We start from the raw sequence: 40,921 nt of genomic DNA on the forward strand, positions 1-40,921 counted from the left end.
ATCAGGATCAAGAGATCGCAGCCTCGTTGCACTCGTCAGCTCCTACAAAATCTGCAGGCCAACCTCAAGCTATCCGGTGCAGTTTGAAAAGGTCGCGCAGTGTAACGGCAAAAATCGCGATTGCTAAGTGCCAATCGGCGCCAATTCATGTGTTCTTTGCGACGTTGCTTTGCTGCGCCTTGAGATAGCGCTTCAGCGCGGCCAGAGAGTCCGGGCAATAAGGCTTTTCTCTGATTTCGCGCATGACCTGTTCGATGGGGATGAATCGCGCTTCGAGGACTTCTTCCGGCTGCAATTTCAGCGGCCCGTCCCACACGGCGGAAAACGCCGAACACCACAGGCGGTTGCCGGTGTCTTCGAAGTAGAAGTGATCGTGAGCGGTGAGTTCGACGCCGCTGACGCCCAACTCTTCTTCCAGCTCGCGCGCCGCCGACTCGGCATAACTTTCGTCGGCCTGGACCATGCCGCCTGCGGCAACATCCCAGTAACCGGGATAAATCGCCTTGCTCAACGTGCGCCGGTGCACGCACAGCTCACCGGCGGAATTGAACAGCATGATGTAGGTGCCACGGCCAATCAGCCCGCGCTCGCGCAAATCGGAGCGCACCAGCGCGCCGAGCAAATTGTCCTGCTCGTCGACCCAGGCGATCTGTTCAGCGTCCGAGGCGGCGCGATGGGCCGCCTCTCTTGTAGTCTGGCTCACGTATCAGCCCTGATTGAGCAGTTGACGCAAATCGATCACCGCAGCGTTGGCCCGGGAAATGTAGTTGGCCATGACCAGCGAGTGGTTGGCCAATACGCCGAAACCGCTGCCATTGAGGATCATCGGGCTCCACACCGGCTCCTGCGAAGCCTCCAGCTCACGGATGATCTGGCGCACGCTGACGGTGGCGTTCTTCTTCGCCAGCACATCGGCGAAGTCGACTTCGATGGCGCGCAGCAGATGGGACAGTGCCCAGGCCTGACCGCGTGCTTCGTAGAACACGTTGTCGATCTGCATCCACGGGGTTTCCACGACTTCTTCGTCAACCTGCGGCACTTCGCCGACTGCCGGAACTTCGGTCTTCAGCGCAGTGTTGAGCTTGACCCGACCGACACTGGCCGACAGGCGTTGCGACAACGAACCGAGACGGGTGCCGACATCGCCCAGCCAGTTGTTGAGGTTGTCGGCGCGCGCGTAGAACAGCGCGTTTTTCTGATTCGGATCCGACAAGCGCGACTGATAACGGCTCAGGGAGTTGATGCCTTCCTGGTATTCCGACTCGCTGGACGGCAGCACCCAGCTCTTGTTGTCGAAGTTGAAGCGTGGTTCGGCCTTGGCCAGATCGGCGTCTTCGGCGGACTGAGATTGCGAACGGGCGAAATCCTTGCGCAGGGCGCGGGTCAGGTCACGCACCTGCACCAGCACGCCGTATTCCCAGCTCGGCGTGTTGTCCATCCACAGGCCCGGCGGGAAACGATCATTGGAAATGTAACCGCCCGGCTTGTTGAGCAAGGTGCCGGCAACGGTCTTCAGGGTTTCGACCGTGGTGTAGCCGACCACCATTTGCTTGCCTTCTTTCTCGGCAGCGACCTGGGCGTTCTGCGCCACCGGAAACAGTTCCGGTTCCTGACTCCAGTACCAGCCCAGCGCGATGGTGACCAGCAAGTACAGACCGACCACTGTGGCCAGCGCCCGGCTGAACAGCAGCCCGCCGACATAGCTGCGGGTGGCCGACTTGGGCTCGGCGGCACGTTCAGGCGCGCTGCCCGCGCGGTTTTTCCAGTCCAGCATGGCGATATCCTTTCAATCACTTGGGTTCAACGGTTCGACCACAACCATACAACAACGTGCCAAGGCCTAGCACCCGCTATCGCGGCACTGGCGCAAAACAAGCGAAGGACGTCGCGAACGAAAGGATAGACGCAGATTTCAGACGTTGAAGATGCGCAGCGAAAGCTGCGGCACTTGGTCGTCGGTAAACAGATGTGCAATGCCTTGGGCGTCAGTTCGTCGCTGACTGGGTATTCCATCGATCGTGGCGATGTAGGCCTGCGCGGGCAACGGCTGACCGGTCACGCTGTCGACCAGACGAAAGATTCGTGCGGTGCGGGTGGGCTGCTCGGGCGGGTTGTTCATCAGATCGAGCACGGCCTGGTGGAACACCGCTTCGGCGCCCTGCCAGTAGCCATAGTCGGCCTCGGCTTTGATCAGGCTCCATTCACCCTGTTCGATCTGCGCCAAAACTTCGCTGTCCAGATTGATCATCAAGCCTGCGCGTAGCTGGTCCAGCCCTTCGAGCGGTTGGCGCATGCTCAACAGACTGCTGACGTGCTCCAGCGCCTCTTCCACGCAACAGACATGCTGGCGCTCGTGGTCGGTCAGGCTCAGCTCACGGACCAGCCTCATCGAAGTCCCTCGCCTTGCCACTCGTCCGAACCCATCGTCCGGCTGATTTCGTGGCGCCAGTAGATGCGCCGGTAGCTGAAGTGGACTTTCTCCAGTTGCGTAAGGTGCGACGTGCCGCTGTCGAGACAGTGCGGCATCAATAGTTCGCTGCCGACGACCAACGCATCCTCCAGTTCCACCGTGTAGAAGTGCTCCTGCACGCCGCTGGCCGAAGTGCGATAGAACTCTACGCGGCATTCGCTCAGCAACTCGCCGCTGGACAGCGCCATATTCAGCAAGGGCGAAGCCTTGTCGAGGGTTTTGGTGATGATCAATGGCCTGTGCATCCGCCGCCCGGCGCCCTGATCCTTGGGTATGTACATGCCATGGCTGAGGGCCTGAACCATGATCTTGTCTTCGCGCCCGCTCTGGTAGCCGTTACCGACCGACGCCTCGGTGAAAGCGCCGGCGGTGATCAGGCCCTGGCGGCTGCCGTGGATGGTCATGAAGGCTGGGATGGGCATGGAATGGCTCCTTTTTCGGGTAGGGGTGGGAGGAAGTGATGGGATTCGAGGCGGCGATCTTCGATTTCGTCGAAAGGAATCCACGGTTCGGCAACGTCGAGAGTGATGAGGTAGCGCTCCTGATCAAGATGTCTGGAATCTCTGAAGCGCCCTAAACTCAGCATTGCCTGATATTTGTCGCCGGCCTGCCAGTGGGACACCCCCGAAAGCACTCCCTGTCTGACGTATGCGCGCCATTCGGGGGTGTCCGCGATTGTCGGGTCGCCCTGCGTACCCATCGGTTTCCAGCCTTTTGCACACCACTGCCTCTGCAGATCGGTGACAACCTTCATGGCGTCGTCGATCAGCAAAGGCTCGATTTGCGGGGACATACTGATGTCAACGACCAGATTGTTGACGAACGTCACGGTGAAAAACCGAGCCAGCGGCGTCTCGAACCCGTACTGCGGATCAACGAAGCGCAGGCGCGCATCCGTCTTCGGAATTCCACCGGAAACAGTCTTGCTACCGCGCCCCCACATACTGAACGGAGCAGTCGAATGTGCCTCCATGTACTCGGAGGTTTCGCCGATCCTCAAGGCAATGACTGGATCGTTCCATAGCGGCTGCATCAATTGCCGCAAGGTGGCCAGCGCAACGACGGTACAAATCGCAAACCACACACACCGACGTCGGCCGATTTGAGCAAGGCGCAAGCTCATCAGCCCTCCTCCCTGAGCGCAATCTCGCGAATGGACTGCGCCAACAACGCTTTGTTGCTGTCGTTGAGCAACAGATCAAAACGACTTGCCGCCCGCAGCACAAACTCCATTCGCTGGTCGATATCGGACAAATCCGCCAGCGGGCTGCTATCAAAATCAATGGTGCGGCCATCATCGACACGCTGGCATTGGCTGGTCAGTGTCAGTTCGATGGCCTGAGCGACGCCGGAAGGAAAGTTGGTGACGTAAGAAAAATGATTGCCGCGCAAAAGCGCAACCAAGTGGCTGTTTTCGTAAATGGTCGGCTGGAGGATGTTTCGCTGCTCGTGCCACGCCAAATGCTCCACGCTTTCAGCAACGCTCCCCGCGTCTATAGCTTCAAAGGCCATCTCTATTTCAGGACGTACATATCCAAACTTGAGTGTTGCCTGGCCCACCGGCCAAAGCACAGGCCACTTCGCATGCCCTTGAATCTTCTCCCGGTCGCGAAGACATTTCTTCAACTCCGCCAATCCCCGCACCGCATAGAACTGATGCAACGGATAAACATCCAGAAACAGCGTGGTATTACCCATCGCCATCATTTCGTAGACATGCCGGAACTGTTGCTCGGCCACCGACAGCTCTTCACCTGGCACCCGGGCATCCATGACAGACAGCGGATTACGCGCCTGAGCCTGTTGATATTCACGCAGGTCTTCGGCCTGTCCCGGCATTTTTTCCGGCGTGAGCAATCCGGATTCGCGTCGGCTGTCTCGCAGCCGCTGCCGCGCTTCGTATTCCTCGCGGATGCGTTCGATACTCTGTGCCGCATGCAGCAAGCCACAGCCGACCTGCTTGGAGGCAAACGCCGCCAGGCCCGCCCATTGAAAACGTGAGTCGTGCAACCACAACCGGGCATAAGCCGCGTTGATCGCTCGGTTGCGCGCGACCGGATCGGCAATCAGCACGCCGTTCGGGGCGACAATTGCCTCGGCGGCGCGCTGATAGCGCCGCCAGAGGCATTGGCAGGTCAGCACTGGCACCTCTGTCACCTGCACCCGCTCGCCATACAACAACTCTTCGCCGCAGGCGCAGTCATCGATGGGCCTGATGTTGTGATTGAGGCGCTGAGCATCACTGGCGAGTTCGGTGAAACATTGGCTCATGATGGAAGGGCGGCAGCTAGGGGAATCCCTGAACCGTACCAGCCAACCGGGCCGGTGAAAGCGCGTAGAAGAAAAATCAGAAAGCGCTGTCAGACGCCGTCCATCAAGGCCGGTGAAATGTCGACAGCGCTGGCCGGATTGCTCGCAAAACCCCAGCATGCGGGCACTTGATCAAAATCAGAGGTAAAAACAAAACCACCCGGTCAGAAACTGAATCGTGTCGTCCAGCAGATTATTGACGTACGACACTCGTCTAAGGGAAAAGAGGTGCTAGCATAGAGCCACCAGTCGATCTCAGCATGCACCCTAACTAGTAGTCAGGATATGACCGAGCCAGAAGACCCCAGCCGTGAGCGTCTCAAGCACCACTTTGCCCAGCGGGTAATTCATCAGGCACGTCAGATTCTTGAGATATGGCAGCGCCTGCAACGCAGTGAGTGGTCCACCGTCGATCTTGCCGAACTGAGCGAGGCGAATCTGCGTCTGCTGCGTTTTGCCGAGCGCTTCGAACAGCCGGAACACACTCAGTTGGCGCATCACATCAGCCAGTCGCTGCAAGCGGTGGATGCCAACCGTGGGCGCCTCAGCAGCGGCCTGATCACTGATCTGAATCGCTTGATGCAGCGCCTGTCGCGCACCGGCCTGCGCCATGGTGATCAGCTCGACCAGACGTTCCTGCCGCCGCTGCGCAAGCCGATCTACGTGATGTTGCAGGATCACGACCGCGCCGAACGCCTGGCCAAGCAGCTCGAATTCTTTGGCCTCAGCGCGCAGGCACTGGACAGTGTCGCGGCGTTTCGCTCGTCGATGGTTGAGCGCTTGCCCGCGGCGATTGTCATGGACGTGGATTTCAGTGGCCCCGGCATCGGCCTGAAACTCGCCGCCGAAGCTCAGGTCGGCCTCGAAGAACCGCTGCCGCTGCTGTTCTTCAGCCTGCACGAAACCGACACCCCGACCCGCCTCGCCGCCGTGCGCGCCGGTGGCCAGGAATTCCTCACCGGCACCCTTGAAGCCTCGAGCCTGCTGGAAAAAATCGAAGTGCTGACCTGCGTCGCCCAGTACGAGCCTTATAAAGTGCTGATCATCGACGACTCGCGCGCCCAGGCCCTGCACACCGAGCGCCTGCTCAACAGCGCCGGGATTGTCACCCGCACCCTGATCGAACCGATTCAGGCAATGGCCGAACTGGCGGATTTCCAGCCGGACCTGATCATCCTCGACATGTATATGCCGGCCTGCACCGGCACCGAGCTGGCCAAAGTCATTCGTCACAACGACCGCTACGTCAGCGTGCCGATCATTTACCTGTCGGCCGAGGACGATCTGGACAAGCAGCTCGACGCCATGAGCGAGGGCGGCGATGACTTCCTGACCAAGCCGATCAAACCGCGACACCTGATCACCACTGTGCGCAACCGCGCCGCTCGGGCGCGAAATCTCAAGGCGCGGATGGTCCGCGACAGCCTCACCGGCCTGTACAACCACACGCATATTCTGCAATTGCTCGAAGACTGCTCGTTCCGCGCGCGCCGCGAGAACAAGCCACTGAGCTTTGCCATGCTCGACATCGACCACTTCAAACGGGTCAACGACAGCCATGGCCACCCGATGGGTGACCGGGTGATCAAGAGCCTCGCACTGTTTCTCAAGCAGCGTTTGCGCAAGACCGATTTCATTGGCCGATACGGCGGCGAAGAGTTCGCCATCGTCATGCCCGACACCGATATCGACGCGGCGCACAAAGTCCTCGACGAGATTCGCCAGCGCTTCGCCGAGATTCATTACCCGGCGCAGCCGCAGGATCTGTGGTGCACGTTCAGCGCCGGCGTGGTGGAAATGTGCGATGACTCCGACAGCCTGATGATGGCCAGCCAGGCCGACGAGGCGCTGTACCGCGCCAAGGGTGCAGGACGCAATCGGGTGCAGACCGCGCGGCAGTCAAAGCAAAGTGCCACTTTTTCATCGGAATCCACTGATTCGGTCATAACCTTGTAATGGAACCGCAATAAATTCAGGCGCTTACCATTTCTGCCGTTGGTAGCCGTCATGCGCCTGAAGTTGCTCACCAATCTCAACACTTTGCTGCTGGTCGCCGTCTGCGTGGCCCTTGGCGCCACGCTGTGGTGGTCGCAAAAAGCCCTCGAACGCCCCTATCTTTTGATGGAGCGTTACTTGGGGCTGTCGCAACAATTTCAGAATGAAGTGGCGCGCAACGTCGAGGATTATCTGGCCAGCGGTGACGCGCTGCGCCTGAGCAGCGCCGCCCAGGCTATCGACAGCGTGCACAAGCAACTGGATGAGCTGCCCCCGACGCTGGCCGACGCCGTGCAGCCAAGCCTGTCGAGCCTTGATGAGTTCAGCAAAACCGAACTGCTCGCCGCCGGCAAACTGGCCGGCGATCCGCAGGCGCTGCTGTTGCAGGCCGAACGCGAACTCAGCGCCAGCCTCGACCAGCTCAACACCTACGCCAATGGCAACGCCGCCTACCTCGCGCCACTGCTCGCCGCATCGCAGCATCTGGGCAAACTGTCGCTGGCGCGGGACAAACTGGTCAGCAGCGGGCGCAGTGAACTGGCTGCCGATGTCGAGCGCGAAGTGAGCAACATGCGTGCCCAGGCCGAGGCCATCGACGCCCTGCCCTTGCTCGGCGTGGTCGCCAGCAACGAATCGAGCAGTGACGATTTCGCGGCGTTGATGGGCATCGAAAACACCGACAAAGCCGCCGTCGAAGATGCCGGTGTCGCCCTCAAACGCGAACTGAACAGTTTGCTTGGCCGCTATCCGGCGGAACTGGTGCGCACTCGCGAGCAGATCCAGAAACGCGCCGATCTCAGCGCCGCCACCCACGAAAAAATCACCAGCGTGCAACACGCCATTGCCGGCCTCGAACCGGTGGTACGCGCGCAACACGGACAGATTCAGGGCGAAGTACGCTTGATGCAAGGCGTGATGATCGGCCTGATTCTGCTGATCGCCCTGCTCATCGACACCTTGCAGCGGCGCCTGGCCCGCACCCTGACCAACCTCGCCCCGGCGCTGTCGACCTGGGCCGAAGGCGATTTCAGTCGCGACATCCAACTGGGCAAGACCAACCGCGAACTGCACGACATCGAAGCCTCGCTCAACCGCTTGCGTGCCTATCTGGTGGACCTGGTCGGCACCATTCGCGGCAACGCCGAACAAGTCGCGGGCAGCAGCCGCACCCTTGCGGAACTGAGCAATGACCTGCACAGCGGCGCCGAACATCAGGCCGGCGACACCGCGCTGATTCGCGACTCGCTGGGGGAACTCGAGGCAACGATTCAGCAAGTGGCCGGCGATGCCCGTCAGGCTGCCGACGCCAGTCGTCATGCCGGTCTCGCCGTCGAGCATGGGCAGGCTGTAATCGGCCAGAGCCTCACCGGGCTGCATGCGCTGGTCGGTGAAGTTCAAGGCAATGCGCAGATGATCGAACATCTGGCCGAAGAGTCGGCAACCATCGGCGGCGTGCTGACGGTGATTCGTTCGATTGCGGATCAGACCAATCTGCTCGCCCTGAACGCCGCAATCGAGGCGGCCCGCGCCGGGGAGATGGGCCGTGGTTTCGCCGTGGTCGCCGAGGAAGTGCGCTCGCTGGCACAACGTACCGCTGGGGCCACGGCAGAAATCCAGACGCTGATCGCCGGCCTGCAGGCCGCCGCGCGGCAATCGGTCGAAGGCATGCGCGCGCAGGTCGAACACGCCGAAGCCACGGCCAGTCAGGCGCAAGCGGCCGACGGTGCATTGGACAAAATCGTCGGCGCGATCCAGACCATCGCCGACACCGCCGTGCGCATCGCCGATGTCACCGCGCAGCAAAGTGGCGCGGTCAGCGAGATCCGCGATCACAGCGAGCGCATTCATCAATTGGGTGGGGATAACCTGCTGCGCATCGGTCAAGGGCGCGAACAGGGCGAGAATCTGTTGGTTCTCGGCGGCCAATTGCATACGGCCGTTCAGGCCTTCCGCGTCTGACATACCACCTTCGCCAGCAGGCTCGCTCCCACTTTGGAATGCATACCCCTGTGGGAGCGAGCCTGCTTGCGAAGGCAGCGGCCCTGTCATTACAAGTGACCGGATCCTGATCCTCGGTCACAAATTTCGCGCAAACATCGCCCATCGTGCCGCCTATTGCATGGAACTGGACAGTCACAAAGGCTTTGCGGCATAGTCGCCGGGTTCTGACGACTGCTCATTGATAACAAGGACAACGCAGATGGCGACGCTACTGGTGCTGCACGGCCCCAATCTGAACCTGCTCGGCACCCGGGAACCGGGGACCTACGGGTCGACGACCCTGGCGCAGATCAATCAGGATCTGGAGCGGCGCGCCCGTGAAGCCGGCCATCATCTGCTGCATCTGCAAAGCAACGCCGAGTACGAATTGATCGATCGCATCCACGCTGCGCGCGGTGAAGGCGTGGACTTCATTCTGATCAATCCGGCGGCTTTTACGCACACAAGTGTCGCATTACGTGACGCGCTGCTGGGAGTGAGCATCCCATTCATCGAAGTGCATTTGTCCAACGTGCACAAGCGCGAACCTTTCCGCCATCACTCCTACTTCTCCGATGTAGCGGTAGGAGTGATCTGCGGCCTTGGCGCCAGCGGTTACCGACTGGCCCTGGAGGCCGCACTAGAGCAGCTTGAACACCAAGCTATACGCCCCTGACCGACCCTTGGGAGTTGATGATTCATGGATATCCGTAAAGTTAAGAAACTGATCGAATTGCTGGAAGAGTCCGGCATCGACGAGCTCGAGATCAAGGAAGGCGAAGAGTCCGTACGCATCAGCCGCCACAGCAAGACCCCGGCGCAGCAGTACTACGCGCCAGCCCCGATGCAGGCTCCGGCTGCTGCCCCTGCTGCCGCGCCAGTCGCTGCCGCTGCTCCGGCTGCCGCTGCTGCACCCGCGCTGAACGGCACCGTTGCCCGTTCGCCGATGGTCGGCACCTTCTACCGTAAATCTTCGCCAACCTCGCCAGCCTTCGTTGAAGTCGGCCAGACCGTGAAGAAAGGCGACACCCTGTGCATCGTCGAAGCCATGAAGATGATGAACCACATCGAAGCTGAAACCAGCGGTGTGATCGAATCCATCCTCGTCGAAGACGGCCAGCCGGTTGAGTACGACCAACCGCTGTTCACCATCGTTTGAACCGCGGAGAGCCTTTGATGACTGCGAAGTTGGAAAAAGTTCTGATCGCTAACCGCGGTGAGATCGCCCTGCGGATTCTGCGTGCCTGCAAAGAGATGGGCATCAAGACCGTCGCCGTTTACTCCAAGGCCGACAAAGAGCTGATGCACCTGGGTCTGGCAGACGAATCCGTCTGCATCGGTCCGGCGTCCGCCGCTCAGTCTTACCTGCACATTCCGGCCATCATCGCTGCCGCTGAAGTGACCGGCGCTACCGCCATTCACCCAGGCTACGGTTTCCTCGCGGAAAACGCCGATTTTGCCGAGCAGGTCGAGAACTCCGGCTTTGCCTTCATCGGCCCGAAAGCCGACACCATTCGCCTGATGGGCGACAAGGTATCGGCCAAGCACGCGATGATCGAAGCAGGCGTACCGACCGTTCCTGGTTCTGACGGCCCGCTGCCGGAAGACGAAGAAACGGCGCTGCGCATCGGTCGTGAAGTCGGCTACCCGGTGATCATCAAGGCCGCCGGTGGTGGTGGTGGTCGCGGCATGCGTGTGGTGCACAAGGAAGAAGACCTGATCGCCTCGGCGAAGCTGACCCGCTCCGAAGCAGGCGCGGCGTTCGGCAACCCGATGGTCTATCTGGAAAAATTCCTCACCAACCCGCGCCACGTCGAAGTGCAGGTACTGTCCGACGGCCAGGGCCACGCCATCCACCTGGGCGACCGCGACTGCTCGCTGCAGCGTCGGCACCAGAAGGTTCTCGAAGAAGCGCCAGCACCGGGCATCGACGAGAAGGCGCGCCAGGAAGTATTGGCTCGCTGCGTCAAGGCATGCATCGATATCGGCTACCGTGGCGCCGGTACTTTCGAGTTCCTCTACGAGAACGGCCGTTTCTACTTCATCGAAATGAACACCCGTGTTCAGGTGGAGCACCCGGTTTCGGAGATGGTCACCGGTATCGACATCGTCAAGGAGATGCTCAGCATCGCCGCTGGCAACAAGCTGTCGTTCACTCAGGATGACGTGGTCATCCGCGGTCACTCGCTGGAGTGCCGGATCAACGCTGAAGATCCGAAGACCTTCATGCCGAGCCCGGGCACGGTCAAGCATTTCCACGCTCCAGGCGGCAACGGCGTTCGCGTCGATTCGCACCTGTACAGCGGTTATGCCGTGCCACCGAACTACGACTCGCTGATCGGCAAGCTGATCACTTACGGCGCAACCCGCGACGAAGCCATGGCACGCATGCGCAATGCCCTGGACGAAATCGTGGTTGACGGGATCAAGACCAACATCCCGCTGCACCGTGACCTGGTTCGTGACGAAGGCTTCTGCAAGGGCGGTGTGAACATTCACTACCTCGAGCACAAGCTGGCCAAACAGTCGTAAGGCTGAAGCGGCATGAAAAACCCGATCCCTGCGGATCGGGTTTTTTTATGCCTGCAACAAACCCATCAGAGCATTACCGTGGAGAACGCCTGCTGCTCGACCATTGCGGCAGATGCCCGCAGGCCGGCATCATCGACCACCGCTCCTGCGGCGTTTTCATGTAACGGCCTGCGGGTGAACCGTCTCGTAAAGTGTCGGGCACGTACCGAGAGCCCGTCCTTGGCATAGCTCGATCTGGCGATAAGCGGGTCGTACAGCCTGCCAATCTGACCAGGGGAATGCTTGAACACTCTCGAGACTCCATTGCTCAGATTCAGCACCACGCCATAGCTGTTGCCCAGGCACGACGAGTACGACCAGTAATCCCAGGTCGGCTGCAGGCCCTGTTCGCGCAACACGCGCCTGACCGGACTGCCGATGTCAGCGCCCGCCGACAGCCAGTCGCCACCCACCAGCGTGGCGCGAATGTTCTGCGGTGCGCCCCCCAGACGCTCCAGCACCTGCGTGACACTTCGCTCGATCAACGGGCGAATATTGTGATCAAAATGAATGACCGCCCCCACCCTTGTCGTCGGGTTATACAGCGAGGCGATGACGCAACTCTGCGCATTCAACGAAAACAGGTAGTTATCTGGCGATCCCGGACGAAAATGCGCCACCACCGCTTCGCCCTGCAGCGCGCCGCGGTTCAGCACGGGCTCGACACCTCCAGGAAAAGCATCATTCAAATCGCTCACGCGCCCAAGGTTGCGCACGTTGCCACCCGTGAGCCCGACCCTGGCGTGTGTCCACTTGCCCCCCGGAGCAAGCCGAATCGGTTGCTGATAGATGGCGGTCGGGCGACGGGCATCCACCAGGCTCAGCCCACCAAAATGCGGATTTTCCCTGACCAGGAAATACTTGCCTCTGTTGCGAATGTAATAGGCCGGTTGCGGCTGTGCAGCGCTGGGCGGGCTGCGCCAGGTGCCGAAAAAGACGCCTTCTTCGGTCACCTTTTGCAAACGCTCGGGCGCCTTGCTGACGGCCTGCCTGGCATGGAAGCGTACTTCCCGGATCGCCGGCAGCGCTTCCCTGCGCAGCGGAGCCACGGTGTTCAGACGCTCTGACAACAACGAGACCGGCCGCATGGTGTGCTTCAGACTTCTGGCCGCACCGCCCAGCCACTTGATCGCACTGCCGGCGCCGACCATAGCGAACAACGCGCCCCACGACGCCTCCAGCCAGTGGCCGAGCGCGCCATCGACGTCACCCTCCAGATGCGCAGCGACCGCCTGACCGGCGCTGACGGCGATGAACACGACATCGAGCAGCAAGGCAAACGGAGGGAACACCATGCAAAACGGTGCAGCTGCAAACATCAGCCCCTTGACCACTTGGCGTTCGATCATTTGCGCGCGGCTGGTGGTGATGTCCTGCACATCCGTGACCGCGCGCTCGATGTACGCGTTGAACTCGCTGCGCGCGTCAATCAGGCGCTGCGCTTCGTACAGCGTATCGACGCGTTGTTTTTTTGCCGCAATCGCATACAGGGTGCGCGACACGATGCTGCGCGCGGCAACCGGCGTACGCGCCATCAAGTAGTCATGCAAAGCGCCGGCGATGTCGCCGAACAGTGACTGATACGCACGCACCACAATGCCGTCGGGCGCATCAGGCGTGTACAGCCACCAGGACGGCTCGGGGTTGAACGAGGTCAGGACATAAACCCCGAGCACGACGTGATGGCGCACGGTGAACCTGAACACGCCGTCACTTTCAACCATGCTGGCGCCGGGAAAATGCGTATCCGGCGCTGGCACCTGGCTCAACAGAGAGACCTGACGGACCAGCGCTGAATACACCGCGTCGCTCAATCGCGCCTGACTTCTGGCCACGCGCAAATCACGGTCCATCTTTGACAGCAATACGTTGCGGTAGGCAAAGCGACGCGGTTCGTAGGCAGCATCACGCGGGTCGAGATATTTGCCACGGATCTCGCTGGCGTATTTTTCACCCAGCCACGCCCGGCGCAGATACAGCGCCAGATCGGCGCTGCGCACCTGGCTCAGATCCTGGCCAACCGACGATCGCACGCCTCTTTTCGGATGTTCGATGCCGGAGTTGTCATCGTAGCCGTGAATGGCCAGGTCGAGCAGCGTGGCTACCTGCTGCTTCCTGCGGTCAGCGACGCCAGGGTTGTAATCGATCAACACAGTGGCCGGATCGACCGGTTCCAGCACGTTCTTGCTGCGCATATAGGGCGTGATCGCTGCGGCAACCGTGCGCCTGGCGAAATCGACGAAAACCTCGAAACCGCCCAGCAGCTCGTTGAACACCTGCTGATGAACGATCAGTTCCTGATTGAGGCTGCTGATGCGCCGGCGAGCTTCGAGCCCGAGCGTCGTGTACCAGCGCAGCGAGTTGTCCTGCTCGACCCGCTGCAGGTTGTTTGCCAGGCCCATTTTTGCAGCGGCTTCGACGCATTCGGTGAACGGCAGGGGCGCTCGGCGAAGGTCACTCTGCATGCCCCAGAGAGCGGGGCTGGCCGCAGCGGCCAACAGATAATCCCGTGCAGGGTGATGTGCAGCCGGCGAAAGCTGCTGCAACAGATACTCACGACCGGATTCGCTCTGCGTCCAGCTCCATACTTCGCCGGTCAACGCCGCGATCGAAGGCAACCGGACCCACTCCTGACCGTCCGGCTTGTTGGGCGCGTACAGCACCAGGTTATTCACCGCTTGCTCAGTCTCTGCCTGGTAGAACACCAGAAGATCGGCGCATTGCATGCCGTTGGGCAGTGTCAATGCGGCCACTTGCAACGGTTTCTTTGTGGTTTGCCCAGACCACATCTGCTCCAGACGCTCATGGTCGGAGTCCGACAGATGAGCTGCGCAGCGCGCGACGAATGCGCTCTGCCGAAGCCGTGCGGCAAACCAGTCGACAAGTGCCTTTTGCACCTCTATACGCTCGTACTGTTCGGCGAGAACGCGCAGGTAATCCGCCGGATAATCCTGTTGCGCCAGCATGTCGACAATGAATGTCGGCTTCAGTGACTGGTTGCGCAATGGCGCAGGACTGCTGATCTCCAGTACCGCTGCGAAGTCCTGCCCGATCGGCCCGCATGCCAGCAGGTCACTGAGGCTGCGATTGTGGGTCGGCTCACCGACCGCCGAGCGCCATCTGAGCCGCACGTCGATCCGGTCCGGTTCAACCGTCATGTCGAGCTTGAGCTGAATGTATTCGATGGCCTGCTGGCGGGCAAAGTCGCGCAACGAGCCGTAGCCCAGCAGCAGGTCATCAAGTGCTGCCTGGGCCAGTGAGGTCTGCTCCTGATAATCACGCAACAAGGCGCGATCCGGCTCCTTCAGCGCCTTCATCCATGACGGCAGTTGCGCAAAGGAATGCGCCTCGAGAATCTTTTTTTCTGCACCGGTTGCCAGGGCGGTCAATCGGTACCGACGCGTGCTGCGGGCCTGAACCCGGTCGATTTTGCTGCGTAATTGATCCAGTGTCAGGCCAGCCAGTTGGTCACGGCGCAACAGCAACTCGATGTCCTTGATATAGCGCCGCAGCTTGCGTTTGATCAGGCGATCGAACAACGCCTCTCGCCCTTTTGTCGCCCAATGTTCTCGCAGGTATTTTTTATACTGGTCGAGAAAGTGCAACGAAACGCTATCCACCGTCCGGATCACATGCTCATGACGGCTGGACGGCAAACCGGGATCGGCACCTCCAGGCCAGCGAAATGGCGCGTCCTGGAGCGCCAGGAACATGACTGGCCGGCCGTCGATAAGCTTTTGCAGAATGGCGTCAAGCAGGGCAACCACAAAGCCCGGGGCGAAATGACCGTCCGGGTAATGCCTGCGCAGTTCAGTCAATGCGAAGTGCTCCAGCGCCTCGAGCAACGTCATCTGGCTGTTCAAGCGCTTGTCGATCATCACCTGCCAGCGCGTGATGCGCAGCAGGATCTCCTGCACCGACCCCGTAGACGCAGCGGCCATCGGTGGTTTTTCTTCTACAGTTCCTTGTTGATCCGCCATGTCGTCCAGCCTTTTGTTGCGTAGAGATGAGCGCTCACTCTATTTGCCGACAAAAGTGCTCAGGCCATACATATGTATATCGCGGCCGCGAATGTGTAACAGCCAAGCGGTGTGTCCACTTTGCCGGCGACCTGGCGTAAACTGCGCGCTTTTGCAGCTTCGGGCTGCCCCACAGATTTTCAAAGGTGCCCGCCATGCCTTGGCTGCAAGTCCGTCTCGCCATCACCCCGGAACAAGCCGAAACCTACGAGGACGCATTCCTCGAAGTCGGCGCCGTGTCGGTGACTTTCATGGACGCCGAAGACCAGCCGATCTTCGAACCGGAACTCAACACCACGCCGCTGTGGTCGCACACCCACTTGCTGGCGCTGTTCGAAGGCGGTACCGAACCGGAACCGGTGCTGGCCCACCTGGAGTTGCTGACCGGCAGCCCGTTGCCCGAACATCACAGCGAAGTGATCGAAGATCAGGACTGGGAACGCAGCTGGATGGACGGTTTCGAGCCGATGCGTTTCGGCCAGCGTCTGTGGATCGTGCCGAGCTGGCACGCCGCACCCGAGCCTGACGCAGTCAATCTGCTGCTGGACCCGGGCCTGGCGTTCGGCACCGGCACCCACCCGACCACCGCGCTGTGCCTGGAATGGCTCGACGGCCAGGATCTGAAAGACTGCCACGTGCTCGACTTCGGCTGTGGCTCGGGGATTCTGGCGATTGCCGCCCTGCTGCTCGGTGCCAAGGAAGCCGTGGGCACCGACATCGACGTGCAAGCGCTGGAAGCCTCGCGCGACAACGCCGGGCGCAACAACATTGCCGATGAGCTGTTCCCGCTGTACCTGCCCGAGGATCTGCCGCCGGTTCCGGCCGACGTGCTGGTGGCCAACATTCTCGCCGGCCCGCTGGTGTCGCTGGCACCGCAACTGTCCAGCCTGGTCAAGAGCGGTGGGCGCCTGGCGCTGTCGGGCATCCTCGCCGAGCAGGGCGAAGAAGTAGCGGCAGCTTATGCGCATGACTTCGAGCTCGACCCGATCGCCAATCGCGACGGCTGGGTGCGCATCACCGGGCGTCGGCGCTAAAATGACCGCTTGCCTGAACCGGATCGCCGCATGACCGACAGTTTCGTCACCCAATGCCCGCATTGCCAGACCAGTTTCCGCGTCAACCATGCTCAGTTGAGCGTGGCGCGCGGCGTGGTTCGTTGCGGCTCCTGCCTGCAAGTGTTCAATGCCGCCAAGCAGCTGCTCGAGCAACATTCCGGCAAGGACACGGTGACGCCGCTCGCACCAGCGCTGCCTGAAGCGCCCGCGCCTGTCAGCGATTCTGCGGTCGTCGAACAGATCCCCGCACCGCGCGCCATCAGCCAGAAGCAATGGAGCGCGTCGGAACTGGATCTGGACAGCCTCGATCTGGACGAAGAACTCGCCCGCCTCGAACAGCGTGAAATCCAACCAGCCGCCGAATTCGGCCGTACCCGCGAAGAATCCTTGAGCGCCCGGCGCGACAGCCCGGAACCGGACGAAGGCACATGGCCTGACAGCCTGTTCAGCGAGCCTGCGGATGAGCGCAGCGTAGCGCCGGATGTCGAGCCGGATATCGACGGCATCGAAACCCTCGAACCCGAGCGCACCGAACCCTCGTTATCACTCGAACCGGTGGATCTGGATGACGAGCCGCCGATCCCGCAACTGCGCCTGCACGATCCGATTGACCCGGCCGCCCGCCGCGAACGCTTCTCGGCCAGCGACGACAGCGATGACGACGATCTGCCGTTGATCACTTCGCCGCGCAAAAAACGCGAACGGGCCGAGCCCGGCGTGCGCGCCGAGGTCCTGCAGGATCTGACCGACGACCCGCTGCAACTGGACTGGCAGCAACGCCGTTCGCCTTGGGGCCGGCGCCTGCTGTGGCTGGTGCTGGTGCTGCTGGCCGCCGGCGGTCTTGCCGCTCAGTACATCTCCTATCATTTCGAGGAACTGGCGCGGCAGGATCAATACCGACCATGGTTCCAGCAGATCTGCCCGCAGATCGGCTGCACCGTGCCGTCGAAAGTCGATATCGGCAAAATCAAGAGCAGCAACCTGGTGGTGCGCAGCCATCCCGAGTTCAGCGGGGCGCTGGTGGTCGATGCGATCATTTACAACCGGGCGACGTTTTCCCAGCCGTTCCCCTTGCTCGAACTGCGTTTTGCCGACCTCAACGGTCATCTGATCGCCAGTCGTCGCTTCAAACCCGGCGAGTATCTGAGCGGCGATCTCGAAGGCCTCGCGGAAATGCCGCCGCAGACGCCGATCCACATCGCTCTGGATATTCTCGATCCGGGGCCGAAAGCGGTGAATTACAGCCTGAACTTCCACTCACCGGAATGAACCGCTTCAGCGTTTCCGGATTGACGGCATTTTTCTGACTGATCGCGGCCGACCAAACCGTTGGCGATAACAGAATAACTGTTCAGATTTTGTTCAATTCAGCCTTTAACCAGTCATCGAGAGCGGGTATCATGCCCACCCTTTTTCGAACTCTCATGATCCGGCCCCACTTCAGGGAAGTCCTATGTCGGCGGTACGCATCGGCCCATATACATTGCAGAACGGTTTGATTCTCGCCCCGATGGCGGGCGTCACCGACCAGCCCTTTCGTCAGCTGTGCAAGCGTCTGGGCGCAGGGCTTGTAGTCTCGGAAATGGTCACCAGCGACATGAGCCTGTGGAATACCCGCAAGTCGCGCATGCGCATGATCCACGAAGGCGATCCCGAGCCGCGCTCGGTGCAGATTGCCGGTGGCGACGCGCAGATGCTGGCCGATGCGGCACGGGCCAACGTCGAACTGGGCGCACAGATTATCGATATCAACATGGGTTGCCCGGCCAAGAAGGTCTGCAACAAGGCCGCCGGCTCCGCGTTGCTGAAAGACGAAGCACTGGTGACCGAGATCCTGCAGGCCGTAGTGGCCGCGGTTGATGTGCCGGTCACCCTGAAGATCCGCACGGGCTGGGATCGCGAGAACAAGAACGGTCTGAACGTGGCGAAGATCGCCGAACAGGCCGGGATCACAGCGCTGGCCGTACATGGCCGTACGCGCGCCGATCTGTACACAGGGGAAGCCGAGTACGACACGATTGCCGCGATCAAGCGGGCGGTGTCGATCCCGGTGTTTGCCAATGGCGATATCGATTCGCCGGAAAAGGCCCGATACGTGCTTGATGCGACCGGTGCCGATGGCCTGCTGATAGGCCGTGCCGCTCAAGGGCGGCCATGGATTTTTCGCGAGATCGATCACTTCCTGCGCACCGGCGAGAAATTGCCCGCGCCGGAACTGAGCGAAGTGGAACGCATCCTGCTGGAGCATCTGGCTGCCCTTCACGCCTTCTATGGCGACGTGATGGGCGTGCGCATTGCCCGCAAGCATGTGGGCTGGTATCTCGCAACCTTGCCGGGCGCCAGGGAGTTTCGCGCCCGTTTCAATCGTTTGGATGGTACGGAAACACAATGCGCCGACGTTCGGGAGTTCTTCGCCGAGCGTTACAAGAGCCTGACAGGGGACGAAGAAGGGGTGGCCGCATGACGATGATGACCGAGACTTTAGTGAGTGGAACAACACCCGTGAGCGACAACGTGAATTTGAAACAGCACCTCAACACGCCGAGCGAAGAAGGTCAGACCCTTCGCGGGAGTGTCGAGAAGGCGCTGCACAATTATTTCGCCCACCTTGAGGGCGCGTCCGTCACGGATGTGTACAACCTGGTGCTGTCCGAAGTCGAGGCGCCCCTGCTCGAAAGCGTGATGAACTACGTCAAGGGCAACCAGACCAAGGCCAGTGAGCTGCTGGGACTGAACCGCGGCACGCTGCGCAAGAAACTCAAGCAGTACGATCTGCTGTAAGCATTCAATCAAACCAGAAAGGCGCCCGCGTAAAAAACGGTCGCCTTTTTTGCTGACTTCCTTTGCTTTTGATGGAAATTGAGATGACCGACCAGACTACCCGCCTGCCGATCCGCCGCGCCTTGATCAGCGTTTCCGACAAGACCGGGATCCTCGAATTCGCCAAGGAGCTCGAAGCTCTGGGCGTCGAGATCCTCTCCACCGGCGGAACGTTCAAGCTGCTGCGTGACAACGGCGTTGCCGCAGTGGAAGTCGCGGATTACACCGGTTTCGCCGAGATGATGGACGGTCGGGTGAAAACCCTGCACCCGAAAATCCACGGCGGTATCCTCGGTCGTCGCGGTACTGACGATGCGATCATGAACGAGCACGGCATCAAGCCGATCGATCTGGTAGCGGTCAACCTGTACCCGTTCGAAGCGACCATCAACAAGCCAGGCTGCGACCTGCCGACCGCCATCGAGAACATCGATATCGGCGGGCCGACCATGGTCCGTTCGGCAGCGAAAAACCATAAAGACGTGGCCATCGTGGTGAATGCCAGCGATTACGCCAACGTCCTGGAAAACCTCAAGGCCGGCGGCCTGACCTACGCTCAGCGTTTCGACCTGATGCTCAAGGCCTTCGAACACACCGCCGCCTATGACGGCATGATCGCCAACTACATGGGCACCGTGAACCAGGCCGCTGAAACCTTGAGCACTGAAGGTCGCAGCGAATTCCCGCGCACCTTCAACAGCCAGTTCATCAAGGCTCAGGAAATGCGCTACGGCGAAAACCCGCACCAGAGCGCGGCGTTCTACGTGGAAGCCAAGCCTGCCGAAGTCGGCATCGCCACCGCGACCCAACTGCAAGGCAAAGAACTGTCGTACAACAACGTCGCCGACACCGACGCTGCGCTGGAGTGCGTGAAGAGCTTCGTCAAGCCAGCCTGCGTGATCGTCAAGCACGCCAACCCGTGCGGCGTGGCGGTCAGCCCGGACGCCGAAGGCGGCATCCGCCAGGCTTACGAACTGGCCTACGCCACCGACACCGAATCGGCGTTCGGCGGCATCATCGCCTTCAACCGTGAACTGGATGCCGAGACCGCCAAAGCGATCGTCGAGCGTCAGTTCGTTGAAGTGATCATCGCCCCATCGGTCAGCGAAGAAGCTCGTGCCATTGTTGCCGCCAAAGCCAACGTACGCCTGCTGGCCTGCGGCGAGTGGTCGGCTGAGCGCGCCGCTGCCTGGGATTACAAGCGCGTCAACGGTGGCCTGCTGGTGCAGAGCCGCGATATCGGCATGATCAGCGCCGATGACCTGAAAGTGGTGACCAAGCGCGCGCCGACCGAACAGGAAATCCACGACCTGATCTTCGCCTGGAAAGTCGCCAAATACGTCAAATCCAATGCCATTGTCTACGCCAAGAATCGCCAGACCATCGGTGTCGGCGCCGGCCAGATGAGCCGCGTCAACTCAGCGCGTATCGCTGCGATCAAGGCTGAGCACGCCGGTTTGCAGGTGGCCGGTTCGGTCATGGCGTCCGATGCATTCTTCCCGTTCCGCGACGGTCTGGACAATGCGGCCAAGGTCGGCATCACTGCGGTGATCCAGCCGGGCGGCTCGATGCGTGACAACGAAGTGATTGCTGCTGCTGATGAAGCCGGCATCGCAATGGTATTCACCGGCATGCGCCACTTCCGTCATTGAAGCAGCCGCAAGTTTCAAGCTGCAAGCTGCAAGAAAGAGCAGACAGGTGTCGCTCCTTCTTGCAGCTTGCAGCCTTATTAATTCAAAGCCGTAAGCTGTAATTGAGCGCCACGCAGTCGCTCTTACTTGCAGCTTGTAGCTTGCAGCTTTCTCCGAAGGAGTCTCTCTTTGAATGTTTTGATCATTGGCAGCGGTGGCCGTGAACACGCTCTGGCCTGGAAAGTGGCTCAGGATCCGCGTGTGCAGAAGGTTTTCGTTGCACCGGGCAACGCTGGCACTGCCACTGAAGCCAAGTGCGAGAACGTCGCCATCGACGTGCTGGCGCTGGAGCAACTGGCTGACTTCGCCGAGAAAAACGTTTCCCTGACCATCGTCGGCCCGGAAGTGCCGCTGGTGGCTGGCGTGGTCGATCTGTTCCGCTCCCGTGGCCTGGACTGCTTCGGTCCGACCGCCGGTGCTGCGCAACTGGAAGGCTCGAAAGCCTTCACCAAGGATTTCCTCGCGCGCCATAAGATCCCGACCGCCGATTACCAGAACTTCACCGAGATCGAGCCGGCCCTGGCTTATCTGCGTGAGAAAGGCGCGCCGATCGTGATCAAGGCCGATGGCCTCGCTGCCGGCAAAGGCGTAATCGTCGCCATGACCCTGGCCGAAGCCGAAGACGCCGTGCGTGACATGCTCGCCGGCAACTCGTTTGGCGATGCCGGTTCGCGTGTGGTGATCGAAGAGTTCCTCGACGGCGAAGAAGCTTCGTTTATCGTCATGGTCGACGGCAAGAACGTGCTGCCGATGGCCACCAGCCAGGACCACAAACGCGTCGGCGACGGCGACAGCGGCCCGAACACCGGTGGCATGGGTGCCTACTCCCCTGCCCCGGTGGTCACCGCCGACGTGCATCAGCGCGTGATGGACCAGGTGATCTGGCCGACCGTGCGCGGCATGGCCGACGAAGGCAACGTCTACACTGGTTTCCTCTATGCCGGTCTGATGATCGACAAGGCCGGCAATCCGAAGGTTATCGAGTTCAACTGCCGCTTCGGCGATCCGGAAACCCAACCGGTGATGCTGCGTCTGCAATCGAGCCTGGTGCTGCTGGTCGAAGCCGCATTGGCGCAAGCGCTGGACAAGATCGAAGCACAGTGGGATCCGCGTCCGAGCGTTGGCATCGTGCTGGCTGCAGGCGGCTACCCGGGCGACTACGCCAAAGGCGCAGCGATCAACGGTCTGGACGCGGCGGCAGGTCTGGAAGGCAAAGTCTTCCACGCCGGCACCGCGTTGAAGGACGGTCAGGTCGTTACTGCCGGTGGTCGTGTACTGTGTGCCACTGCCATGGGCGCCACCGTCGGTGAAGCTCAGCAGCAGGCCTACAAACTTGCCGCTGCCATCGACTGGGAAGGCTGCTTCTACCGCAAGGACATCGGCTACCGCGCCATTGCCCGTGAACGCGGCGAAACCCAGGAGTAAGCGATCCATCAGGCCCGGCGCGGGATGCCATTCCTCGCCGGGCTGTTCGGTCGTCGCGCATCGTTATATTCTGGCATCAACCTACGAAGGGATTTCGCCGTGCGCTGGCTCAGGATTGCCATAAGCTTCACCGTCACGCTGATGACCTTGCTCTGCATGCTCCCGGCCCAGGCCGCGCAAGGCAGTGGCTGGTCGGTATTGCTTGACGACCAGGGCATCCTGCAACTGAGCGACATCCGCTCCGCTCGCTACACCAATCAATTCAGTCCCATCGAGCTTGACCGCCTGACTGCGGCCGAACCCGACGGCGCCCTGTGGCTGCGCTTCAAACTGGCGCCGGGCAAGCACGAACAAGTGCTGCGCATCTTTGCCCCCGACCTGTCCCAACTCAATCTCTACGTGCTCGACGGCGACCGGCTGATCGAGCAACGCAATACCGGCAACGAACGGCCCCAGGCCGAACATCCATTGCCGAGCAGCGATTTCATGCTGCCGCTGCCCCAGGCCGACAAACCGCTGGACGTCTACGTACGCATGGTCTCCGGCCATCAGCTGCGCCCGCACATCACCCTGCAAGCGGCAATCGAAGGCGCCGCCGATCAGAAGCAGACGCTGATTTTCGGCCTGCTGTTCGGCTGCCTCGCCATGCTTCTGCTGCACAACCTGGTGCGTTACGCCTACTCGCGCTCGCGCAGCAGTCTGTGGCTGGCGATCTGTGAGGGCCTGCTGGGGCTGAGTCTGTTCCTGTTGCTCAACCTCGCCGGTCCGTGGCTGCCGAACTGGCAAGCCATTCAGACGCCGGGCGCTTATCTGGCATTGCTGCTGACGGCTCCAGCCGGTTTGATGTTCGCCCTGCGCTTCTTTGCGCCACTGGGCCAGCACGCGCTGAACAAACTGCTGTGGGGCGACATTCTGTTGATCGTCACGTGCAGCCTGTTGCTGCTGTTCGTCAACACCTTGCCGCTGAACATCATCACCTACGCCCTGGTCGCACTGGCCGGCCTGAGCATGTTGCTGGTGGGCTTCTATCACTGGCAAAAAGGCTACCGCCCGGCGCGTCTGTTCGTCGCCGCCATGGTCGTGTTCAACATCGGCACGCTGGTTATCCTGCCGGCGCTGCTGGGGCTGACACTGGTCACGCCGCAAGGCCTGATCATGACGCTGATGGTGTTCATCTGCATCAGCGGCCTGCTGATGAGCATTGCCTTGGGCGAGCGACAGCGCAGCATCACCGAAAGCCGTTTCAGCATCAGCCGCGACCTGGCGGCAAGCAACGCCGAAATCAACGCCAAAGCCGAATTCCTCGCCAAGATCAGCCACGAAATCCGCACACCGATGAACGGCGTACTGGGCATGACCGAGCTGCTGCTGGGCACGCCGCTGTCGGTCAAGCAACGCGATTACGTGCAGACCATCCACAGCGCCGGCAACGAACTGCTGACGCTGATCAATGAGATCCTCGACATCTCCAAGCTCGAATCCGGGCAGATCGAACTCGATGACGTGCAGTTCGACCTCAACGCCCTGATCGACGATTGCCTGAGCATCTACCGGGCCAAGGCCGAGCAACAGAACGTCGAGCTGATCAGCTTCATCCAGCCGCAAGTGCCACGGGTAATCAGCGGCGATCCGACGCGCCTGCGCCAGACCTTGCTGAGCCTGCTGGAAAACGCCCTGAAGAAAACCGAAGAAGGCGAAGTGCTGATCGTCGTTGCACTGGACGAGCGCAGCAGCAAACCGCGCCTGCGCATTGCCGTGCAGGACAGCGGCGTGCCGATGGAGCCGGAAGAGCGCGAAGCACTGCTGCACGCCGAACTGCACAGCAAGCACTTTCTCTCGGCCAATCGCCTGGGCGGCAATCTCGGCCTGGTGATTGCGCGCCAACTGATCCGTCTGATGCAGGGCGAGTTCGGCATCAAGAGCGGCGCCACTCAGGGCAGCACCTTGTGGCTGACCCTGCCGCTGGACCCGGATCGCCTCGAACACCCGACATCCGATCTGGACAGCCCGCTGCAAGGCGCGCGGGTGCTGGTAGTCGACGATAACGACACCTGCCGCAAAGTGCTGGTACAGCAATGCAGCGCCTGGGGCCTGAATGTCAGCGCCGTGCCGTCGGGCAAGGAAGCGCTGGCGCTGCTGCGCACCAAGGCGCACCTGCGCGATTACTTCGACGTGGTTCTGCTCGACCAGAACATGCCCGGCATGACCGGCATGCAACTGGCAGCGAAGATCAAGGAAGACCCGAGCCTGAACCACGACATTCTGCTGATCATGCTCACCGGCATCAGCAACGCGCCGAGCAAGATTATTGCGCGCAATTCGGGGATCAAACGGATTCTGGCCAAACCGGTGGCCGGTTATACGCTCAAGACCACGCTGGCGGACGAACTCAATCAACGCAACAAGGGCCAGGTGGTGTTCCAGCCGCAAGTCGTTACGGCGGCCACTGCTGCGAAAGTGCCGAGCGACTTCCGCATCCTCGTCGCCGAAGACAACACCATTTCCACCAAAGTGATCCGTGGCATGCTCGGCAAGCTCAATCTGCAACCGGACACCGCGAGCAATGGCGAAGAAGCGCTGCAAGCGATGAAGGCCCAGCGTTACGACCTGGTGCTGATGGACTGCGAAATGCCGATCCTCGATGGCTTCTCCGCCACTCAGCAACTGCGCGCCTGGGAAGTCAGCAATCAGCGCATCCGCACACCGATCGTCGCCCTCACCGCGCACATTCTCGCCGAACACAAAGAACGCGCCCGCCAGGCCGGCATGGACGGGCACATGTCCAAACCGGTCGAGCTGTCGCAACTGCGTGAACTGATCGAGCATTGGGTCGCCGAACGCGATCAGCAGAACCGGGCCACGACCCAGCCGTCGTAAACCGACAGATTGTCCGGTGCCTGATAGACTCCCCCCGACTCCATCGCCAGTGAGCTTGCATCATGCTCCATGTGTTGTTCAGCGTTTATCTGAAGATGCTGGTGCTCTACAGCCCGTTCTTCGTGTTGTCCTGCTTTATCAGCCTGACCCGTGGCTATTCGCGCAAGGAACAGCGGCGTCTGGCGTGGAAGGTCGCCCTCGCCACACTGATTTCCAGTGTTCTGCTGTATTTGTTCGGGCGGGTTATTTTCGATGTCTTCGGCATCACCGTGGACGCCTTCCGCATCGGTGCCGGCAGCGTGTTGTTCATTTCCGCGCTGGGCATGGCTCAGGGCAAACCGGCGGTACAGGCCGACAATGTGCAGCAGGACGTGACCATCGTGCCGCTGACCATTCCGCTGACGGTCGGCCCCGGCACGATCGGCGCCTTGCTGGTAATGGGCGTCAGCCAGCCGCACTGGGACGACAAGCTCACCGCAATCATGAGTATTGCGCTGGCCAGTTTCACTGTCGGTGTGGTGCTGTACCTGTCCAATCGCATCGAGCGGATTCTCGGCGATCAGGGCTTGCAGATTGTCAGCCGCTTGATGGGATTGTTCGTTTGCGCGCTGGCAGCGCAAATCATCTTTACCGGTGTGAAGGGTTATCTGGTGCCTTGAGCATTGTCGCAGCGCAACCGCCACAACTAAACGCCGCGTACGGTCACCGTTCGCGGCGTTTTGCTGTGCGGAGCGACCTCAGTGCAGCGCTGCGATCACCGTTGTCAGGCTGACCGTGGCCTCGACACCGCGCGCAGTGGCGAAGGCTTGCAGCCCTTGAGCCAGCGTCAAGGTATGTGGCCGCCCGGCGATGGGCAGCATCACTAGCAGTGGGCGTTGTCCGTCGAAATTGCGCACGATCAGACTGTGCCCGGAGTCCGGATCGGTCAGTACCACATCGTCATCGACCCGTGACATCCACCAATGCCCGCATTCGTCCAGATCCAGATCCAGCAGGCAAGGTTCTGCCGTTTCAGCATCTGTAGCCTGTCGTCCATCGACCACGATGCAGTCCAGGCGCTGGAAGGACGCTTGCGACAGCCGATAACCCGAGGTCTGCGCACCGTAAGCCAGCAGCAGCCTGGCGACGCCTTCGGGCAGCAATGGCTCGATCTCTGTCATGTCATCACCCACCTCAAGCGCCAGGACTTCGGCGTCGCGATGGGCATAACTGCCGGGCAGCCAGACGCCGTCGTTCGGGCCGGCGCTGAAAATCAACTGGTCGACCGGGTCGAACAGCATCGGCTGCTTCGACCCGCGCGTACCGAGAAATGCCGACCACTGTCCGTCACTGCGCCCGGCCAGATCGAACAGCCGGTCAAGTTGCGGCAGGTAATACAGATAGCGTCCGGTTGCACTTGCCACTTGTACGACAGGCGCGTGGGCATGCCCGTACAACAATGCTCGCAGGCGCGCACGTAACTGTTCATCACTCTGACCCGGCACATGAGACCAGCGATTTTCCACGCCAACGATCACTGCCGGCTGGTTATCCAGCAATTGCAGATGCACCCCGTCGAGGGTCTGCGCGACCAGCCCTTCACCCTGGCGTCGCACCTCAGCAAAAGTCCATGACGTCCAGACCTTTTCAGGCCTGTCGAGCGCCTGCGGTTTCAGCAAGCGATGGTCCTCGGCAAACACTCCCCGCAGTGCTTCGATCGCCACCAGCGGCTGGCGATAAAGTTGTCCGGTGCTGATTTCAAGCAACCAGACCGCGCTGTTATCCGGGGTCAGACCGAGCAGCGCCAGCTCCTTGCCCTGACCGATATCAGCCACAGCGATTCTGCCATCGACACACCATGCCGCCAGGAACGCCTGACCTGCCACATCACGTAAACCGAAGATCGGCAACGGCAGCAACGGCGCTTTCGTGGCCAGCGCGGGCAATGCGCTCAACCAATCGGGATGTCGCTGCAGCCAGCGCGGCCCGACACCGGCGAAGCGGAGAATCGACGGCTTATCGGCCTGATCGAGCCACGCCTCATCGCTTCTGTGGGCAAGGGAAGGTACCCCGTACTGAAACACAATCGCGTCGTCGATCGCTGCCGCTGCCGGCACGTCGACGATATCGATTTCGAACAGTCGGCCGTCCGCCTTGGTCGCGATGAAACGCTGATTGGTCTGAGTGACCTCCACCACATCGTGTTCGATCACCACATTCTGCCAATGCCCGACCCGGGGTTCGATGCCGCGGCTGATCGTCCGCTCCTGCGGGCTATAGAACAGCACTGCGTTGTTTTCAGGATTGGACGGCGTCAGCATCAACAAGTCCTCGGGCCAGGAACGGTCCTGCCCGGCCTGAATGCACTTGCCCGTCGCCTTGTTCAGCCAGGCCCGGTCGCGCAGCCGCAACCCGGCATAGCCTTCCACGACAATGAACGGAGCATAAGCCCAGCCGCTGCTGGCGGGCGCGTCTGGCGATTCGCGCCTGAACGGGGCATCGATTTGTCGAAGCGCTTCGCGCGGTTCGAACCGATAATCCTCTGCCGCAAAAGTGATCTTGCAAGCCGTCAGTTCCACATGCTGAGCGGTGATCCGATACTCGATGGTGGTAGTGCCATGCAACGCTTCTGCCGTCAGCTTCTGCGCAATCCGCAGCGCACCATCGGCTTGTTGTTGGCAGCCAATGATCGTCGATCCCATACGCGGATTTCTCAGCCGGTAGCGATGCTGGACGGTGCCGGTCAGCACATCGACCCGCCATAGCGATGGATGATCGGGATGATAAAACCACGCATGGCCCGCGCTGACGCCTGCCAGAACCACGCCCTCGTTGACCTCCTGCGGCAGGTTACGTGCGAACAGCACCCGATCCCGCGCAGTGTCGTAATAGCCGGTGGTCACCACTGGCTGGCCGGGCGAATTGAACGGCACTCTGAAGTTACGTAACGGCAAATACGCTGCGGTCAATTGCCCGCTTGTGACCTGAGCGCGCAGATAGCGCAGAACCGGCGCCGGGATGCCGCTGGCTGCCATGTTGGTGCTGCGCTGCTGATCCGCAGCTTTGTTTTCGTAGTCGAGAACAACACCGATCAGATGCAGGCTGAGGCCTGTCCAGTCGATCCGGAACAGTCCCTCGGCGAGCTCGATGACACCGTCGAAACGATTCAACACCACGCCATCGACCAGCATGTCAGGTGCGCTGTCGATGCTGTCCCGTGGCTTTTCCCGAAAGCTGACCTGTTCCACCCGGGCCCAGGACGCTTGCACCGTCCATGTCACCCGTTCCCAGCCCTGCGCTTGTTCGAAATTCACCGCCAGCAGGCCTGGCGCCAATCGAATCCGGTATTGCCCCTGCGGTGCGGTGATCCGGTAGGCAATCTTCTCGCGCCACTCTGGTGGCAGGTCCGGAACCACCAGTTGGCTGACCTCAGCACTCAACTGCACCTTGATGGTCGTGGCCATGAAGACCGGATGCAGCTTGTAGAGTATGTGCGGCGCAAACGGCGTACTGAACAGGTAGAACACCCGGTTACCGAGCGCGTCATATTCCAGCTGATGTGCCAGGCGGTCATGCAACCGCGGATAGCGGGTCGTGGAAAAAGGCACGGCCCCGGCGCTGCCGAGCTGATATTCGTAGCCGTAGTAACAGACGGGTGAACAGGGCAGCACCAGCGCCTCGGGCAACGTCCCCCAGACGCTGCCGACAGCAGGCCGTTGAAAGGCTCTGGGGATGTTGATCGCGGCATGTCGCCTGGCTGGATCATCGTCGTACTGCGGCAGCTCCAGCGTACTGCCCTTGCAGGGGTAAAACTTCTGCCCCTCGAACGCCACCCTTCTGCTGTGCAGATCCACCTCGGTAATCACGGCCAGTGCGGGGAACTGCAAGACCGCACCAGCGCGTTCGTAAGACTGCTGATAAGCGTCGTGAATCTGCGAGAGGTGCTCGCCGATGGCCGCAGCCTTGTCCATGATCTGCCCGAGATTGCTGGCAATGGCGGTCACCCCGATCCCCACGCCCAGTAGCGGCACAGCCAGCGCTGCGGCGAACGCGGCCACCGTTCCGCCCGCCGCCAGGGCGACAAGATCCAGACCCAGCGCCGCCGTGTTGAACGCCAGGGACGTGGAGAACCGCGCTCGCTGCTCATGATTCTCTGCCTGCGTCAGGTTGTAGATGTCGAAGCCGATATTGGCCACGGAAAATGCCACACCAACCCCCGTGGCGGCCTGTCCTGCCAGGCGTGCGGCGAATGAGCCCTGCTGCAACGCCCGCTCGGCCGCTGCTACCTGACGCACCAGCTGGACGATCTGCACAGCATCGCTGGCGACACCAAAGCCCAGCTGTGCATAACTGACGTACACCTGGATCTGCAGAGCAACAGTCAGCGCCGGCACGGTATCGCCAGCGCGGTACTCGCGCTGGCGCATTTCACTGATCAGCGTCTGGATCGCAAAGGCAAAACTCAGCCGGCTGCCCCCGTCGTGGTCAGCCGTCTGCCCGGGCCTGGCCGCACCGCCCTGCACGAGTCGTTCGACGTATTGCCTGAGTTTCTGAAAGCGCGAATCGCGGGTGATCACCGTCAGGGTGTTTTGCGCATTGCGCGGATCGATCAGGGTAATGCTGTGGCCGCCGTCGGCGTTGCTTCTGAGGGTGTCGAACAAGGGCACGTAATCACCCGCCACCTTGTGCTCAAGGCGCAAGCGCTCGGTCGCCTGCTCGAACTCGCTGGCCCAGTAGCGTGCATCCAGTTGCGCGAGACTGGCGCCCAGTCGAGCGTTTTCGCCCAGAGATCGGGTGCGGGCCAACGCTTGTTTGTGCCAGATCGACGCTCCCTGCGGATCGGCCAGTGCAACGTTGTGCAGAAAACTGTCTACGCGCAGATCCGATGACAGCCTGCGTTCGGCGATCGCCGAGGTGTCCAGTTCGATCACGTTGAATGGCGCATTGGCCGCATCGCCCAGACCATAAAGCTTCGCCAGCGCGTTATCGTCTGCGCTCAGATAATGCTCTACGCCACGCTGCAACTGCGCACCATCGGCAAACCCATAGAGAGCAAAGTTGGGGTCGTAGAAGCGATAGGCCGCGTGCTCACCGGTTCGCACTTTGGCCAGCAGCAGGGCGTGGTCGCCGGTGTCGAGCAGCAGCACCGCAGGTGCCGCACTGGCGTCAAGCGCAGCCATGATGCTGTCCATGCGTTGCACGCCGCGAGCGCTGCCGACCTCGCCCGTGGGCAAGGCGCGCAGTTCGTCCAGCGCACTGCGCAACGCCCGCGAGCCAAGTTCGTCGGGACTCGCGCCGGCGTTGGCGACATGCCCGACCAACGCCCGCTCCGCCGGCTCGCCGACGGCAACGGCGGCGCCCATCAGCAGCACCAGCGGATAACAGCGGCGCCCCGGGTCGCCCGCGTTGTGCTGCAACAGGTCCTGCGGCAACTGCTTGACCGACACCGCGCCAGCCTTGAAAAAGACGTCACGCACCTGGCCGCTGCGCTGCAAGATCTGCGTGCGAAACTCCTGCCGGGCGCTGCGCTTGATCTGGCCGATACGCTCGCCCCACTGGCGCAGCGTCAGCGGCTCGGACATGGCTTGCACCTTGAGTTCGCGGGTCGTCGATGAGGCCGTCGGCAGGTCGCGTTCCAGCCCGTTCTCGAACGCCGCCGAGCGGCGCTGGCGCACGGCTTTTTCAATCGCATCGTAGCGCGCGAAAGTGCCGTCGCGGTCGGTGGCGATGGCCAGGTCGCGCACCTGTTGCCAGGTATCGGCGAACCCGCCATCGTCCACGCTCGTCGCGCCGAAAATCCCCCCGAGCACGACCCGCATCGCGGGACTCAGTTGCTCCAGCGGCAGCGTGCCGTGGGCGATGCGGCTGAACAGTTCGTTGAGATGGCTGACAGAATCCGCGCCACGGGAGGTCGGCACCACGACAGGCCCTTGCGCCAGCACCTGCTGGCGGGTGTCGAAGTCGATGACCACGGCTTGATCGAAGGTAACCTCCCCGCTCAGCTTGTCTCGCATCGCTCGAATGAACGGCTCGCCCAGATCATCCATCAAACGTTGCAGCACCGCGGTCAACAGCACCGGTTTGCCTTCGACAACGGGCCAGCCGCGCTCGAAGGTCAGGCTTCGATCGCTGAGCAGGTCGGACAAGCGTCCGGCATAACGGGATTTGAGCTTGCCCTCGGCCCAGCGGGCGTGTTCCATCTCCAGCCAGTCTTTTTCCGTGCCCCTGACGATCCAGCCGGAAATGGTTTCCTCTTCGGTATTGACGTTATAGCCCTCGCGCAGACGCTGTTGCGCCAGCACCTGACGAGTGAAATACGGATCGCAATTGGCTTCGATGTATTCATGCAATCCGGCGAGGGCCGCGCCCGGGCCGGTGAGCGCTACCGTACCCCCCGAGTCATTACGAATGCCGTCCTGGTAATAGCTGACAACCGCTTTGAGCAATTGGTAGGCATAAGCTTCATTCCAGTTGGTGAAGTTCGACCTGACCAACATCTCTTCAATGACTGCCGCAGCGACCGTGGTCAGGGTTTCACTGTCGGCCCACCCGGATCCCGAGTTGGCCATGCGTCTTTCAACTTCAGTAAGCACGTCGTAATTAAGCCGAATGACTTGCATGATCGACATCGTCATGCCGCTGCCCGGCTGGGCGATGAAATGTGCATTCATTTCTTCGCCGATTTGCAGCCCCATGCGAAAGCCGTTCTCGCCGGCCTCCACGGTTTGTGGCGGCACGAACAGTTCAAGCACGTCGGGTTTGCTGCGAGCAAAATCCTCGAGAAGTTGTTTATGTTGTTGTGGAAGACTGTCGGTTCTGTCGGGGTAATGCTGTGGATCGCGTCCAGGCATCAACTGCGGGTTATTGTTCAATAGAAGTTGCAGAACACCGATTTTCTGCGTCTGGCTGTAATCGCTGATATCGACACCGCCCAACTTGTCGAGCAGTGGCGGCAGATAATCCATGTCGGTATAACGCCCGCCTTCACGAAGTTCCGCCTGCAAGCGCACTACATCGCTCGCCGCAGCGAAATTGCCACGCATCGACACTTCGCGACGGTAGACGTCCGCCAGCAAGTCATCGGCAAAAGCGTGAGATACATCGCGTAATTGCAGATCCGCGCCAACCATCGCCAGATGGCTGTCGAGGCAGCGCTGACGAAAAGCCTGCAGCGTCGCGCGGTCCTTGCCATAAGCACGCACCATCAGATCGATGCGTGCTTCATCGGTTCGCCCCTTCCACTTCGGCTGGCTGAGGTAGTCGAACATATGCTGTTTCAACACCCGTGCGCGGTCTTCAATCATCGTCGCCAGTCGCCCGGCATGCTTGAGTGCAGCGCCACCGGACGCCATCGCATCAGCCTTGGCACTGTCGAGAATGACCCGGTTCATCTCGAAAGCCAGCAACGCATCGCTGTCGTACCAAAGGTTGAAGCGGTAACCCTCCGCCGCCATCACCTGGCGCCAGATATTCATGTAATCGCGCTGATTGACACCGACTTCGCTGCCGCCAACCCAAACGAAATGGATGACCTTCGGAACCGGCCGGGTCAGCCCCGACAACATTTCCACGGTCGTCGAAAGCCGTGACAGATAACGTTGCAGCCCTCGCGCAATGTCATCGACAGCCACCGGGACAGGGGTTTTCTTGCGTTTGAGCAGCGCTGCAAGTTGCTCTTGAAACAAGCTCGCCAGGGTCAACAACGACACCGGATCGGTCGTTTGACTGGCTTGCCGGTAACAGTCGTTAAGCGCTTGGTACTGCGCCGAGGCAGAGAACTCCCGTAACGCCCTGGAGATCACCGAATACTCTTGCGCAGATACGAACGCTCGCCCGAACGAATAATCGTTTTTCAAAGCCATTACACACTCCTTGTTTATTAAATGGCCCATTGACGCGCGCACTCTTGCGCCGCTGCAGAGCGGTAAATTGATTTGAACGACACTCGACAAGTGCTATGAACACAGCACCCTAGTGGGCTAATACGCGCCACACAAACAACAAGGAATACAAAGCTTGTCCCCGGCAATATCTGATAACACCGGGAGCAGTACGTTGTAACGGCAGCGTAATAATTATCGGACTGGCGCGACCGTCAGGCATAAAAAATGGTCCTGCCCTGTGGGACATGACCATTGTTTATTGCTGGTGGAAAACAATTGAAACTTCAATCGGACTTACAACCGCTCAAACTTTCCCGTCGCTGAGAATTGCATGAGCGGAGGGTTTTTCAGGAAAGCGGTTTTTCACCATACCAACGCGGCGTGTACACCCATTCACCGCCCCCGGCACGGGCGAAGGTGCAAGTGGTCGAAGAGCCGATCAACACCATGGTGCGCATGTCCACCTGTTCCGGTGTCAATGCGCCCAGGGTCGTGGTGCGCAGCGTCTGCCCCGGCCGGCCGATGTCCCGACCGAGCACCACCGGTGTTTCAGGCAAGCGGTGCTGCGCAACGATCTCCAGCGCCCGGCCCAACTGCCACGGGCGCGCCCGGGAAATCGGGTTGTAGAACGCCAGGGCCAGATCCGCTTCGGCGGCCAGATCCAGACGCTTTTCGATGATCGACCACGGCTTGAGGTTGTCCGACAGCGACATCACGCAGAAGTCGTGGCCCAGCGGCGCACCGGCCTGAGCCGCAGTAGCCAGCGAGGCGGAAACGCCCGGGAGGATTTGCAGATCGACGCTGTGCCACGCCGGATCGCCCGATTCGTGCAGGGCTTCGAGCACCGCAGCGGCCATGGCGAATACGCCCGGGTCGCCCGAGGAAACCACGATCACCGAGCGTCCCTCGGCAGCGAGGCGGAAGGCATGGCGCGCACGCTGCATTTCTTCACGATTGTCGGTGCAGTGCTGCACCTGATCGTCGCGGAACGGGCCGGCCATGCGCACGTAGGTTTCATAGCCCAGCACATCGGTGGCGCGGGCCAGTTCGGCTTTCACCGCGGGCACCATCAGTTCGGCGGCGCCGGGGCCAAGGCCAATGACCGCGAGGCGACCACGCGGACGGCCGATCTGCGCGACGTCCAGCGGTTGCTCGGCAATCGCGATCGCCAGATGTTCTGCGCTGATCACCTTCGCCGCAGGCACTGCAACCCGGGCCAACGCCTGAAGATCGTTTTGCGCTGCGACGAAGCGCAGCGGCACGCCCAACTCGAGCGCAGCCTCGCGCAGATTCGATGCGGCCATTTCAGCGTCCGCTGCCACCAGACACGCCAGTGCCGGCAAGGCGACACTGGCCTGTTGCAACGCAGCGCGAATGGCGTTCGGCAGATCCGCCACGTCAGCGCTCACTGCCACCGCCACACTGCGCGGGTAAATCAGCAATTCATCGGCGCTGGCCACCCGCTGCGCACTGCTCACATGAATCGACCGCTGCGCCTGCGGATCCTGCGGCAACTGCGCCTGATCCAGCCATGGCGCCGCGCCTTCGATGCGCACGCTGTGCCCGGCGAGCAGGTCGGAAACGAAGCGTTTGCCCGACTCCAGATCCGCCAGTGCGTAGCCGCTTGGCGGATTGAGCAGGCAGGTGCCAAAGCGCAATTCGCCGCTGGTGGTGATCGCCGGCGCCACTTGCAACGCCGCCGCGATCTCCCGGGCCATGACATTGACCCCACCGAGTCCACCCAGCAATGGCACCACCGCGCTGCCGTCTTCGGCCACCGCCAGCACGGCGGGTTCGGCGCCTTTCTCCAGCAACAGCGGCGCCAAGGTGCGAATCACAATGCCGGCCGCGCACAGGGCAATGATCGGCGTGTCCTGCTGATACAACGCGCGCAGGGTCGCGCCGAATTCCTCATAGCGGCTGTCGGCGCCTTCAACCCGTCCGGCAAGGCCATGGACCTGCGCCGCCGGATAGACCTGCTGAATGCGCCGCGCCGTGGCGAGGCTGCCCTGGCCGAGAATGACGATGGCGGGAGTCGCTTGGTTCATCAACCTTGCCACCGTTCGCCCGGGACGATGATCAGCGAGAAGTACGGCGAGGACATCGGCTCGACCTGATCCATCGGCACGATCTTCTGGTTGGCCATGGTCGCGCGCTCGACATACAACGCGCGCTCGGCGAGGCCGAGTTCTTCCAGCACCTGACGCACCTTGGGAAAGTTGCGCCCCAGTTTCATGATCACCGCCGCATCGGCATCGGCCAGACGCCGCTTCAATTCTTCATGGGGCAGCACGCCGGAAAGCACCGACAGGCTCTGATTGCGATACACCAGCGGCGCGCCGAGCACCGAAGCGCCGCCGAGCATCGAGCACACGCCCGGCACCACTTCGGCCTCATAACGGCTGGCGAGACGATCATGCAAATACATGTAGGAGCCGTAGAAGAACGGGTCGCCTTCGCAGATCACCGCCACGTCGCGGCCGGCGTCCAGATGCTCGGCGACCGCCACAGCGGCTTCGTCGTAGAAATCGCTGATGACCTGTTCATACGACAGCGGTGCCGGCAACGCTTCGGTGGTCACCGGATACACCAGCGGCAGCAGATTCTGCGCCTCGACCAGATGCGCCTCGATGATGCCGAACGCATTGCCCTTCTTGCCCTTGGCCACGAAATACGCGACCACTGGCGATTCGCGCAGCAGGCGCAAGGCTTTGACAGTGATCAGTTCCGGATCACCGGGGCCGACACCGAGGCCGATCAGACGTCCTTTGGCCTGCATCATTCGATCTCCGTGGCGAGGGCATTGACGGCGGCGGCGGCCATGGCACTGCCGCCCAGCCGGCCTTGCATGATCACGAACGGCACGCCGCGACTGTCGGCGGCCAGTGCCGCTTTCGATTCGGCAGCGCCGACAAAACCCACGGGGAAGCCGAGGATCAGTGCCGGTTTCGGCGCGCCGGCGTCGAGCATCTCCAGCAAGTAGAACAGCGCGGTCGGTGCGTTGCCGATCACCACCACACTGCCTTCGAGGTGCGGGCGCCACAGTTCCAGCGCGGCGGCCGAGCGGGTGTTGCCCAGCTCACGAGCAAGCTCCGGCACGCTGTCGTCGCGCAAAGTGCAGATCACTAGGTTATGGGCCGGCAGACGCGTGCGGGTCACGCCTTCGGAGACCATCCGCGCGTCGCAGAGAATCGGCGCACCGGCCGCCAGTGCATCGCGCCCGGCCTTGCCCGCGCCTTCGGAAAATTGCAGACCGTCGACGGCCTCGACCATGCCGCAGGCGTGGATCACCCGCACCGCAAGTTTTTCCAGATCGGCGGGAATGCGCGCCAGATTGGCCTCGCGGCGAATGATCGCGAAGGAGTTGCGATAGATCTCCTGACCGTCGCGGATGTAATCAAGCATCAAGGGGGCTCCGGGAGCGGGCGTCGAGCAGGGTCGCGGCCGCTTCAATAGTAAGGTTGCAGGCGTGCAGCGTGCCGAATCCGGGCTGTGCTGCATCGCGAAAATAGAGGTCGTAATGACCGTGGGCGACCGCCAGCAGCGTGGCTGGCGCGCAATGGGCGGCGGCGCAGGAGCGCGAGCAGCCCGACAGGTGCACGCTGAGCCCTGCGGGCAGCAAAGGTGCCAGTTGCCGGGCATCCTGTTTGGTGTCGGCAAGGCCTTTGCCGCAGCCATCGGCGCCGGTGCAGGCGATCAGGCGAGCCAGTGGTTCGGCCTCGGTCGTCAACAGGCCCAACGCCCGCAACTGCTCAAGCACGTTGTCGGTATCCGTGGCTTTCACGTTCGGCAGCAGCAGGCTCTGCCACGGCGTGAAGCGCAGACTGCCATCGCCAGACTGTCGGGCCAGTTGCGCCGCGCCACGCAGCATCGCCGGATCAAGTCGGCCCAGTGGCGGCACCGCGCCGACGTAGCAGCGACCTTGCGTATTCTGCTGATGAGCGCCGATGTGCAGCGCGTCTGCCGACGCCGGGCGCTGCCAATTGCTGATTGCCTTGAGCGATACGCGCTCGCGCAACGATTCAAGAAAAGCGAGCCTGGGCAACTCGTCGAGCAGATGGCGCATGCGCGTCTGCTCGGGTTGGGCCAGGTCGAGGAACAGTTCCAGCACGGCGACCACCAGCGCGTGAGCGTCGTCCTGGGTCACAGCGCCGAGAGGCCGATCGATCGGGCAACCGGCCAGACCGAATGCCCAGAGGACACCGCCGTCACGCTCGAATGCCGACAAGCACAGATCATGCGGATGCTCGAGCATCGCTAGCGCTTCGCCGCCATCGAGCTGCACGGCGAACTTGGCGCTCAACTCATGGAAGCGCGGATGACTTTGCAAGGTGTCGAGGATTTGCCCTGCGAGCGGGCGGGTGTCGACCAGCATCTGCCGATCGATGCCGGCGGCCGGGCTGAGCATCAGATTGCGCACATCATCGCCGGCGGCGTTCTTTGGCCCGAGGCCAGCGGTCAGCAAGCGCTCGATCAGCGCCGCCGATTGCGCACCGATACCACGAATCTGCAGATTGCCGCGATTGGTCGCTTCGATCGCGCCACTGGCAAACTCCTCGGCGGCAGCGGCCACCGCATCGGCCCGATCGGCACTGATCGAACCGCCATCAAGCTTGATTCGACAGATACCGCCGTCCAGTGCCTGGACGATACGCAGCAACCCCGGGCAGGCCGAGGGGCGTAAGGCAGTGGACATCGGGCGTTCGTTCAAGGGGCTGACCGGTTGTGTGGCAGAAGCGCTTCGCGGGCGAAGGCGCGGTATTATGCCTGCTTTGTCCGGCGGCATGAAAAGTCTGCCCGTCGGAACGCCACGTTTTGAGGAATATAGATGTCACCCTGGCTGACGATCGTGGGAATCGGTGAAGACGGCTTCAAGGGCCTGGGCAAGAATGCCCGGCGTGCTCTGCTGGGCGCTTCGCGGATCGTCGGCGGCCAGCGTCAGCTGGATCTGCTGCCGCCGTGCATCGACGGCGAGCGGCAATTGTGGCCGAGTCCGTTTTCCCTCGCGCCGGTGCTCGAGTCGCGTGGCGAGCCGGTCTGCGTGCTGGCCAGCGGTGATCCGATGTTTTACGGCGTCGGTGCCAGTCTGGCGCGGCAGGTGCCGAGCGCCGAAATGTCGATCATTCCCGCGCCTTCGTCCTGCGCACTGGCGGCGGCGCGCCTGGGCTGGCCGTTGCAGGAGGTGACGGTTGTGTCGCTGGTGGCGCGTCCGCTGGCGGCGCTCAATGCGCATCTGTTCAGCGGCGTGCGTCTGTTGCTGCTGAGCAATGACGGCAGCAGCCCGGCCGCCGTTGCGCAATTGCTGTGCGAACGTGGTTTCGGCGCAAGTCGCATGACTGTTCTGGAACATCTGGGCGGCGACGCCGAGCGGCGGATCGAACGCCGCGCCAGCGAATGGGACGACCTGGCGGTCGCCGACCTCAATGTCGTCGCTGTCGAGTGCCTGGCCGACCCCGGTGTTGCCGGCCTGTCGCGCCTCGCCGGCTTACCCGATTCGGCGTTCCGTCACGACGGCCAGTTGACCAAGCGCGATGTGCGCGCCATCACCCTCGCCCGCCTGGCGCCGAAACCCGGCGAACTGCTCTGGGATGTCGGCGCCGGCAGCGGCTCGATCGGCATCGAGTGGATGCGTGCGCACCCGAGCTGTCGTGCCATGGCGGTCGAGGCCGACGAGGGCCGTCAGCAATTGATCGAACACAACCGCGATGCGCTGGGCGTACCCGGCCTGCAACTGATTCGTGGCAAGGCGCCGCAAGCACTGGATAACCTCGAACGGCCGGACGCTGTTTTTATCGGCGGCGGCGTCACCCGTGAGGGTGTATTCGAGACCTGCTGGGACCGGCTCAAGCCCGGCGGCCGTCTGGTGGCCAACGCCGTGACCCTGCAAAGCGAAGTCACCCTGATGCATTGGCGCGAACAATACGGCGGTGAGCTGACGCGCATCCATGTCGCCCAGGCGCAGCCGCTCGGCGAGTTCGATACCTGGCGTCAGGCGTTGCCGATCACCCTGCTGGAACTGGTCAAAGCCCTCGATGCGTGACGAAACCGCCGAACAACCCGCGCCCCTGCGCAGCGGCCTCACCACCGGCAGCTGCGCCACCGCCACCAGCCTCGCCGCCGCGCGCCTGTTGCTCGCCGGCATCGCTGCCGACGCGGTGCACATCACTTTGCCCAAGGGCAAACAGGTGCAGATGCGCCTGGAGTTCTGTCGCCTGAGCGCGGGCGGCGCCGAAGCCGGGACGATCAAGGATGCCGGCGATGACCCTGACGTCACCCACGGTGCCCTGCTCTATTCACAGGTGCGCCTGTCAGCCGAACCGGGAATTCGCTTCAACGCCGGTGTCGGCGTCGGCACGGTGACCCGACCCGGCCTGGTATTGGCCGTCGGCGAACCGGCGATCAATCCGGTGCCGCGCAAGATGATCAGCGATCACCTGGCCTTGCTCGCCGCCGAAACCGGCTACGGTGGCGGCTTCGAGGTTACAGTCAATGTCGAGGGCGGCGCAGAACTGGCGCTGAAAACCATGAATCCACGGCTGGGCATTCTTGGCGGCCTGTCGATCCTCGGTACCAGCGGCATCGTCCGACCGTTTTCCTGCGCCGCCTACATCGCCTCGATCCATCAGGGCATCGACGTGGCGAAAACCAACGGCTATCTGCACATCGCCGCGTGCACCGGCAACGCCAGCGAAGACACCATGCGCCGGGTCTACGACCTGCCGGAAATTGCCCTGATCGAGATGGGTGACTTTGTCGGCGCGGTGCTCAAGCATCTGCGCAAAGTACCTGTGGATAAACTCAGCCTGTGCGGCGGCTTCGGCAAGATCAGCAAACTCGCCGCCGGGCATATGGATCTGCACTCACGGCATTCGAGCATCGACTTGCCGCAACTGGCCGAGTGGGCGGCGGCGATTGGCGCGGATGCGGCATTGCAACAAGGCATTCGCGAAGCCAATACCAGCCAACAAGCCTTGGCCATGGCCAGCGCGGCGGGCATTGCTTTGGGAGATGAGGTTTGTCGCCATGCGCTGAATTTCGCTCGCAGCGTAGTGCCGGCGCAGGTGCAGGTCGAGGTGTTTGCCATTGATCGTCAAGGCGGGATTGTCGGCCACGCCGGAGGTTTTGCATGAAACGGATCCTGTTGCTCGGCGGTGTCACTGAAGCGCTGGCGATTGCCCGCACGCTCGGCCCGCAACATATCTACAGCCTCGCCGGCGTTGGCCGGGTGCCGAGCGATTTGCGCTGCCAGGTTCGGGTCGGCGGCTATGGCGGCGCTGAGGGTCTGGCGCAGTTCATCGCCGATGAAGGCGTCGATCTGCTGCTCGACGCTACACACCCGTACGCCGCACAAATCAGCGCCAACGCCGCCCGCGCAGCACAGCTCGCCAGCATCCCCTGCTGGGCCTTGCGTCGCCCGGCGTGGCAACCGCAAGCGGGCGATGACTGGCGTGAGGTGGCTGACTGGGCTGAACTGATCACTGCGCTGGAACCGTTCCACCGCCCGCTGTTCACCCTCGGCCGCGAACCGCTGCAACACCTCGACGAAATCCCCGCCCACCAGTTCTGGACCCTGCGCGCCCTCGACGTCTATCCCGGCAACGCGCGCTGCGAAGTGATCGGCGCCCGTGGGCCGTTTCTGCTGGAAGACGAGCGCGCGCTGTTCGAGCGCAGGCAGATCGATGTATTGATCAGCAAGAACAGCGGCAGCAGCGCGACTGAGCCGAAGCTGGAGGTGGCGCGTGAGCGGGGAGTGCCGGTGCTGGTGTTGAAGCGACCTGGGTTTCCGGGGGTTGATCGGGAGTTTGGCTCGATAGCAGAAGTTCTCACGGCGATCACCAACCTCGGC

The 40,921-nt window shown here is 61.7% G+C and carries 28 protein-coding genes; 16 read left to right on the plus strand and 12 right to left on the minus strand.

The features are described from left to right. Positions 1 to 145: 145 nt before the first annotated feature. The 6 genes from F8N49_RS04900 to F8N49_RS04925 all read right to left on the minus strand — a co-directional run bounded on the left by F8N49_RS04900 (position 146) and on the right by F8N49_RS04925 (position 4,741). Positions 146 to 703 carry an NUDIX hydrolase gene (locus F8N49_RS04900; RefSeq protein ID WP_151550926.1) on the minus strand — a complete coding sequence of 186 codons (558 nt, stop codon included), beginning with the start codon at positions 701 to 703 and terminating at the stop codon, positions 146 to 148. A gap of 3 nt (positions 704 to 706) precedes the next feature. Continuing rightward, entirely contained in the window at positions 707 to 1,774 is a 1,068-nt protein-coding gene (locus tag F8N49_RS04905) for a DUF2333 family protein (RefSeq protein ID WP_016771859.1), read from the minus strand. A gap of 138 nt (positions 1,775 to 1,912) precedes the next feature. Next, the gene (locus tag F8N49_RS04910) at positions 1,913 to 2,389 is read right to left on the minus strand and encodes a hypothetical protein (RefSeq protein ID WP_071174288.1); all 477 of its coding nucleotides are present in this window, start codon (positions 2,387 to 2,389) and stop codon (positions 1,913 to 1,915) included. After that, complete coding sequence (locus F8N49_RS04915; protein WP_056787703.1) at positions 2,386 to 2,892, minus strand: Hcp family type VI secretion system effector; 507 nt, start codon at positions 2,890 to 2,892, stop codon at positions 2,386 to 2,388. The genes F8N49_RS04910 and F8N49_RS04915 overlap by 4 nt, the downstream gene beginning before the upstream one ends. Next, on the minus strand, positions 2,871 to 3,593 hold the full coding sequence (locus F8N49_RS04920) for a hypothetical protein (protein ID WP_241149657.1): 723 nt from the start codon (positions 3,591 to 3,593) through the stop codon (positions 2,871 to 2,873). Before F8N49_RS04920 ends, F8N49_RS04915 begins: the two co-directional genes overlap by 22 nt. Further along, complete coding sequence (locus F8N49_RS04925; protein WP_151550938.1) at positions 3,593 to 4,741, minus strand: DUF2515 family protein; 1,149 nt, start codon at positions 4,739 to 4,741, stop codon at positions 3,593 to 3,595. Before F8N49_RS04925 ends, F8N49_RS04920 begins: the two co-directional genes overlap by 1 nt. 324 nt (positions 4,742 to 5,065) lie before the next feature. Here F8N49_RS04925 and gcbA point away from each other — a divergent pair, with 324 nt between their 5' ends. From gcbA to accC, 5 genes are all read left to right on the plus strand, one after another. Next, a complete protein-coding gene (gcbA, locus tag F8N49_RS04930) occupies positions 5,066 to 6,736 on the plus strand; it encodes a diguanylate cyclase GcbA (RefSeq protein WP_016771860.1) in 1,671 nt (556 codons plus the stop codon). 1,449 nt (positions 6,737 to 8,185) lie between these two features. Beyond that, a complete protein-coding gene (locus F8N49_RS28515; RefSeq protein ID WP_372241004.1) occupies positions 8,186 to 8,734 on the plus strand; it encodes a methyl-accepting chemotaxis protein in 549 nt (182 codons plus the stop codon). A 241-nt stretch (positions 8,735 to 8,975) separates the two neighbouring features. After that, positions 8,976 to 9,431, plus strand: a complete 456-nt coding sequence (gene aroQ / locus F8N49_RS04940; protein WP_016771861.1) for a type II 3-dehydroquinate dehydratase — start codon at positions 8,976 to 8,978, stop codon at positions 9,429 to 9,431. Between the two features lie 24 nt (positions 9,432 to 9,455). Continuing rightward, the gene (accB, locus tag F8N49_RS04945) at positions 9,456 to 9,914 is read left to right on the plus strand and encodes an acetyl-CoA carboxylase biotin carboxyl carrier protein (protein ID WP_016771862.1); all 459 of its coding nucleotides are present in this window, start codon (positions 9,456 to 9,458) and stop codon (positions 9,912 to 9,914) included. 17 nt (positions 9,915 to 9,931) lie between these two features. Next, positions 9,932 to 11,287, plus strand: a complete 1,356-nt coding sequence (gene accC, locus F8N49_RS04950) for an acetyl-CoA carboxylase biotin carboxylase subunit (protein WP_024011424.1) — start codon at positions 9,932 to 9,934, stop codon at positions 11,285 to 11,287. A 65-nt stretch (positions 11,288 to 11,352) separates the two neighbouring features. Here accC and F8N49_RS04955 read toward each other — a convergent pair whose 3' ends face one another. Further along, entirely contained in the window at positions 11,353 to 15,306 is a 3,954-nt protein-coding gene (locus F8N49_RS04955) for a type III effector 1 (RefSeq protein WP_151550927.1), read from the minus strand. Between the two features lie 194 nt (positions 15,307 to 15,500). On the opposite strand from F8N49_RS04955, the gene prmA reads away from it, so the two are divergent. The 8 genes from prmA (at position 15,501) to F8N49_RS04995 (ending at position 25,872) form a co-directional block, all read left to right on the plus strand. Next, positions 15,501 to 16,379 carry a 50S ribosomal protein L11 methyltransferase gene (prmA, locus tag F8N49_RS04960; RefSeq protein WP_071174283.1) on the plus strand — a complete coding sequence of 293 codons (879 nt, stop codon included), beginning with the start codon at positions 15,501 to 15,503 and terminating at the stop codon, positions 16,377 to 16,379. Positions 16,380 to 16,409: 30 nt separating this feature from the next. Beyond that, a complete protein-coding gene (locus tag F8N49_RS04965) occupies positions 16,410 to 17,669 on the plus strand; it encodes a DUF3426 domain-containing protein (protein WP_151550928.1) in 1,260 nt (419 codons plus the stop codon). Positions 17,670 to 17,853: 184 nt separating this feature from the next. After that, the gene (dusB, locus tag F8N49_RS04970) at positions 17,854 to 18,864 is read left to right on the plus strand and encodes a tRNA dihydrouridine synthase DusB (RefSeq protein ID WP_151550929.1); all 1,011 of its coding nucleotides are present in this window, start codon (positions 17,854 to 17,856) and stop codon (positions 18,862 to 18,864) included. Further along, positions 18,861 to 19,181, plus strand: a complete 321-nt coding sequence (fis, locus tag F8N49_RS04975; protein ID WP_002555375.1) for a DNA-binding transcriptional regulator Fis — start codon at positions 18,861 to 18,863, stop codon at positions 19,179 to 19,181. The genes dusB and fis overlap by 4 nt, the downstream gene beginning before the upstream one ends. Positions 19,182 to 19,264: 83 nt before the next feature. After that, the gene (gene purH, locus F8N49_RS04980) at positions 19,265 to 20,872 is read left to right on the plus strand and encodes a bifunctional phosphoribosylaminoimidazolecarboxamide formyltransferase/IMP cyclohydrolase (RefSeq protein ID WP_071174281.1); all 1,608 of its coding nucleotides are present in this window, start codon (positions 19,265 to 19,267) and stop codon (positions 20,870 to 20,872) included. Positions 20,873 to 21,040: 168 nt separating this feature from the next. Further along, the gene (gene purD, locus F8N49_RS04985) at positions 21,041 to 22,336 is read left to right on the plus strand and encodes a phosphoribosylamine--glycine ligase (RefSeq protein ID WP_151550930.1); all 1,296 of its coding nucleotides are present in this window, start codon (positions 21,041 to 21,043) and stop codon (positions 22,334 to 22,336) included. A gap of 99 nt (positions 22,337 to 22,435) precedes the next feature. Continuing rightward, positions 22,436 to 25,213 carry a hybrid sensor histidine kinase/response regulator gene (locus F8N49_RS04990; protein ID WP_038861141.1) on the plus strand — a complete coding sequence of 926 codons (2,778 nt, stop codon included), beginning with the start codon at positions 22,436 to 22,438 and terminating at the stop codon, positions 25,211 to 25,213. Between the two features lie 62 nt (positions 25,214 to 25,275). Continuing rightward, a complete protein-coding gene (locus F8N49_RS04995; protein WP_016771870.1) occupies positions 25,276 to 25,872 on the plus strand; it encodes a MarC family protein in 597 nt (198 codons plus the stop codon). 78 nt (positions 25,873 to 25,950) lie between these two features. On the opposite strand, the gene F8N49_RS05000 is transcribed toward F8N49_RS04995, so the two are convergent. From F8N49_RS05000 to cobG, 5 genes are all read right to left on the minus strand, one after another. Beyond that, positions 25,951 to 33,054 (minus strand): TcdA/TcdB pore-forming domain-containing protein, encoded by a 7,104-nt coding sequence (locus F8N49_RS05000; RefSeq protein ID WP_151550931.1) that lies wholly within the window; start codon positions 33,052 to 33,054, stop codon positions 25,951 to 25,953. Between the two features lie 368 nt (positions 33,055 to 33,422). Next, a complete protein-coding gene (cobJ, locus tag F8N49_RS05005) occupies positions 33,423 to 35,123 on the minus strand; it encodes a precorrin-3B C(17)-methyltransferase (RefSeq protein WP_151550932.1) in 1,701 nt (566 codons plus the stop codon). Then, entirely contained in the window at positions 35,123 to 35,857 is a 735-nt protein-coding gene (locus F8N49_RS05010) for a precorrin-2 C(20)-methyltransferase (RefSeq protein ID WP_370695113.1), read from the minus strand. The genes cobJ and F8N49_RS05010 overlap by 1 nt, the downstream gene beginning before the upstream one ends. Further along, entirely contained in the window at positions 35,854 to 36,480 is a 627-nt protein-coding gene (locus F8N49_RS05015) for a precorrin-8X methylmutase (protein ID WP_151550933.1), read from the minus strand. Before F8N49_RS05015 ends, F8N49_RS05010 begins: the two co-directional genes overlap by 4 nt. Beyond that, positions 36,473 to 37,771 (minus strand): precorrin-3B synthase, encoded by a 1,299-nt coding sequence (gene cobG / locus F8N49_RS05020; protein ID WP_306106528.1) that lies wholly within the window; start codon positions 37,769 to 37,771, stop codon positions 36,473 to 36,475. The genes F8N49_RS05015 and cobG overlap by 8 nt, the downstream gene beginning before the upstream one ends. Before the next feature lie 132 nt (positions 37,772 to 37,903). Between cobG and cbiE the strand changes: the two genes are divergently transcribed. The 3 genes from cbiE to F8N49_RS05035 all read left to right on the plus strand — a co-directional run. Beyond that, positions 37,904 to 39,115: a precorrin-6y C5,15-methyltransferase (decarboxylating) subunit CbiE gene (gene cbiE, locus F8N49_RS05025; protein WP_151550935.1), complete on the plus strand. Its 1,212-nt coding sequence runs from the start codon at positions 37,904 to 37,906 to the stop codon at positions 39,113 to 39,115. Next, positions 39,108 to 40,205, plus strand: a complete 1,098-nt coding sequence (locus F8N49_RS05030; RefSeq protein WP_151550936.1) for a cobalt-precorrin-5B (C(1))-methyltransferase — start codon at positions 39,108 to 39,110, stop codon at positions 40,203 to 40,205. The genes cbiE and F8N49_RS05030 overlap by 8 nt, the downstream gene beginning before the upstream one ends. Beyond that, positions 40,202 to 40,921 (plus strand): cobalt-precorrin-6A reductase (locus F8N49_RS05035; RefSeq protein WP_151550937.1); only part of this gene is annotated, 720 nt, incomplete at its 3' end. The genes F8N49_RS05030 and F8N49_RS05035, both read left to right, overlap by 4 nt.

It is taken from the genome of Pseudomonas sp. GXM4, assembly GCF_008923895.1.
In the GTDB taxonomy this organism is placed as follows: Bacteria; Pseudomonadota; Gammaproteobacteria; order Pseudomonadales; family Pseudomonadaceae; genus Aquipseudomonas; species Aquipseudomonas atacamensis.

Excerpts from the sequence above, each read along its gene's own strand:
- F8N49_RS04905 (WP_016771859.1), bottom strand. The coding sequence starts at position 1,774 with ATGCTGGACTGGAAAAACCGCGCGGGCAGCGCGCCTGAACGTGCCGCC.
- F8N49_RS04910 (WP_071174288.1), bottom strand. The coding sequence starts at position 2,389 with ATGAGGCTGGTCCGTGAGCTGAGCCTGACCGACCACGAGCGCCAGCAT.
- F8N49_RS04915 (WP_056787703.1), bottom strand. The coding sequence starts at position 2,892 with ATGCCCATCCCAGCCTTCATGACCATCCACGGCAGCCGCCAGGGCCTG.
- F8N49_RS04920 (WP_241149657.1), bottom strand. The coding sequence starts at position 3,593 with ATGAGCTTGCGCCTTGCTCAAATCGGCCGACGTCGGTGTGTGTGGTTT.
- F8N49_RS04925 (WP_151550938.1), bottom strand. The coding sequence starts at position 4,741 with ATGAGCCAATGTTTCACCGAACTCGCCAGTGATGCTCAGCGCCTCAAT.
- gcbA (WP_016771860.1), top strand. The coding sequence starts at position 5,066 with ATGACCGAGCCAGAAGACCCCAGCCGTGAGCGTCTCAAGCACCACTTT.
- F8N49_RS28515 (WP_372241004.1), top strand. The coding sequence starts at position 8,186 with ATGATCGAACATCTGGCCGAAGAGTCGGCAACCATCGGCGGCGTGCTG.
- aroQ (WP_016771861.1), top strand. The coding sequence starts at position 8,976 with ATGGCGACGCTACTGGTGCTGCACGGCCCCAATCTGAACCTGCTCGGC.
- accB (WP_016771862.1), top strand. The coding sequence starts at position 9,456 with ATGGATATCCGTAAAGTTAAGAAACTGATCGAATTGCTGGAAGAGTCC.
- accC (WP_024011424.1), top strand. The coding sequence starts at position 9,932 with ATGACTGCGAAGTTGGAAAAAGTTCTGATCGCTAACCGCGGTGAGATC.
- F8N49_RS04955 (WP_151550927.1), bottom strand. The coding sequence starts at position 15,306 with ATGGCGGATCAACAAGGAACTGTAGAAGAAAAACCACCGATGGCCGCT.
- prmA (WP_071174283.1), top strand. The coding sequence starts at position 15,501 with ATGCCTTGGCTGCAAGTCCGTCTCGCCATCACCCCGGAACAAGCCGAA.
- F8N49_RS04965 (WP_151550928.1), top strand. The coding sequence starts at position 16,410 with ATGACCGACAGTTTCGTCACCCAATGCCCGCATTGCCAGACCAGTTTC.
- dusB (WP_151550929.1), top strand. The coding sequence starts at position 17,854 with ATGTCGGCGGTACGCATCGGCCCATATACATTGCAGAACGGTTTGATT.
- fis (WP_002555375.1), top strand. The coding sequence starts at position 18,861 with ATGACGATGATGACCGAGACTTTAGTGAGTGGAACAACACCCGTGAGC.
- purH (WP_071174281.1), top strand. The coding sequence starts at position 19,265 with ATGACCGACCAGACTACCCGCCTGCCGATCCGCCGCGCCTTGATCAGC.
- F8N49_RS04995 (WP_016771870.1), top strand. The coding sequence starts at position 25,276 with ATGCTCCATGTGTTGTTCAGCGTTTATCTGAAGATGCTGGTGCTCTAC.
- F8N49_RS05000 (WP_151550931.1), bottom strand. The coding sequence starts at position 33,054 with ATGGCTTTGAAAAACGATTATTCGTTCGGGCGAGCGTTCGTATCTGCG.
- cobJ (WP_151550932.1), bottom strand. The coding sequence starts at position 35,123 with ATGAACCAAGCGACTCCCGCCATCGTCATTCTCGGCCAGGGCAGCCTC.
- F8N49_RS05010 (WP_370695113.1), bottom strand. The coding sequence starts at position 35,857 with ATGATGCAGGCCAAAGGACGTCTGATCGGCCTCGGTGTCGGCCCCGGT.
- F8N49_RS05015 (WP_151550933.1), bottom strand. The coding sequence starts at position 36,480 with ATGCTTGATTACATCCGCGACGGTCAGGAGATCTATCGCAACTCCTTC.
- cobG (WP_306106528.1), bottom strand. The coding sequence starts at position 37,771 with ATGTCCACTGCCTTACGCCCCTCGGCCTGCCCGGGGTTGCTGCGTATC.
- cbiE (WP_151550935.1), top strand. The coding sequence starts at position 37,904 with ATGTCACCCTGGCTGACGATCGTGGGAATCGGTGAAGACGGCTTCAAG.
- F8N49_RS05030 (WP_151550936.1), top strand. The coding sequence starts at position 39,108 with ATGCGTGACGAAACCGCCGAACAACCCGCGCCCCTGCGCAGCGGCCTC.